The organism is Nonomuraea sp. NPDC050202 (assembly GCF_040656115.1).
In the GTDB taxonomy this organism is placed as follows: Bacteria; Actinomycetota; Actinomycetes; order Streptosporangiales; family Streptosporangiaceae; genus Nonomuraea.
This window is the reverse complement of the sequence record NZ_JBFALF010000005.1, coordinates 395,394-446,670: the sequence shown is the minus strand read 5'-3', so window position 1 is coordinate 446,670 and position 51,277 is coordinate 395,394. Positions and strand designations below refer to the sequence as shown.

49 protein-coding genes (1 of these 49 running past the window's edge) are annotated in these 51,277 nt (G+C 72.3%); 32 read left to right on the top strand and 17 right to left on the bottom strand.

Annotated elements, in window-relative coordinates; genetic code table 11:
• From AB0I79_RS18765 to AB0I79_RS18750, 4 genes are all read right to left on the bottom strand, one after another.
• The coding region (locus AB0I79_RS18765) for a heavy metal translocating P-type ATPase (protein ID WP_357874249.1) at window positions 1-1,994 on the bottom strand (1,994 nt) is incomplete at its 3' end.
• A 21-nt stretch (window positions 1,995-2,015) separates the two neighbouring features.
• Entirely contained in the window at window positions 2,016-2,990 is a 975-nt protein-coding gene (locus AB0I79_RS18760) for a hypothetical protein (RefSeq protein WP_357874246.1), read from the bottom strand.
• Window positions 2,987-3,196 carry a copper ion binding protein gene (locus AB0I79_RS18755; protein WP_357874244.1) on the bottom strand — a complete coding sequence of 70 codons (210 nt, stop codon included), beginning with the start codon at window positions 3,194-3,196 and terminating at the stop codon, window positions 2,987-2,989. Before AB0I79_RS18755 ends, AB0I79_RS18760 begins: the two co-directional genes overlap by 4 nt.
• Window positions 3,197-3,225: 29 nt before the next feature.
• On the bottom strand, window positions 3,226-3,507 hold the full coding sequence (locus AB0I79_RS18750) for a metal-sensitive transcriptional regulator (RefSeq protein WP_357874241.1): 282 nt from the start codon (window positions 3,505-3,507) through the stop codon (window positions 3,226-3,228).
• Between the two features lie 112 nt (window positions 3,508-3,619).
• Here AB0I79_RS18750 and AB0I79_RS18745 point away from each other — a divergent pair, with 112 nt between their 5' ends.
• The 3 genes from AB0I79_RS18745 to AB0I79_RS18735 all read left to right on the top strand — a co-directional run bounded on the left by AB0I79_RS18745 (window position 3,620) and on the right by AB0I79_RS18735 (window position 5,714).
• Window positions 3,620-3,829 carry a hypothetical protein gene (locus tag AB0I79_RS18745; RefSeq protein ID WP_357874239.1) on the top strand — a complete coding sequence of 70 codons (210 nt, stop codon included), beginning with the start codon at window positions 3,620-3,622 and terminating at the stop codon, window positions 3,827-3,829.
• Window positions 3,830-4,046: 217 nt separating this feature from the next.
• Window positions 4,047-4,205, top strand: coding sequence for a hypothetical protein (locus tag AB0I79_RS18740; RefSeq protein ID WP_357874236.1), 159 nt, complete (start codon window positions 4,047-4,049; stop codon window positions 4,203-4,205).
• A gap of 87 nt (window positions 4,206-4,292) precedes the next feature.
• On the top strand, window positions 4,293-5,714 hold the full coding sequence (locus AB0I79_RS18735; protein ID WP_357874234.1) for an MFS transporter: 1,422 nt from the start codon (window positions 4,293-4,295) through the stop codon (window positions 5,712-5,714).
• 388 nt (window positions 5,715-6,102) lie between these two features.
• Here AB0I79_RS18735 and AB0I79_RS18730 read toward each other — a convergent pair whose 3' ends face one another.
• Entirely contained in the window at window positions 6,103-6,456 is a 354-nt protein-coding gene (locus AB0I79_RS18730; RefSeq protein ID WP_357874231.1) for a helix-turn-helix domain-containing protein, read from the bottom strand.
• 392 nt (window positions 6,457-6,848) lie between these two features.
• Window positions 6,849-7,973, bottom strand: coding sequence for a serine hydrolase domain-containing protein (locus tag AB0I79_RS18725; protein WP_357874228.1), 1,125 nt, complete (start codon window positions 7,971-7,973; stop codon window positions 6,849-6,851).
• A 414-nt stretch (window positions 7,974-8,387) separates the two neighbouring features.
• On the opposite strand from AB0I79_RS18725, the gene AB0I79_RS18720 reads away from it, so the two are divergent.
• Window positions 8,388-11,870: a protein kinase gene (locus AB0I79_RS18720; RefSeq protein ID WP_357874225.1), complete on the top strand. Its 3,483-nt coding sequence runs from the start codon at window positions 8,388-8,390 to the stop codon at window positions 11,868-11,870.
• A gap of 42 nt (window positions 11,871-11,912) precedes the next feature.
• Here the strand turns inward: AB0I79_RS18720 and AB0I79_RS18715 are convergent, their stop codons facing one another.
• On the bottom strand, window positions 11,913-12,053 hold the full coding sequence (locus tag AB0I79_RS18715; RefSeq protein ID WP_357874222.1) for a hypothetical protein: 141 nt from the start codon (window positions 12,051-12,053) through the stop codon (window positions 11,913-11,915).
• Window positions 12,026-12,679 carry an AAA family ATPase gene (locus AB0I79_RS18710; protein ID WP_357874220.1) on the bottom strand — a complete coding sequence of 218 codons (654 nt, stop codon included), beginning with the start codon at window positions 12,677-12,679 and terminating at the stop codon, window positions 12,026-12,028. The genes AB0I79_RS18715 and AB0I79_RS18710 overlap by 28 nt, the downstream gene beginning before the upstream one ends.
• A gap of 133 nt (window positions 12,680-12,812) precedes the next feature.
• On the opposite strand from AB0I79_RS18710, the gene AB0I79_RS18705 reads away from it, so the two are divergent.
• On the top strand, window positions 12,813-13,583 hold the full coding sequence (locus AB0I79_RS18705) for an enoyl-CoA hydratase-related protein (RefSeq protein WP_357874217.1): 771 nt from the start codon (window positions 12,813-12,815) through the stop codon (window positions 13,581-13,583).
• A gap of 47 nt (window positions 13,584-13,630) precedes the next feature.
• Here the strand turns inward: AB0I79_RS18705 and AB0I79_RS18700 are convergent, their stop codons facing one another.
• Window positions 13,631-13,780 carry a hypothetical protein gene (locus tag AB0I79_RS18700; protein WP_357874214.1) on the bottom strand — a complete coding sequence of 50 codons (150 nt, stop codon included), beginning with the start codon at window positions 13,778-13,780 and terminating at the stop codon, window positions 13,631-13,633.
• Window positions 13,781-13,995: 215 nt separating this feature from the next.
• Between AB0I79_RS18700 and AB0I79_RS18695 the strand changes: the two genes are divergently transcribed.
• Entirely contained in the window at window positions 13,996-14,814 is an 819-nt protein-coding gene (locus tag AB0I79_RS18695; protein ID WP_357874211.1) for a MerR family transcriptional regulator, read from the top strand.
• Between the two features lie 21 nt (window positions 14,815-14,835).
• Here the strand turns inward: AB0I79_RS18695 and kstD are convergent, their stop codons facing one another.
• Window positions 14,836-16,608: a 3-oxosteroid 1-dehydrogenase gene (gene kstD, locus AB0I79_RS18690; protein WP_357874209.1), complete on the bottom strand. Its 1,773-nt coding sequence runs from the start codon at window positions 16,606-16,608 to the stop codon at window positions 14,836-14,838.
• A 172-nt stretch (window positions 16,609-16,780) separates the two neighbouring features.
• Here kstD and AB0I79_RS18685 point away from each other — a divergent pair, with 172 nt between their 5' ends.
• The 13 genes from AB0I79_RS18685 to AB0I79_RS18625 all read left to right on the top strand — a co-directional run bounded on the left by AB0I79_RS18685 (window position 16,781) and on the right by AB0I79_RS18625 (window position 31,023).
• Window positions 16,781-17,800, top strand: coding sequence for a LacI family DNA-binding transcriptional regulator (locus tag AB0I79_RS18685; RefSeq protein WP_357874205.1), 1,020 nt, complete (start codon window positions 16,781-16,783; stop codon window positions 17,798-17,800).
• Window positions 17,801-17,881: 81 nt separating this feature from the next.
• Entirely contained in the window at window positions 17,882-19,486 is a 1,605-nt protein-coding gene (locus AB0I79_RS18680) for an FAD-dependent oxidoreductase (protein ID WP_357874202.1), read from the top strand.
• Between the two features lie 53 nt (window positions 19,487-19,539).
• Window positions 19,540-20,802, top strand: a complete 1,263-nt coding sequence (locus AB0I79_RS18675) for a sugar ABC transporter substrate-binding protein (RefSeq protein WP_357874199.1) — start codon at window positions 19,540-19,542, stop codon at window positions 20,800-20,802.
• Window position 20,803: 1 nt separating this feature from the next.
• Window positions 20,804-21,745 (top strand): sugar ABC transporter permease, encoded by a 942-nt coding sequence (locus AB0I79_RS18670; RefSeq protein WP_357874196.1) that lies wholly within the window; start codon window positions 20,804-20,806, stop codon window positions 21,743-21,745.
• The gene (locus tag AB0I79_RS18665) at window positions 21,735-22,565 is read left to right on the top strand and encodes a carbohydrate ABC transporter permease (protein ID WP_357874193.1); all 831 of its coding nucleotides are present in this window, start codon (window positions 21,735-21,737) and stop codon (window positions 22,563-22,565) included. Before AB0I79_RS18670 ends, AB0I79_RS18665 begins: the two co-directional genes overlap by 11 nt.
• A gap of 2 nt (window positions 22,566-22,567) precedes the next feature.
• Window positions 22,568-24,421 carry a hypothetical protein gene (locus AB0I79_RS18660; RefSeq protein WP_357874191.1) on the top strand — a complete coding sequence of 618 codons (1,854 nt, stop codon included), beginning with the start codon at window positions 22,568-22,570 and terminating at the stop codon, window positions 24,419-24,421.
• A gap of 130 nt (window positions 24,422-24,551) precedes the next feature.
• Window positions 24,552-25,157, top strand: coding sequence for a response regulator transcription factor (locus tag AB0I79_RS18655; RefSeq protein ID WP_357874188.1), 606 nt, complete (start codon window positions 24,552-24,554; stop codon window positions 25,155-25,157).
• Window positions 25,158-25,393: 236 nt separating this feature from the next.
• Window positions 25,394-26,551: an MFS transporter gene (locus AB0I79_RS18650; protein ID WP_357874186.1), complete on the top strand. Its 1,158-nt coding sequence runs from the start codon at window positions 25,394-25,396 to the stop codon at window positions 26,549-26,551.
• Between the two features lie 41 nt (window positions 26,552-26,592).
• Window positions 26,593-27,534 carry a helix-turn-helix domain-containing protein gene (locus AB0I79_RS18645; protein ID WP_357874183.1) on the top strand — a complete coding sequence of 314 codons (942 nt, stop codon included), beginning with the start codon at window positions 26,593-26,595 and terminating at the stop codon, window positions 27,532-27,534.
• A 47-nt stretch (window positions 27,535-27,581) separates the two neighbouring features.
• Window positions 27,582-28,574 (top strand): hypothetical protein, encoded by a 993-nt coding sequence (locus tag AB0I79_RS18640; protein ID WP_357874180.1) that lies wholly within the window; start codon window positions 27,582-27,584, stop codon window positions 28,572-28,574.
• A 57-nt stretch (window positions 28,575-28,631) separates the two neighbouring features.
• The gene (locus AB0I79_RS18635; RefSeq protein ID WP_357874178.1) at window positions 28,632-29,705 is read left to right on the top strand and encodes a proline-rich domain-containing protein; all 1,074 of its coding nucleotides are present in this window, start codon (window positions 28,632-28,634) and stop codon (window positions 29,703-29,705) included.
• Window positions 29,706-29,742: 37 nt separating this feature from the next.
• The gene (locus AB0I79_RS18630; protein WP_357874175.1) at window positions 29,743-30,399 is read left to right on the top strand and encodes a class I SAM-dependent methyltransferase; all 657 of its coding nucleotides are present in this window, start codon (window positions 29,743-29,745) and stop codon (window positions 30,397-30,399) included.
• A 3-nt stretch (window positions 30,400-30,402) separates the two neighbouring features.
• Window positions 30,403-31,023, top strand: coding sequence for an NUDIX domain-containing protein (locus AB0I79_RS18625; protein WP_357874172.1), 621 nt, complete (start codon window positions 30,403-30,405; stop codon window positions 31,021-31,023).
• A 97-nt stretch (window positions 31,024-31,120) separates the two neighbouring features.
• Here AB0I79_RS18625 and AB0I79_RS18620 read toward each other — a convergent pair whose 3' ends face one another.
• Window positions 31,121-32,149: a saccharopine dehydrogenase NADP-binding domain-containing protein gene (locus tag AB0I79_RS18620; RefSeq protein ID WP_357874170.1), complete on the bottom strand. Its 1,029-nt coding sequence runs from the start codon at window positions 32,147-32,149 to the stop codon at window positions 31,121-31,123.
• Window positions 32,150-32,251: 102 nt separating this feature from the next.
• Here AB0I79_RS18620 and AB0I79_RS18615 point away from each other — a divergent pair, with 102 nt between their 5' ends.
• The gene (locus AB0I79_RS18615; RefSeq protein WP_357874168.1) at window positions 32,252-33,223 is read left to right on the top strand and encodes a helix-turn-helix domain-containing protein; all 972 of its coding nucleotides are present in this window, start codon (window positions 32,252-32,254) and stop codon (window positions 33,221-33,223) included.
• On the opposite strand, the gene AB0I79_RS18610 is transcribed toward AB0I79_RS18615, so the two are convergent.
• Window positions 33,220-34,632, bottom strand: a complete 1,413-nt coding sequence (locus AB0I79_RS18610) for a prolyl oligopeptidase family serine peptidase (RefSeq protein ID WP_357874165.1) — start codon at window positions 34,630-34,632, stop codon at window positions 33,220-33,222. The two genes, AB0I79_RS18615 and AB0I79_RS18610, sit on opposite strands and share 4 nt — an antisense overlap.
• 79 nt (window positions 34,633-34,711) lie before the next feature.
• Between AB0I79_RS18610 and AB0I79_RS18605 the strand changes: the two genes are divergently transcribed.
• Window positions 34,712-35,275 carry a helix-turn-helix domain-containing protein gene (locus tag AB0I79_RS18605; RefSeq protein ID WP_357874162.1) on the top strand — a complete coding sequence of 188 codons (564 nt, stop codon included), beginning with the start codon at window positions 34,712-34,714 and terminating at the stop codon, window positions 35,273-35,275.
• Between the two features lie 33 nt (window positions 35,276-35,308).
• Here the strand turns inward: AB0I79_RS18605 and AB0I79_RS18600 are convergent, their stop codons facing one another.
• Window positions 35,309-36,823: a PQQ-dependent sugar dehydrogenase gene (locus tag AB0I79_RS18600; RefSeq protein WP_357874159.1), complete on the bottom strand. Its 1,515-nt coding sequence runs from the start codon at window positions 36,821-36,823 to the stop codon at window positions 35,309-35,311.
• Window positions 36,824-37,128: 305 nt separating this feature from the next.
• Between AB0I79_RS18600 and AB0I79_RS18595 the strand changes: the two genes are divergently transcribed.
• Complete coding sequence (locus AB0I79_RS18595) at window positions 37,129-37,242, top strand: pentapeptide repeat-containing protein (RefSeq protein WP_357874157.1); 114 nt, start codon at window positions 37,129-37,131, stop codon at window positions 37,240-37,242.
• 526 nt (window positions 37,243-37,768) lie between these two features.
• Window positions 37,769-39,094, top strand: coding sequence for a DUF6351 family protein (locus tag AB0I79_RS18590; protein ID WP_357874154.1), 1,326 nt, complete (start codon window positions 37,769-37,771; stop codon window positions 39,092-39,094).
• A 71-nt stretch (window positions 39,095-39,165) separates the two neighbouring features.
• Here AB0I79_RS18590 and AB0I79_RS18585 read toward each other — a convergent pair whose 3' ends face one another.
• Window positions 39,166-39,711: a YceI family protein gene (locus AB0I79_RS18585; protein ID WP_357874151.1), complete on the bottom strand. Its 546-nt coding sequence runs from the start codon at window positions 39,709-39,711 to the stop codon at window positions 39,166-39,168.
• Between the two features lie 91 nt (window positions 39,712-39,802).
• Here AB0I79_RS18585 and AB0I79_RS18580 point away from each other — a divergent pair, with 91 nt between their 5' ends.
• The 4 genes from AB0I79_RS18580 (at window position 39,803) to AB0I79_RS18565 (ending at window position 42,735) form a co-directional block, all read left to right on the top strand.
• Window positions 39,803-40,267, top strand: a complete 465-nt coding sequence (locus AB0I79_RS18580) for a MarR family transcriptional regulator (protein ID WP_357874148.1) — start codon at window positions 39,803-39,805, stop codon at window positions 40,265-40,267.
• A gap of 115 nt (window positions 40,268-40,382) precedes the next feature.
• Window positions 40,383-40,775, top strand: a complete 393-nt coding sequence (locus tag AB0I79_RS18575; RefSeq protein ID WP_253751191.1) for a GntR family transcriptional regulator — start codon at window positions 40,383-40,385, stop codon at window positions 40,773-40,775.
• A complete protein-coding gene (locus tag AB0I79_RS18570) occupies window positions 40,772-41,665 on the top strand; it encodes an ABC transporter ATP-binding protein (RefSeq protein ID WP_357874145.1) in 894 nt (297 codons plus the stop codon). Before AB0I79_RS18575 ends, AB0I79_RS18570 begins: the two co-directional genes overlap by 4 nt.
• Complete coding sequence (locus AB0I79_RS18565; protein ID WP_357874142.1) at window positions 41,662-42,735, top strand: ABC transporter permease; 1,074 nt, start codon at window positions 41,662-41,664, stop codon at window positions 42,733-42,735. The genes AB0I79_RS18570 and AB0I79_RS18565 overlap by 4 nt, the downstream gene beginning before the upstream one ends.
• A 3-nt stretch (window positions 42,736-42,738) precedes the next feature.
• Here AB0I79_RS18565 and AB0I79_RS18560 read toward each other — a convergent pair whose 3' ends face one another.
• Window positions 42,739-43,707, bottom strand: a complete 969-nt coding sequence (locus AB0I79_RS18560; protein ID WP_357874139.1) for a threo-3-hydroxy-L-aspartate ammonia-lyase — start codon at window positions 43,705-43,707, stop codon at window positions 42,739-42,741.
• A gap of 399 nt (window positions 43,708-44,106) precedes the next feature.
• Between AB0I79_RS18560 and AB0I79_RS18555 the strand changes: the two genes are divergently transcribed.
• A complete protein-coding gene (locus AB0I79_RS18555; protein ID WP_357874136.1) occupies window positions 44,107-45,006 on the top strand; it encodes an alpha/beta hydrolase in 900 nt (299 codons plus the stop codon).
• Between the two features lie 19 nt (window positions 45,007-45,025).
• Window positions 45,026-46,117: a serine hydrolase domain-containing protein gene (locus AB0I79_RS18550; RefSeq protein ID WP_357874134.1), complete on the top strand. Its 1,092-nt coding sequence runs from the start codon at window positions 45,026-45,028 to the stop codon at window positions 46,115-46,117.
• A gap of 28 nt (window positions 46,118-46,145) precedes the next feature.
• On the opposite strand, the gene AB0I79_RS18545 is transcribed toward AB0I79_RS18550, so the two are convergent.
• Window positions 46,146-46,697 (bottom strand): NAD(P)H-dependent oxidoreductase, encoded by a 552-nt coding sequence (locus AB0I79_RS18545; RefSeq protein ID WP_357874131.1) that lies wholly within the window; start codon window positions 46,695-46,697, stop codon window positions 46,146-46,148.
• Window positions 46,698-46,817: 120 nt separating this feature from the next.
• Here AB0I79_RS18545 and AB0I79_RS18540 point away from each other — a divergent pair, with 120 nt between their 5' ends.
• A complete protein-coding gene (locus AB0I79_RS18540) occupies window positions 46,818-47,741 on the top strand; it encodes an AraC family transcriptional regulator (RefSeq protein WP_357874128.1) in 924 nt (307 codons plus the stop codon).
• Here AB0I79_RS18540 and AB0I79_RS18535 read toward each other — a convergent pair.
• Window positions 47,738-48,886: a DUF418 domain-containing protein gene (locus tag AB0I79_RS18535; protein ID WP_357874125.1), complete on the bottom strand. Its 1,149-nt coding sequence runs from the start codon at window positions 48,884-48,886 to the stop codon at window positions 47,738-47,740. The genes AB0I79_RS18540 and AB0I79_RS18535 overlap by 4 nt on opposite strands.
• 558 nt (window positions 48,887-49,444) lie before the next feature.
• On the opposite strand from AB0I79_RS18535, the gene AB0I79_RS18530 reads away from it, so the two are divergent.
• Both AB0I79_RS18530 and otnK read left to right on the top strand, forming a co-directional pair.
• Window positions 49,445-50,137, top strand: a complete 693-nt coding sequence (locus AB0I79_RS18530) for a hypothetical protein (protein ID WP_357874122.1) — start codon at window positions 49,445-49,447, stop codon at window positions 50,135-50,137.
• A 104-nt stretch (window positions 50,138-50,241) separates the two neighbouring features.
• A protein-coding gene (gene otnK, locus AB0I79_RS18525; RefSeq protein ID WP_357874120.1) for a 3-oxo-tetronate kinase crosses the window boundary here: on the top strand, window positions 50,242-51,277 show its 5' portion. 212 nt of this gene lie beyond the right edge of the window; the window shows 1,036 of its 1,248 coding nt (coding positions 1-1,036); the start codon lies at window positions 50,242-50,244; its stop codon lies beyond the right edge, outside the window.

The window sequence follows — 51,277 nt, the reverse complement described above, 5'->3', positions numbered from 1 at the left end:
GAGGCTTCGATGGCGGCGTCGGTGCCGGTGCCCATGGCCAGCCCCAGATCCGCCTGGGCCAGCGCGGCGGCGTCGTTGACGCCGTCGCCCACCATGGCCACCACCTTGCCCTCGGACTGCAGCTTCTTGACCACGTCCACCTTGTCGGCGGGCAGCACCTCGGCGATCACCTCGTCGATGCCTACCTCGGCGGCGACGGTCCTGGCCACGGCCTCGTTGTCGCCGGTCAGCAGCACCGGCGTCAAGCCGAGGGCCCGGAGCTGGGAGATGGCTTCCTTGCTGGTGGGCTTGACCACGTCGGCCACCACCAGGACCGCGCGTGCCCGGCCGTCCCAGCCGACCGCCACCGCGGTGCGACCGGCCGCCTGCTCGGCCCTGAGCTCGCGCTCCAGCTTCTCCGGCAGGTGCTGGGACCACTCCTGCAGCAGCCGGGGGCGGCCGACCAGCACCGCGTGGCCGTCCACGATGCCCTGCACGCCCAGCCCTTCGACGTTGGCGAAGTCCTCGGCCGTCGGAAGGTCGCCGACGCGGGCGGCGGCACCCTTGGCGATGGCCTGGGCGATGGGGTGCTCGGAGGCGTGCTCCAGTGCGCCGGCCAGGCGCAGCACCTCTTCCTCGTTCTCGCCCTCGGCCACGTGGACGGCAGTCAGGGTCATCTTGCCTTCAGTGACGGTGCCGGTCTTGTCCAGCACGACCGTGTCGATCCGGCGGGTGGACTCCAGCACCTCCGGCCCCTTGATCAGGATGCCGAGCTGGGCGCCCCGCCCGGTGCCCACCAGCAACGCGGTCGGCGTGGCCAGCCCCAGCGCGCACGGGCAGGCGATGATCAGCACCGCCACCGCGGCGGTGAACGCCGCCCCCACCCCGTCGCCGGTGCCCAGCCAGAAGCCGAGCGTGCCGAGGGCCAGGGCGATCACGATCGGCACGAAGATGCCGGAGATGCGGTCGGCCAGCCGCTGCACCTGCGCCTTGCCGGTCTGCGCCTCCTCCACCAGCCTGGCCATCTGGGCGAGCTGTGTGTCCGCGCCGACCCGGGTAGCGCGGACGATCAGCCGCCCGCCCGCGTTCACCGTCGCCCCGGTCACCGGATCGCCCGGCCGCACCTCCACCGGCACCGACTCGCCGGTCAGCATCGAGGCGTCCACCGCCGAGGTGCCCTCCTCGATGACCCCGTCTGTGGCGATCTTCTCGCCGGGCCGGACGACGAACCGGTCTCCGGTCTTGAGCTGCTCAACGGGGACGCGGCGGCCGTCCGCGAGTTCCACGTCCTTGGCGCCCAGCTCCATCAGCGCCCGCAGCGCCGCCCCGGCCCGCCGCTTGGAGCGGGCCTCGAAGTAGCGTCCGGCCAGGATGAACGCCGTGACGCCTGCCGCGGCCTCCAGGTAGATGTTGCCCGAGCCGTCGGTGCGCTCGATCGTGAACGCGAACGGGTGCGTCATGCCGGGCGTGCCCGCGCTGCCGAAGAACAGCGCCCACACCGACCAGCCGAGCGCGGCGATGGTGCCAAGCGAGATCAGCGTGTCCATCGTCGCGGCGCCGTGCCGCAGGTTGGTCCAGGCGGCCTTGTGGAACGGCCAGCCCGCGTACGCCACCACCGGCGCGGCCAGCGTCAGCGACAACCACTGCCAGTTCGTGAACTGCAACGGCGGGATCATCGCCATCGCGATCACCGGCACGGCCAGCACCACGGAGGTGATGAGACGGTTGCGCAGCGGCTGGAGCTCGTCCTGCGGCTCCTGCTCGGCCCTCTCGGCTCGGGGCGGGGCGGGCAGGGCCGCGGTGTAGCCGGCCTTCTCCACCTCCGCGATCAGCTGCTCCGGGTCGACGTCTTCGGGGAAGGTGACCTTGGCCTTCTCGGTGGCGTAGTTGACCGTGGCGGTCACGCCGTCCAGCTTGTTCAGCTTGCGCTCGATACGGTTCGCGCACGAGGCGCACGTCATGCCGCCGATCGAGAGTTCGACCGCGTGCTGCCGGTCATCGGTGACCTGGGACATCACCGTTCTCCTTCCTCTCGCTCAGTGGCTGTGGCCGTCGTCGCCGTGCCCGGTCGGCGTCGGCGAGGGTGTCGGCGTCGGGAGCTGCGGTCGCTCGCCCGCGCCGAGGGTGAAGTCGGCGGTACGGACCTCGCCCTCGTGCTGGAAGTCGAGGAACAGCCGGTAGTCGCCGGTGCTGGGCACCTCGGCGTGGAAGACGATCTCGGGACCGGCCTTGGTCCTGCCGTCACCGGGCTCCCCGTCCGGGTGGACGTGCAGGTAGGCCAGGTCCCTGGCGCGCAGGGCCACCAGATGGCCGTAGGCGCCGAGGTAGGGCTGCAGGTCGGTGACCGGCTTGCCGTCCTTGCTCACCTTGAGGGTGAGCTTGCTGGACTGCCCGGGCGTCAGGTCGCCGTCGAGGGTGACCTCGTAGCCGTCGACCTTCACCGTGCGGCTCTCCTCAGGGAGCGCCTCCGGCTGGTAGTCGCCGGCCACGGACAGGTCGGCGCCCAGGGTCAGAGCGCTGCCGCCCGTCGCTGTGAAGTCGGCGAAGGCGCGGTACGGGCCTGCCTTGGGCAGTGTCAGCTTGACCGACCAGACGCCGTCGGGCGCCATCTCCGGGTGCACGTGCTGGAAAGTCTTCAGATCGCGTGAGGCGACGATGAGGTGCAACTTCTTGTCGTGCTCGACCTGGAAGCCGGTGACCGGCCTGCCGTCGGGGCCGGTCACGGTGAAGCGGAAGTCGGCAGGCTCACCGGGCTTGATCGTCGTGGTGAGCGGGTTGAGGGTGTAGCCGTTCTCGGACACCTGGAGCCCCCCGGGGGTATCGTCCTTCACCTGGGCGGTGGCGTGTTCTCCGTGTCCCGCGCTCGCGCTCGCGAGCGGCGCCGTCATGGCGGCATGGTCCTCGGCTGGAGGTGTCCCGACCGGGCCCACCGCCTTGCCCACACCCAAGGCGCCGCCGAAGACGACGGCCAGCCCCAGGACGTACGAGCCGAGCTTCGTCGCGGTGTTCACTGGTTCGCCACTTCGTAACCGGCCTCCTCGACGGCGGCGACGATCTTCGCCGCGTCGACGGGGCCGTCACTGTCCACGGTCAGCAGGCCGGTCGCCAGGTCCACCTCGACGTTGGTGACACCGGCCACCTCGCCGACCTCCTCCTTGACCGAGCTGACGCAGTGACCGCAGGTCATGCCCTTGACGGTGTAGGTGGCGGTGCTCATATCGATCTCTCCTTCAATCCGTGGGTCAGTCAGGAACGAACAAGTCGTGCGATGGCGTCGGAGGCCTCCTTGACCTTGGCCTCCGCCTCCGGCCCGCCCTTCTGCGTGGCCTCGGCGACACAGTGGGCCAGGTGCTCCTCGAGCAGCGACAGGGAGAACGACTTCAGCGCGCTGGTCGCCGCCGACACCTGCGTCAGGATGTCGATGCAGTACTTGTCCTCTTCGACCATCCGCTGCAGGCCGCGGACCTGCCCCTCAACGCGGCGCAGGCGCATCGCATGATCCTGCTTCGTACCGGTGTATCCGGCCATGTCCACCCCTCTCCTAGGTCAACCGCTCGTAACAAACACCATACCCCCCTACGGTATTCCTGGCAACAGACGGCGGCCCATCGGCCGCCCGGTGAGACTTGAGGAGTTCGACATGCCCCACGCGATCCGCAGGCCAGGCGTCCTCGGCGGGACGTCGCCGGCCGTCTTCCTGGCCGCCGTTCACTTCGTCAACGACGCGATAACCGCGATGCTCGGAGCCCTGCTGCCGACCTTGCAGGCCCGTTTCGATCTGGGGCCTGTTCTGCTGGCCCTCATCTCTCCATCGTCTCGGCCTTCGGCGTCGATGCCACCCCGTGGCTGATGGCGCCGGGCATCGCGGTCGCCGCCCTGATGTTCGCCCTGCTGCCCTACCGGGAGTCCCATGGCCGCAGGCCGCCGCGGGCGCTCTTCAGCTACGCCTGCTGCGCGGCCCGTCGGCGGGCCGACGCTCGCGGCCGGCCTGGCGAGCCTGGCCTCCGTCACCTTCACCAGCTCGGTCCCCAGGCGCGCCGGCAAGCGCGGCCGGCATCCTCCTGGGAGTGTCGGCTGCCCTGGCGGGCGCGCTGTACGTCGCCTTGGGCTGGCTCCAGGAACTGGTCGGCGTAGGTGCCGGGATGGCCGTCGGCTTCGGGCTGGCCGGCCCCGCGGCACTGATCGTCCTGGCGGCGCTGCGACGGCACCCGGAAACCGGACGTTGATCCTGCAGGCTTGACAGATACCCCCTACTGGTATTTATTAGCCCTCGCACATACCCCCTAGGGGTACATGAAGACTGGAGAGCACCCATGTCCGCACCATCCCCCCGGCGCTGGACCGCCCTGGCCCTGATCGCCACGGCCCAGTTCATCGTGATCATGGACACGTCGATCATCGGCGTGGCACTGCCCCGCATCCAACAAGACCTCGGCTTCTCCCAGGAAAACCTGTCCTGGGTCTTCAACGCCTACGTCGTCGCCTTCGGCGGCCTCCTCCTGCTGGGCGGCCGCCTGTCCGACCTGCTCGGCGCCCGCCGCCTCTTCAGCGCCGGCTGGCTCATCCTGCTCGCCGGCTCCCTGATGGCCGGCATCGCACCCGAGGTGTGGGTCGAGCTGACCGGCCGCGCCGTCCAAGGCGTCGGCGCCGCGTTGATCGCCCCGTCCGCACTCACCCTGCTGATGATGCTGTTCGGCCACAACCCGAAGGAACTGACCAAAGCCCTGGCCCTGTACGGCGCCGCCGCCCCCGCCGGCGGCACCGCCGGCGTCTTCCTCGGCGGCGTCATCACCGAATACCTCAGCTGGCCCTGGGTCTTCTACATCAACATCCCCATCGCACTCATCGCCCTCGCGGCCACCGGCCCCCTGATGCCCGCCGCCCCCGCAACACGCGGCTCCATCGACGTGCTCGGCACCCTGACCGTCACCCTCGGCCTCGGCGCCGCCGTCTACGCCATCGTCCGCGCACCCGAGACCGGCTGGGGCTCCGCCCAGACCTGGATCACACTCGCCGTCGCCGTACTGCTGCTGGCCGCGTTCGTCACCATCCAGGCCCGCCGCCGCCAGCCGCTGATGCGCCTGTCCATCTTCCGCACCCCGAACCTGGCCGCCGCCAACCTCACCCAACTCCTGCTGGGCGGCGCCTGGATCCCCATGTGGTTCTTCCTCAACCTCTACCTGCAGCAGGTCCTCGGCTACAGCGCCTTCCCCAGCGGCGCCGCCCTGGTCCCGATGACCGTCCTCATCATGATCGGCATGATCGTCCTGGCGCCGCGAGCCATCGGCCGCCTCGGCCCCAAGCCGACCACGGTCACCGGCCTGCTCCTGCTCACCGCCGGGATGGCCTGGCTGTCCCTGATCAGCCCGGACGGCAGCTTCACCACCGACGTCCTGCCCGCCAGCCTGCTCGCCGCCCTCGGCATGTCACTGGCCTTCATCCCCTCCCTCGGCACCGCCATCTCCTCCGCCCGCCCCGAGGAAGGCGGCCTGGCCTCAGGCATCGTCAACACCAGCTACCAGGTCGGCTCCGCGCTCGGCCTGGCCGCGATGACCGCCGTCGCCTCGGCCAACGGCGCCGACCAGCTCGGCGACCTGCCCGCCCTCACCAACGGCTTCTCCGCCGCCTTCATCGGAGCCGCCGCCATCGCCCTCGCCGGCGCCCTGATCGCCGCAGCAACCCTGCGCACCCGCACCGGCGCGCCCACCGACGAGCTCACCGCCTCCCGCGGCTGACACCTCAGAACGCAACGCAGCAGACGAGTCGCTGATCGCTGACACGACTGCCCCTCGGCTCTCCGTAGCGGGACCTGCTGGCGAAGCAGCCAAGACGAAAGCGCCCCCGTGATCACCCACGTGATCACGGGGGCGCAGTCTTGCAAGATCCTCTACGTCACACCGGCGTCACACTGGCACCGCACGAAGAGAAAGTCGTGGACCGACACGAGTTATCACGTTCCGTCACCACCGAAGGCGGGGCCAGCTGCCCTCTCCCTGGCCCTGACGCGATACCCGTCTTGGTCGGGGTTGAGGCCTGGCCCTGGCCGAGATCGCTACGGCCCGGCCGCAACGGGGCACGCGGCGCACAGAACACGGGGACCTTGCCGCGCAGGGCTGCCAGCGGCTAGGCGGGCGCGGTGGGCAGGTGGTCCTCGGCCCACTGGGACAGCTCGTGAAGCGCGGGCATGAGCGCCTTGCCACTCTCGGTCAGCTCGTACGTGACGGTCACCGGCGGCCCTTCGTCCACGGTGCGCGCGATCAGACCCGCCTTGGTCAGCTCCGACAGCCGGTCGGACAGGACCGAGTCGCTGACTCCGTCGATCGCCCGCGACAGCTCGCGGAACCCGGCGGGCCCGGCTCGGAGGCTGCCCAGCACCAGGCCGCTCCAGCGCTTGCCGAGGAGGGTGAAGGCGCGTGTCAGCGCGGCGTCGCCGCGATCGCAGTCGTCCATGGCGTTCCGCGTGTCTGCTCTTGCCATACACCCATACTAGTAGAAGAGTCGTCGCTCTTATTTTACTAGCGCCTACGCACAGGCTAGTCCTGCGTCGATGACGAACAAGGAGAGTGTGCTGGGCCAGAAGGCCGGCGTGCGTCCCAGCGTCGTGGTGCCGGGCGGCGGATATGGCGGTTCCAAGGTGGCCAACGGTCTGATCTCCCTGGAGGTGTACGGCCATCTCGGCACGCGGCCCGGCGACCCCGGCAAGCTCTACCAGGCCGGACTGCTCGGCCCGCTGCAGGTGTGGCTGCGCCGACGGCCAATCCTGGCGCGGGTGACCGGCGCCGACATGTCCAAGGATCGGCCGGCGGCCCGGGCAGCCTTGGATCGGCCGCCCGTGAGCCCGCCGCCGGCGTTCCACCAGCGGATCCCGGTCAGTCCTCGCCCACGACCGTCAGGTCGTCGCCCAGGGCGGCGGCGATCTCCGCGGCCCTGGAGTGATCGTCCAGCCGGCGGGTCAGGTAGGCACAGCCGTGGTGATGCCTGCGCGACCACCAGGCGGCCGAGCCGCCGATGCCGCCCTTGGCGATCTTGCCATGGTCTCGGACGAAGCCCAGCGTCCAGGTGATCCTGGTCCCGAAGACCTCGTCGAACTCCGTGACCTGTGGGGCGAGCAGTTCGGCGTGCAGCTCCGGTCCCAGCAGGGCGCGCACGGGGCCGTCCTCGGCGGTCAGCTCGGAGAAGAACCGGGCCATGGCCGTGGCGGTCGTGTGGAGGTTGACCGCGCCGAAGACCGCCTGCCGCCAGGCTCTGGAGTTCGCCCGCTCGACGTCCAAGGTCCCGTCCGGAATCTGGAGCCACGGCGCGGCGTGCAACCGGCGGGGCCAGCCCGGGTCGGCGTACTCCAGGTCGGCGACCCGCCCCAGCAGGTCGTCCGGCACCCCGAACCACGCGTCCAGCCCCAGCGCGGGCCGTACGACCTCGTTGAACAGCTCCCCCAGCGTGGTGCCGGCACCCGCGCGCAGGATGCCGTCCACCAGGTGCCCGTAGGTCAGCGCGTGCTCCCCGAGCGACGTTCCCGGAACGTACTCCGGCGCCGCCTTCGCCAGGCTCCCGCGCAGCCCGGCGTCGTCCAGCAGATCCAGGCCGGACGCCTCCGCCGGGAACCGTGGCTGTCCTGCCCGGTGCGTGAGGACCTGGCGCAACGTCGTCCGGTCCTTGCCGCCGACCCCGTACTCGGGCCAGTGCCTGGCCACCGGCTCATCGAGTGCCAGTGCGCCATCGCGCACCGCCACCAGGGCGGCGAGCGTCACGAAGGACTTCGACAGCGAGTACGGCTGGACGAGGGTGTCGGCACGCCAGGGGCGGTGCCGCGAGGAGTCGGCCCATCCCCCGCTCAGCCGGACGACCTCTCGCCCATCGCGCCAGACCGACACCCCGGCACCTGTCTCCCGGCCGTCATGAACCAGCTTCTGGAAGACCTCGCGTACCTTGTCGTATCCATCGGCCACGAACCCTTCGACCTGCGCCACACCGGACATCTCGGATGCGTCACTCATACTGCGCGCCTCCCGCACGTCGTCTTCTCCTCTCCGAACATACCCCCGGCCGGTATGAAGGGCCAGCAGGGAGCCGCGACTTCGCAGGGCTCCGCAGCCGGCCGAGGATCACCACCGCCTGACTCACACCGCCGGGAGGCCATGGGGCTGCTTGCGGCGGCTCGCGCGGAGGGCGACCCTCGCCGCTACACCTCCGGCCCCACCGGCTCAAGCCCTGCCGGCAGATCGAACGTGCCGGTGAGCTGGTTCGGGGCGACCAGCCCTGGAAGCTCGGCGATGATCCGGCCACGGTATGGAAGCCGAAGAACATTCCCGCCCGGTCCGGCCATGCCGGCGTGATCCACGGACGCCGAACAAACTCGCTCCCCGTCTCGACTAACGGCATGGGGATCGGAAGAGACGGGGGATCGGGACATGGGTGGTTCGGCCGAACTACTTCCGGGTGATCCGGCGCGCCTGGGCGACTACTTGCTGGCGGGGCGGCTGGGGTCGGGCGGGCAGGGAGTCGTCTACGAGGCGTACGACGATTCCGGGCGGCGGGTCGCCGTCAAGATTCTCTACGGGGTCGAGCTGCGGCACGGGCTCACCCGGGAACTGGCCGCCGCCGAGCGGGTCGCCTCGTTCTGCACTGCCCAGGTGCTCGGCCACGATCTGGGGGCAGCCAGGCCGTACATCGTCAGCGAATACGTCGAGGGCCCGAGCCTGCGCCGGTTCGTCGCGGAACACGGCCCGCTCGGCGGCGCCGACCTTCACCGGCTCGCCGTCGGCGTCGCCACCGCGCTCACCGCGATCCACGAGGCCGAGGTCATCCACCGCGATCTGAAGCCTGACAACGTGCTGCTCGGCCCGGACGGCCCACGGGTGATCGACTTCGGCATCGCCAGGACCGCCGAGATGTCGCTGACCTCCACGGGCGTCGTGGCCGGTACGCCCACGTACATGGCGCCCGAGATCCTCACCGGGCGGCGGGCGGGCACCCCGGCCGACGTGTTCGCCTGGGGAGCGATCGTCCTGTTCGCGGCCACCGGACGCGACCCCTTCCACGCGGAGAACCTGGGCGCGGTGATGTACAGCGTGCTCACGGCCGAACCGGACCTGGGCGACCTCGCCGACCCGCTGCGTTCCCTGGTGGAGGCGGCCCTCGGGAAGGAGCCCGCCGACCGGCCGGCCGCCCGGGAGCTGCTGATGGGGCTGCTGGGGGCCGTGCCCGATCCGCTGGCCGCCGGGGTCGAGAAGGCGTCCGAGGTTCGCGCCGGTTCCGACGATCCCTCGATCGGGGCGCGCGCCGAGGAGGTGTACGCGACCCTGACGCCTGCCGCCCAGGAGCTGGTACCCGAGATCTTCCTGCGCATGGTCGCCGCCGGTCCCGACAGCGAGGACACGGTGCGGCGAGTGGCCCGAGCCGAGCTTCCGGCCGGCGCCGACGACGTGCTGGCGGCGTTCGCGGAGGCCAGTCTGGTGACCTCCGGCGGCGAGTACGTGATGATCTCCCGGCCGGCGCTGCTGCGGGCGTGGCCACGCCTGCGCGACTGGGTGGAAGCCGAGCGTCCCGGCCTGGCCGTCCATCGCGAGATCGCGGTCGCGGCACGGCGCTGGCAGGAGGGGCAGGGCGATCCCTTCCAGGGCAGGACGCTGGAGTCGGCGCTGCGCTGGGCCGCCACGGGCCGCCGGCACCTGACCCTGAACCCCCAGGAACGCTCGTTCCTGGAGGCCGGCACAGCGGTCGCCCGCCGCAGGGGCCGCGTCCGCCGCCTGGTGACGTCCAGTCTGAGCGTCCTGCTCGTGCTGGCCCTCGGCGCCGGGGCGATCGCCGTCCGGCAGAGCCTGGACCTCGCCCAGCAGCGTGACGAGGCCGCCGCCCGGGCCGTCGCCGCCCGCGCCGAGACCCTGCGCGCCGAGGACCCGGTGGTCGCGATGCTGCTGAGCGCCGCCGCCTGGAACATCGCCCCGGCGCCCGAGGCGCGTACGGCCCTGTACGGCTCGCTGGCCCAGCCCGCCCTGGACGTCCACGCGCTCGGGTACGGCCGGTTCGGCTCCGACGGCCGCACCTTCTACACGTGGGACGACCGGCAGGTGGCCGTGTGGGACGTCGCCACCCGCAGCAAGGCCCGCACGGTCGCCGTCACGATGCCCGGCGAGGACGGCGAGATCTCCCTGAGCCGGGACGGCCGGCTGGCGGCGCTCGCCGGCGACGTCGAAGGCGACGGGGTCCGGCTGTGGGACATGACGTCCGGACGGCCTGCCGGCGGCCTCGACACCCGCCTCACGGGCGCCGACTTCGGCGACGGGAACCGGGTCTACGCGGCGACCACCGCGGGCGAGCGTACCCAGCTGTGGCGGGTGGGCGGTCGCGAACCTCTCCTGGAGCGCGGCTCGTTCGAGTCGGTGGCGATCAGCCCGGACGACCGCTTCGTGGCCCTGTTCCACCAGGAGGGACCGGGCGAGATCTGGGACCTGTCCCGCGGCGAGCGGCTTCGCGCACCCACCGCGCGGAAGGGCCAGGACGTCATCGCCGTGCGCTTCTCGCCGGACGGCCGCACCCTGGCGATCGTGCGGCCGACCGAGGTGCTGCTCTGGGATGTGGCGTCAGGCAAGGCCGCCGGCCCGCCGCTGACGAGGCCGGGCGCCCTGTGGCGCAACTCCTATGGGCCCGGCCTGGTGGCGTACAGCCCGGACGGCCGCTGCCTGGCCGTTCTCGATCCGGACGGAATCACGCTGTGGAGGATCGGCGACCAGATCGCCCTGACCACCTTCCCCCTGGGGCGCCAGGACGTGCACACCCTGAGCTTCGACCGGGACGGCCGGACACTGCGCTATCTGCGCACGGACAACCCCATGACGGTCACCTCCCTCGACGTCTCCGCCCACACCCGGCCCCCGTCCCTGGGCGACGCGACCATGCCGGCGCAGACGGCGATCGCGGGGCACGCGCTGAGCCCGGACGGCCGCGTCGCCGCGCTGCTCGACCGCGGCACGGCGGCCGTACAGCTGTGGGACGTGCAGAAACGCCGCCTGCTGGGCCAGCTCGAGGGCTTGGGCGAGCCCGCTGCCGTCACGGGCGCCTGGATGTTGTTCAGCCCGGACGGGCGCACCATCGCGATCACCGTCGGCCCCGAACCCACACGGACGAGCCTGTGGGACGTGGCCTCCCGGCGCCGGCTGCCGGATCTGCACGACCCGAGCCACCTCATCGACCACGTCCAGGCGTTCAGCCCGGACGGCAAGACGCTGGCGATCGCCGTCGGCCAGGACGGCACGGAGCACACAAGAGCATGGGACGTCGCGAAACGGAGCATGACGGAGACCTTCCCGATCGAGGACAGGCGGGTGCTCGCGTTCGTGGCCAACGACCGCGTCCTCACCTCGGGCGCCGAGATCGTCGACCTGACCTCCGGGAAGCGGACGGCCTTAGCCGGGGCCGGCCCGTTCACCGGAAACGTCGTGGCACTCAGCGCCGACCGCCGGCTCGTCGCCGTCGGCGAAGAGGGGCAGGTCGGCATCTGGGACACCGCGACGGGAGGGCGCCGTGCCCTCGTACGTGACGTGCGCGCCGGAGCCCCGGCGAGCATCGCGGGCGGTGACGCTTCCGCGATCGTGTTCTCCCCCGGCGGGGACCTGCTGGCCTCGGCCACGTTCGGCGAGATCCGGTTGTGGGACACCACGACCGGCCAGCAGGTCGGCCCGCCGTTCGCCGGCCCTGCCGGCGCCGGGTCGCTGGCCTTCGACTCCAACGGCACGCTGCACGCGACCAGCGGCGGGCGGGACCTGCTGGACTATCCGACCGACCCCGCACGCGCCGCGGACGCCGTCTGCGCGAGGGCGGGCCGGTCGCTGACCGAGGCCGAATGGCGGCGCTACATCCCGTACGTCCCCTACCGTCGCGGCGTGTGCGACTAGCTCCGACCTGGCTCGTCCCAGCCGCGGGGAAGGGCGCGCCCGTCATCCGGCCAGCTCATCCAGGTCACGCTGACTGCGGAGGGTTTCCGGATGGGTGTGGCCCAGGACGCGGAGTCTGCCGTCCAGTGTCGTCCGCAGTTCGTGCCTGCCGCGTTTCACGTCACCCCGCTGACACAGCAGCATGGCCAGGGTGTGACGGGTCCAGAGGGTGTCGGGGTCGTCGACGCCCAGGCGGAGCTGCTGGGCCTGGAGCACCTGCCGGTACAGGCGCTCGGCCGGGTCGTGGCGCCCAGCCGGTGCAAGACGGTCGCGTGGCTGTGCTGCAGGCCCAGCAGCGCGGGATCGTTGCGCGGCGGGCGTGCCGTCGCCGCCAGGGCTTCTTCGGCGAGCTGGTGCGCGGCGAGGACGCTCAGCTTGAGCATGCGGGTGACTGCCGTGGCCGTCACGGCGAGGTGACGGAGTTGCCTGCGGGCAGGCCTGCCCGCCAGCGTCTCCTTGACCACCCCGTCCGGTACGTCGAGGTCGTCCTGGGCGGCCCGCAACAGCAGGACGGTGAGCTGGGCGTGATCGCTCGCGTCCACCCACCAGACCAGATGCCCGGCATCGGCCAGATCGGCCGCCAGCCGCAACGCGATCGTCGTCTTCCCCGAGCCGCCCAGCCCGGCCAGCACATGAACGTGAGGATCCCGCGTACGCACCGCATCTCGTAGCTCGGCCAGCACTTCCTCCCGGCCGAGCACGCGAATGGGGAGCCTGCCCATCGGAGCCTGCGAGGTCGGGAAGGGCGCGCCCGACTCGTCCCGCTCCACCCTAGGGAAGAAGGGCGCTGCCGGTCCCCCGCCATCGACACCCTGTCGAAGGGCTGCCGCCCCCGAAGGTGGGAACAATGTGCACGTGGCCGATGGCGGTCACGCGGCCTGCGGAATCATCAGGAGCCCGCCCATGAACCTCGATCATGTACTGGTCAACCGCGACGTCGACTTCGTGACGATCACGATGAACCGGCCGCAGCGACGCAACGCCCTGTCGCTGGCACATCTGCGCGATCTGATCAACGCCTTCAGCGCCGCCGGCGACAGCGACGCCTCAGGGATCATCCTGGCCGGGGCAGGTCCCGTCTTCAGCGCCGGTCATGACTTCGCCGACGTCGCCGAAGCCGACGTGGACGGGGTGCGCACCCTCCTGGACACCTGTCTCCGCCTCATGGAGCTGATCGAATCGGTGCCGCAACCGGTCATCGCCCGGGTCCACGGCCTGGCCACCGCGGCAGGCTGCCAGCTGGTCGCCACCTGTGACCTCGCCGTCGCCGCCGACTCCGCCGGCTTCGCCGCGCCGGGAGGCAAGGGTGGCTGGTTCTGCCACACCCCGATGGTGGCCATCGCCCGCAACATCGGCCGCAAGCGCGCTGCCGAGCTGGCCTACACCGGTGACACCATCACCGCCGCGCAAGCGCTCGAATGGGGGCTGGTCAACCGGGTGGTACCCGCCGCGGATCTCGACGCCGCCGTCATCGACCTGCTCGGCCGGGCCACTCGCGGCAGCCGGGCCTCCAAGGCGCTCGGCAAGCGCACCCTCCACCAGCAGCTGTCCTTGCCCGAGGCGGAGGCCTACCAGCTCGCCACCAGGGTCATGGCCGAGTCCTCGCAGTCCGCCGCGGCTCGCGAGGGCATGTCCGCGTTCTTGAGCAAGCGCCAGCCGAAATGGAGCGACTGACGCGTCTCGCGCATGGCTCCGTGATCCCCGCCACGGGGCCCGGGGGATCAGAAGTACCGCGGGGCGGGGTCCGTGGTGGGCCAGGTCGTCACGGTGCCGATCGCCTTGCCGAGGATGGGGTCGATCGCGTCGAAGTCGGGCGTGCCCTTCTCCTCCCTCCGGTTGAAGATCGCGCAGTAGGTGACGCCGTTCTGCACGCGGCCGGGAAGCTGAACGGGCCGGGCGTCGACTGGCCAGGTCGACCGCCGAGGCGACCCAGCCGCCGTTGGCGTCCTGGTCCGGCAGGTTGAAGCCGCCGTACGGGTACGGCACGGTGGCGGCCGTGCCCGCCCGCGCGGGCCGGGCCCCGAGCGCGAGGGCGGGCACGGAGCGCGAAGGCGGGCACCGGTCCGCGCATGTCAGACTCGATGGCGTGACCGACACCGTGATGGACGATGCCGCGGGCGCCAGCGGGCTGACCGTCGGGGCCGCCGCGTCGCACGTGGGAGTCACCGTCCGCACCCTGCATCACTGGGACGCGATCGGGCTCGTCCGCCCGTCCGGGCGCACCTCCGGCGGCTACCGGCTCTACTCGGCGGCCGACGTCGCCCGCATCCACCGGGTGCTCATCTACCGCGAGCTCGGCCTGCCCCTCGACGACATCGGCGAGCTGCTCGACGCTCCGACGGTCGACATGACCGTGCCGCTGAGACAGCAGCGCGCCCAGCTCGTCGAGCGCATCTCCCGGTTGCAGGCGATGGTCGACGCGGTCGACCGCATGATCGATGCCGCGAGCGCCGGCATCCTGCTCTCCCCGGAGGAGCAGGTCGCGATCTTCGGGCAGCGCTGGGAGCCGTCATCGCTCGCGGGCGCACGTGACCGATGGGGCGACACGGCTCAATGGGCGCAGTACGCCGAGCGCGCCGCGGGCATGTCCCCCGAGGACTGGCAGCGGATCGCCGACAACCTCGCCACGCTCGAGAACGACCTGGCGGCAGCCAAGCGCGCCGGCGTCAGTCCAGGCAGCGCCGAGGCCAACGCCCTGGCCGAGCGGCACAGGGCCTCCATCGGCGCGTACTTCGACTGCACCCATGCGATGCAGGTCTGCCTGGGCAGGACGCACGCCGCCGATCCCGGCTTCACGGCCTACTACGACGCGATCGAGCCGGGCCTGACCCTCTGGCTCCGTGACATCATCGACGCCAACGCCCGCGCGCAGGGCGTCGATCCGGATTCGGCGACCTGGACCTGACGCGTCCGGCGATCGGCGGCTTCAGAGGGTGCCGGCGATGTCGTTGGCGGCCACGTAGCCGAAGGTCATGGCGGGGCCGATGGTCGAGCCGGAGCCGGCGTAGCTGTGGCCCATGACGGCCGCGCTGGCGTTGCCGGCGGCGTACAGGCCGGGGATGACCGAGCCGTCGGCGCGCAGCACGCGCGCGCGGGCGTCCGTGCGCATCCCGCCCTTGGTGCCGAGGTCCCCCGGGATGATCTTGAACGCGTAGAAGGGCGGCAGCCACAGCGGGGCCAGGCAGGGGTTCGGCTTGACCAGGGGGTCGGCGTAGTAGCGGTCGTAGGCGCTGTCGCCGCGGTGGAAGTCGAGGTCCTTGCCGGTCGTCGCGAACCCGTTGAACCGGTTGATCGTGCCGCGCAGCGCGGTCTGGGGCACGCCGATCCGCTGGGCCAGTTGCTCGATGGTCCACGCCTTGTACGCGGCCCCGCTGTCGAACCAGGCGCCGGGCAGCGGCAGCAGCGGCGCGACGTCCTTGAACAGGTACTTGTTGCGGTAGTGCTGGTCGACGATCAGCCAGGCGGGGATGTGCGGGGTGGCGGCGCTGTTGCGGTCGTACATGACGTGGACGACGTCGCTGTAGGGGGCGCCCTCGTTGACGAAGCGCACGCCGTGGCCGTTGACCAGGACGCTGCCGGGCAGCGTGCGCTCGGCCAGGCAGAAGTAGGGCTCGTCGGGGAGCGGGATGGCCGGGCCCCACCAGGCGTCGTCCATCAGGTCGAGCGCGGCGCCGGCCCGCTCGCCGGCCTCGATGCCGTCGCCGGTGTTCGCCCTGGCGCCGACGGTCCAGCTCGTGCCGATGGGCTGGCGCTGGAACTCCGCGCGCATGGCCGCGCTGTGCTCGAACCCGCCCGACCCGATGATCACGCCGCGCCGGGCCCTGATCGCGCCGGACGGCGTGATGACGCCCGTGACCCGTCCTGCTTCGCGGCTCAGGTCGAGCAGCGGGGTGTTCAGCAGCACCGGCACGCCGGCGGCGGCCAGCCCGGCCCGCAGCCCGGCGGCCAGCGACTGGCCCATGGTCAGCGGCTTCTCGCCGCGCAGCGCGGCCTCGGTGCCGCGCAGCAGGCACGCGGCGCTCACCTCCAGGCCCTTGGGGTTGACGGCGGCGAGCGTGAGCCACTTGTAGTCGGCGCTGTGGACCACCATGCCGGCGGGGGTGGGGATGTACGGGCCGTTCAGGCGGGCCAGCTCGGCGCCGAGGAGGTTGCCGTCGAGCTGGGCGGGCTCGATGGAGCGTCCGCCGGGCATGCCGCCGGGCAGCTCCGGATAGTAGTCGGAGTAGCCCTCCATGAACCGGAAGCGCAGCGGGCTGTTCCGCATCACGAACGAGATCATGGCCGGCCCCGCGGCCAGGAACGCCTGCTGCCGCTCGATCGGCACGGTGTCGCCGACGACGCGGGCGAGGTAGGCGGCGGCTTTGGCGGGGGTGTCCTGCACCCCGGCGGCGAGGATGACCTCGTTGTTCGGGATCCAGATGCCCGCGCCCGAGCGGGCGGCCGACCCGCCGAACGTCGGCGCCTTCTCGATCACGACGGTGCGCAGCCCGCGCTTGGCCGCCGCCAGTGCCGCGGTCATCCCGGCGGCGCCCGCGCCGACCACCACGACGTCGTACTCGGTCTCGGCGCGGGCGGGCGCGCCGCCCAGCGCGGCGCCCGTCACCAGCGCCCCTCCGGCGACGGCGGCGCCGCGCAGCAGCGTACGGCGGCTGGGGCCTCTGGGGTCGTGACTGCTGGTCGATCTCGCTGATCCGGCCATGCGCCCAAGCATGCGCTTGGTTGTTACGTCTGTCAACGGCGAGATCGCCCGTTTCCCGAGCCGAGACTGCTAATACCTATTACTTCAGCGATTACCCCTTGACGCCCCGCTGTGTCCGGTTCCACAATGACCGAACTAATACGCATTATCAGCGGAACGGGTGATACGTACTGTGGCTCCTTCAGGTCGGCGGCTGACGCAGCAGGACATCGCGCGCATGGCGGGTGTGAGCCAGACGACGGTGTCCCTGGTGCTCAACGGGAGGGCCGAGGGCGAGGTGCGGATCTCGCCCGAGACCCGCGAGCGGGTGCTCCAGGTGATCAGGGAGACCGGCTACGTGGCCGACCCGGCGGCGCGGCGGCTCGTCGAGCGGCGCAACCGCATCTACGGCGTGTTCACCTACGAGGCCGTCTTCCCCGCCGAGAGCGCCGACTTCTACCACCCGTTCCTGGTCGGGATCGAGGAGTGCGCGGAGGAGGCGGGCTGCGACCTGCTGCTGTTCACCAGCGCCAAGGTGGAGCAGGGCGAGCGGCGGCGCATCTTCAGCGCGGAGAGCCGGATCCGGCTGGCGGACGGATGCGTCCTGCTCGGCCGGACGATCCACCGGGACGACCTGTCCAGGCTGCTGTCGGAGGGCATCCCGTTCGTCTCGGTCGGGCGCCGCGACGACGCCGGCGGGCCGGTGCCGTACGTCGGCGCGGACTACCCGCCGGCGGTGCGCGCGCTGGTCCGGCGGGCGGCGGCGCTCGGGCACCGGCGGATGGCCTACGTCGGGTCCGGGCAGGGCGCGGAGTCCTACGCCGACCGGTTGCGCGGCTTCACCGAGGGCGTGGCCGAGGCAGGGGTCGAAGGCGTGCACCTGGCGGGCGCGGACGAGCTGTTCGGCTCCGGCCCCGCGTCCGAGGTCACCGTGGTGTTCGCCGAGGAGCTGGCGGACGGCGCGGCCATCGCCGAGGTCGCCCGCGCCCGCGGCCTGGACGTGCCGCGCGACCTGTCCATCGTCGCGCTGGGCGCGCCCACCAGGCCGGTGTCCACCGACATCGACTTCGCGGGGTTCCGCATCCCCCGGCGGGAGATGGGGCGCAGGGCCGTCGAGCTGCTCACCCAGGTGCTGGAGCACGGCGGCACCCCGCAGGAACTGCTGGCGTGCGAGCTGGTCGAGGGCTCGACGCTGGCACCACCCCGTCCGTAGTCCAGGGCGCCACCTGATCCGTAGTCCAGGGCTCGGCCTTGGCACCCCCCTGACCCGTAGTCGAGGAGAGGCAATCCCCACGTGGTTGAGATATCGGCAGACGCGCTCGTCGTCGGCGGCGGGCTGGGCGGCGTGGCCGCCGCGCTCGCCCTGCTGCGGGCGGGCCGCTCGGTGGTGCTCACCGAGGAGTACGACTGGCTGGGCGGCCAGCTCACCAGCCAGGCGGTGCCGCCGGACGAGCACACCTGGGTGGAGCGGTTCGGCGTCACGGCGAGCTATCGCGCGCTGCGCGACGGCATCCGGCGCTACTACCGCGAGCACTACCCGCTGACCGAGCGGGCGCGGGCGTGGCGCGAGCTCAACCCGGGCGCCGGGCACGTCAGCAAGCTGTGCCACGAGCCCCGGGTCGCCGTCGCGGTCATCGAGGCCATGCTGGCCCCGTACCGGGGGTCGGGGAGGCTGCGCGTGCTGCAGCCGTACCGGCCGGTCGGGGCCGAGGTGGACGGCGACCGCGTCACGGCCGTGCGGCTCGCGCACCGCGACGGGGGCGGGGAGATCACGGCCGTGGCGGCGTACGTGCTGGACGCCACCGAGACCGGCGAGCTGCTGCCCCTGACCGGGACCGAGTACGTGACCGGCTTCGAGTCCCAGGACGAGACCGGCGAGCCGAGCGCCCCCGCGACCGCGCAGCCGATGAACATGCAGGCCGTGTCCGTCTGCTTCGCGATCGACCACGTGGACGGCGACCACACGATCGACAGGCCCGCCTCGTACGACTTCTGGCGCGCCTACCAGCCGCCCTTCTGGGGCGACCGGCTGCTGTCGTGGCGCTGCCCGAGCCCGCGGACGCTGGAGATCGTGGAGCGTTCCTTCACCCCGAACCCGGGCGACGACCCCCGGCTGGTGGAGGCCGACCAGCGGGTCAACCCGGGCGACGGCAACCTGTGGACGTTCCGCAGGATCGCCGCCCGGGACAACTTCCTGCCCGGCGCGTACGGCAGCGACATCACGCTCGTCAACTGGCCGATGATCGACTACCTGGAGGGGCCGGTCATCGACGTGCCGGACGCCGACCGGCACCTCCAGGCGGCCCGCGAGCTGTCCCTGTCGGTGCTGTACTGGCTGCAGACCGAGGCGCCCCGCCACGACGGCGGCACCGGCTACACCGGCCTGCGGCTGCGCGGCGACGTCACGGGCGGCGCCGACGGGCTCGCCCAGGCCCCCTACATCCGCGAGTCCCGGCGCGTCCGGGCCCTGACCACCGTCACCGAGCAGGACCTGTCCGTGGCGGTACGCGGCGACAAGGGCGCCGTCTCCTATCACGACTCCGTGGGCGTGGGCATGTACCGCATCGACCTGCACCCCTCGACCGGCGGCGACAACTACATCGACGTCGCCTGCTCCCCGTTCGAGATCCCTCTCGGGGCGCTGATCCCGCAGCGGACGGCCAATCTGCTGCCCGCCTGCAAGAACATCGGCACCACCCACATCACCAACGGCGCCTACCGCCTGCACCCGGTGGAGTGGAACGTCGGCGAGGCGGCCGGCGCGCTCGCCGCCTTCTGCCTGGACCGCGCGACCACGCCGCACGCCGTGCAGGCGGACGGGCGGTTGCTGGCCGACTACCAGCATCGGCTCGTCCGCGACGGCGTGGAGCTGCGCTGGCCCGACGTCACCGGTTACTGACGCCGTCGTCGACTTGGTGACGCCGTCATCGACGCCAGAAGGAGAAACCCCCCATGAAAGCATCCGGGAAGCTGGCGGCACTCTCGCTGACCGCCCTCCTCGCCGTCACCGCCTGCGGCGGCGGCGACGCCGGGACGGCCGCGCAGGGCCCGCAGCCGTTGCGCATGTCGATCTGGACCTCCAACGAGGCCCACCTGAAGCTGTTCAACGAGATCGCCGCCGAGTACCGCAAGTCCCACCCGCAGGTCGGCGCGATCACCTTCGACCCGATCCCGTTCGAGAACTACACGACCACGCTGACCACGCAGATCGCCGGCGGCAACCCGCCCGACCTGGCGTGGATCATGGAGAACTCCGCGCCCGACTTCGTCGGCTCGGGCGCTCTCGTCCCGCTCAAGAGCAGGATCGAGAACGTCGGCGAGCTGGTCCCGGCCGCCACCCGGCTGTGGGAGCGCGACGGGGAGCTGTACGCCTACCCGTTCTCCACCTCGCCCTTCGGCGTCTTCGTCAACACCGACCTGGTCAAGGCCGCGGGCCAGAAGGCGCCGAGGGACTTGATGAAGGCCGGCCAGTGGGACTGGGAGCACGCCAACGAGATCAACAAGGCCGTCGCGGCGAAGGGGAAGAACGGTCTGACCATCCTCAACTTCGACTACAAGGCCTGGGACAACCTCGCCACCGTCTGGCAGGGCTGGGGCGCCAAGGCGTGGAGCGACGACGGCGGCACCTGCCAGTTCAACGCGCCCGAGATGGTCGAGGCCATGACGTTCATGCACAAGGCGATCTTCACCGACAAGTCGATGCCCGGCCCCGGCACCGCCGTCGACTTCTTCTCCGGGGACACCGCGATGGCCGTGGCCCAGATCTCGCGCGCCGCCATGCTGGAGGACGCGACCTTCAAGTGGGACCTGGTGCCGCTGCCCGCCGGGCCGAAGGGCGAGTACGCGGTCATCGGCCAGGCCGGGATCGGGGTGCTGAAGAAGTCGCCGAGGGCCGAGCAGGCCACCGACTTCCTGGCCTACTTCGCCAACGCCGCCAACTCCGCCAAGCTCGCCGCGTACTTCCCGCCCGCGCGTGGCTCGCTGCTGACCGCCGGCACCATGGCCAAGACCAGCCCCATGCTGAACGGCGACCAGCTCCAGGAGGTCGTGATCGACGGCATCGAGAAGGGCGTGGTCAAGCCCAGCCACACCGGGCAGGCCGAGCTCGCCCAGACCGCCAGGGCCGCCCTCGACCCGCTGTGGAAGCCGGACGCCGACGTCAAGGCGGTGCTGGACGGCGTGTGCGCGAAGATCCAGCCGCTGCTGGGGGGATGACGTGGCGGCGACGAACCTGCGTGACCGGGTGGCGGTGCGCGCCGCCACCCGGCCCCGCCCCTTCTGGACCATCCCCCGCCGCGACGCCCTCGTCGGCTACCTGCTGATCTCGCCGCAGCTCGCGGGCAGCGCGCTGTTCGTCCTGCTACCGCTCGGCCTGGTCGTCTACTACAGCCTCCAGGAGTGGAACGTGCTGGCGGGCACGTTCGACTACGTCGGCGGGGAGAACTACGCCAAGCTGCTCGCCGACCCGAACATGGGGCAGGTGCTGACCAGCACCGCGCTCTTCTCGGCCGGCCTGGTCGTGCTCAACCTCGCCCTCGCGCTCACCCTGGCCGTCCTGCTGAACCAGCGGCTGGGCGGCACCACGTTCTTCCGCACGCTGTTCTTCTCGCCGGTGCTGGTGTCGCTGGTCGCCTGGACGATCGTGTGGCAGTTCCTGCTCCAGCAGGACGGCGGCGTCAACGGGCTGCTCGGCGTGGCGGGCGTGGAAGGGCCCAACTGGCTGCGCGGCGAGGGCACGGCCCTGCTGTCGGTCGTCGTGGTCCAGGTCGTCAAGAACGTCGGGCTCAACATGGTCCTGTTCCTGGCGGCGCTCCAGGGGGTGCCGCGCCAGCTCTACGAGGCCGCGCAGCTCGACGGCGCCGGCGCCCGGACCCGGTTCCTGCGCATCACGGTGCCGCTGATCAGCCCCACCATCCTGCTCACCTCGATCATCACCGTGGTCGGGTCGCTGCAGGTGTTCGCCCAGATCGCCGTGCTCACCCAGGGCGGGCCCGGCATGTCCACCACGGTCCTCGTCTACTACCTGTACCAGCAGGCCTTCCAGTTCCGGCACCTCGGCTACGGCGCCACCCTGTCGGTCCTGCTGTTCCTGATCGTCGCGGCGCTGACGCTGCTGCAGTGGCGGCTGCGCCGGAAGTGGGTCTTCCATGAGTCGTAGGGTCAAGCTCGCGCTGTACGCGCTGCTGTGCGTGCTGTGCGTGCCGTTCGTCTTCCCGACCTGGTGGATGGTCACCTCGTCGGTGAAGCCGATCAGCGACATCTTCGCCTTCCCGCCCGCGCTGCTGCCGTCGAGGTTCGACTTCTCCACCTACGGCCGGGTCTTCGAGCTGCAGCCGTTCGGGCAGCAGTACCTCAACAGCCTCTACATCGCGGCGGTGGTGACCGCCGGCACGATGGCGGTGGCCGCGATGGCCGGCTACGCGTTCGCCCGCATCCGCTTCCCCGGCCAGAACGTGCTCTTCCTGGTCGTGCTCGTCGGCCTGCTCATCCCCAGCGAGGTGACGATCGTCCCGCTGTTCCAGATGTTCCACGCGGCGGGGCTGACCGACACGCACTGGCCGCTGATCCTGGTGCCGATCCTGGGCGCGCCCAGCGTGCTGGCGACGTTCATCATGCGGCAGTTCTTCATCACGCTGCCCGGCGAGCTGGAGGAGGCCGCCAGGGTCGACGGGCTCGGCCGCTTCGGCACCTTCTACCGCGTCGCGCTGCCGCTGGCCAGGCCCGCGCTCGGCGCCGTCGCCATCTTCACGTTCCTGCACTCGTGGAACCTCTACCTGGAACCCATCGTGTTCCTGTCGACCCCGTCGAAGTTCACCCTGCCGCAGGCGCTCACCCAGTTCGTCGACGCCTACGGCTCGCCCCTGTGGAACGTGCAGCTGTCCGCCGCCACGATGACCGCCCTGCCCATCCTGGTCGTCTTCGTGCTGGCCCAGCGGCAGTTCATCGAGGGGCTCGCGCACACCGGTCTGAAAGGCTGACCATGCTCTCTCGCCGCACCCTCCTCCGCGCCGCGGCCCTGCTCCCGGCCGTCCCCGTGCTCGCGCCCGGCACCGCCCACGCCGGCATCCCCTCCTTGCCGCCCGTGGACCGCGGGCTGTTCGCCCCCCACGAGCAGCGCTTCGCGCCGTACCTGGCCACCCTCGCGCCCATGGTCAACGACATGGACGACAGCGGCTTCTTCGCCGGCGGCTGGTGGCGCAACCCGGCGGCGCCGTACAACGCCCGCGTGCAGGAGCACGTCTTCACGCTGGCCTGGTTCCACGCCAACGCCCGCGTGTGGAACCCGTACGCGGGGGACGCGGGGCTGCTGGCCGCGCTCGACGCGGCGCTCGGCCACTACCTGTCGCTGCAGCACGCCGACGGCTCCTTCCCCGAGTACAGCCGGGGCCAGCACGGCCTGGCGCCCACCGGGTTCGGCATCGGCTACCTGGCCAAGACCCTGAGCATCCTGCGCGCGAGCGGGGCGCTGCCCGCACGGCAGGCACAGCTCACCGCCGCGCTGCGGACGGCCATGACGTGGTTCCTCGACGCCGGCAACGCGACCGTCTGGCAGGAGCGCCTCACCTGGTCGAACCAGACCGCCTCGGGCCTGGCCGGGTCCTCGGTCGCGCTCCGGCTCGACCCCGACCCCGCGCTCTCCACCCGCCTGACCGAGGCTTTCGCCAGGATCGCCACGACCGGCCTGAGCTCCGCCGGCTTCTTCCACGAGGAGGGCGGCCACGACATGAACTACAACTTCGAGGTCATGCTCCCCGAGCTGGCCGACGCCTACCACCACAACCCCGACCCGCACCTGGTGGACATGGCCCGCGCGTTCACCGGCTTCCTGTCCTACAACCTGCTGCGCGAGCCGGACGGCGCCGGATACCTGGTCAACGTCGCCCCCTCCACCCGTACCAGCACCCGCTGGTACGACGAGGTCAGGCCCGACCCCGACAGGACCGCGCTCAACTGGACCTTCACCCGCCAGGTGCCGCTGCTGTCGGCGTTCATGACCGCCCGCGAGGACCTGGCCCAGGCCCGCGCCGCCTGGGCCGCGTCCGCCGAGCCTGTGACGCCGCTCGCCAAGCAGGACACCTCCCCGCGCATCCTCACCCACGGCCTGCTCGGCGAGCGCTTCCCCAGCAGGCGGCAGCGGGCCGCCGCCATCGCGGACCTGCCCTACCTGCGCTCGTCCGACTTCGTCGAGCTGCGCAGCGACCGCGGCCAGGACTTCCTGTACGTCCGCAAGCCCGGCCTGTACCTGGGCGGCTACTTCGGCGACCGCGCCTCCCGCGCCCGCACGGGGCTGACCTTCCTGTGGCATCCCGAGGCCGGCACGATCATCTGCGGGCTCAACGACAACAACCACGCCTGCTGGTCCACCGTCTTCCCCGGCCAGGTCCCCGACTCCGGCGGTCCCCTGCCGGCCACCTACTTCCGCGGCGCCCCCGGTGGCGGCGAGTGGACCGGCGGCCCGGCGCCCGCCGCCTTCGGCATCCGGTACGGCAACGCGAACGTCACCACGGACGTGCTGATCACCCGCCGGACGGTCCGGCGCACGGTCACGGCGAACGCCGCCGCCACCGAGCAGATCCCCCTGGTACTGCGGCCCGACGACGTCCTCACCTTCACCGACGGCACGCGTGCCGCGTTCGGCGGCTCGACCACCGCCACCGCCGACGGCTTCGACGTGCGCCGGGGCCGCACCACGATCCGCTTCCGCTGGGGCGCCCCCTCGCAGGCGACCGTCGCGGCCGGCACCGTGCGCTACTTCCGCGACGGCTCCCGCCGCTTCCACGCGCTCCGCATCCCGCACCAGGGCAGGTTCGAGCTCACGGTCATCATGGGGTGACGGGCTCCCGGCCCGCGCGCCACCCTGTCCTCGTGGCTGTCTCCCGCGGAGCTCGGTGGCCGGTGCCGCCCGCCGGTGGGGCGCCGGCGGGCGGCCGATATTTTTCCGGCGGGACGATCGGGGGGACGACGTGATCAGAGTGCTCATCGCGGAGGACATGCACATCCTTCGTGAGGCATTGGTCGAGCTGCTGGCGTTCGAGGACGACATCGAGGTGGTGGCCGGGGTCGCCACCGGGCCGGAGATCGTGCCCGCGGCGCTGGCGCACCGCCCCGACGTGGCCGTCATCGACATCGACCTGCCCGGGCAGGACGGCATCGCGGCGGCGGCCGAGCTGCGCCAGGCGCTGCCCGGGTGCCGGGTCCTGATCCTGACGGCGCTGACCAAGCCGGGCGTGCTGCGCAGGGCCCTGGGCGCGCAGGTCGCCGGGTTCGTGCCGAAGGACATCCGTCCGGCCGAGCTCGCCGCGGCGATCAGGACCGTGGCAGCCGGCGGGCGGGCGGTGGACCCGGCGCTCGCGCTCGTGGCGCTGGAGACGCCGGAGAGCCCGCTCAGCCGGCGCGAGACCGAGGTGCTGCGGCTGTCGGCCACGGGGGCGCAGCCCGCCGAGATCGCCGAGCGGCTGTTCCTGACCTACGGCACCGTGCGCAACTACCTGACCTCAGCCGTGACCAAGCTGGGCGCGCGCAACCGGGTCGACGCCATCCGGATCGCCACCGAGTCCGGCTGGATCTAGGACGGCCACCGCGGACCTGCCGCGCCGGAGTGGACCCGTGCAAAATGCATATCCGGCCGGTTACCCGCGCACTATCCGCCCCTTCCGGCCCCCTGCCACCATCTGGGGGAACCCCAAGATCCCTCGAACGGCCGTCGCCGCGCGCCCGCCACCGTGCCCCTCGTCCAGGCCTCGTGACGATGCCGGCCGTACGCAGAAACGAACCGGAGAGTCTTGACGTGCACCCCTCCCCGACCATGAGCCGCACCCGTGGCAACCTGGCTCTGGTCTCGTTGTTCCTCGCCACGTTCGTCCTGGGCAGCACCGAGCTGGTGATCGTCGGCGTGCTGGACCTCATCGCCGCGGACACCGGCGTGACGGTCGGCACGGCAGGTGTCCTGGTCACCGCCTACGCCCTGGGCCTGTGCCTCGGCGGGCCGCTGCTGACCGCCGTGAGCATCCGCCTGGACCGGCGGACCCTCATGTGGGCCTCCATGCTGGCCTTCCTGCTCGCCACGCTGACCATGGTCACGACGGCCGGGTTCGAGCTGCTGCTCGTGGCCAGGGCGGTGGCCGGGTCGCTGCACGGCGCGTTCGTGGGGGCGGCCTTCGCCGCGGTGGGCTCGATCGTGCCCGCCGAGCGCATGGGGCGGGCCATCGCGGTGGTGCTCGGCGGGATCGCCGTCTCCACCGCCATGGGGGTGCCCATCGGCACGCTGGTGGGCCGGGCGCTCGGCTGGCGCGGATCGTTCGTCGTGATCGTCGCCGTGGGCGTGGTCGTCCTGGCCGGTCTGTTGCTCGCGATGCCCTCCGTCGCCCCGGCCGCCGACGCGCCGGGGCTGCGCGATCAGGCCCGGTCCGCGTTCGCGCCGCGCGTCCTGGCCATGCTCGGGGTCGGGGTGCTGCTGCTGGGTGGGCAGTTCACCGTCTTCACCTACATCACCCCCTTCCTGCTGGAGATGACCGGCATCTCGGACGGCGCCGTGAGCGGGTTCCTGCTCGCGTACGGCGTGGCCACGGCGATCGGCACGTTCGCCGGCGGCTGGGCGGCCGACCGGGACGCCTCCCGCGCCTTGCTGGTGGCCAACGTGGTGCTGGTGCTGTCGCTGGGCCTGCTCCACCTGACCGGGACCATCCCGGCCCTGGCCGCGGTGGCGCTGCTGGCGTGGGGGCTGGTCGGGTTCGGGCTGGTGCCGGCGTTGCAGTACCGGGTGGCGTCGCTGGCCGGCCCGGCGCGCGACCTGGCCGCCAGCCTGCCCGCCTCCGCGGTCAACGCCGGGATCGCGGCGGGGGCGCTGCTCGGCGGCTGGGCCCTGACCGGCGGCGGCCTGCCGGCTGTCATCGTCGTCGGGTTGCTGATGTGCCTGGCGTGCGTGCCGCTGACCTGGCTGACCGGACGGTGGGCCGGCCGCTGACCGCCGGAGAGGGCGGGCGGGCGGCCAGGTAGGTTGCGGCCATGCACACCGTCGCCGTACTGGCGCTCGACCAGGTGATCCCGTTCGACCTGTCCGTCCCGATCGAGGCCTTCACCCGCACGCGGCTGCCCGGCGGGCGTCCCGGCTACCGGACCCGGGTGTGCGGCGAGCGGTCCGAGGTCAGCGCGGGCGCGTTCACGATAGGCGTGCCCTGGGGGCTGGACGAGCTGGAGGGAGCGGACACGATCATCGTGCCGGGCACCTCGGACCCGTTCGCGCCGCTGCCCGGCGCCGTCCGCGACGCCCTGCGCGCGGCGGCCGCGAACGGCGCCCGCATCGCCTCCATCTGCTCGGGCGCCTTCCCGCTGGCCGCCACCGGGCTGCTGGACGGCCAGCGGGTGACCACCCACTGGATCCTGGCCGAGCGGCTGGCCGCCGCCCATCCGCGGCTGGAGGTCGCCCCCGACGTCCTGTACGTGGACAACGGCCAGTTCCTCACCTCGGCCGGCGCCGCCGCCGGGCTCGACCTGTGCCTGCACCTGATCCGCCGCGACTACGGCTCGGCCGTCGCCGCCGACGCCGCCCGCCTGTCCGTCATGCCGCTGGAGCGGGAGGGCGGGCAGGCCCAGTTCATCGTCCACGACCACCCGGCCGTCCCGCGCGGCTCGGAGCTGGAGCCGCTGCTCGCCTGGCTGCAGGACAACCTCGCCGGCAGCCTGACCCTCGACGGCATCGCCGCCCACGCCGGCATGAGCACGCGCACGCTGATCCGCCGCTTCCGCGAGCAGACCGGCACCACCCCGCTGCAGTGGCTGCACCGCGCCCGGATCCGGCAGGCCCAGCATCTCCTCGAGACCACCCGGCACCCAGTCGAGCGCATCGGCGCCCAGGTCGGCTTCGGCTCGCCCACCGCCTTCCGCGACCGCTTCAAGAGGACGACCGGCGTGAGCCCCAACAGCTACCGGCGCGCGTTCGGCTCCTGAGCACTCAGGGAGATGCCCGCCCCGGCCGATCACGATCGACTGTTGTCATGACAGGCAGACTCGTGATGGCAGCGATGCTGGTCGTCGCCGCGTTCGCCGTCGCGCCCCAGGCAGCGGCGGCACGATCGGCGTGCACCTGGCGGATGCAGGCGCTCCAGGCACCCGCCGGCGCGACGCAGCACCAGGTCGACGCCACCGACCACAACGGCGGCTACTCCGGCAGGGCCTACTTCCCCGACACCGGCTGGCGGATCGTCTACTGGAAGGACGGCCGGGTCATCGACTACGGGTCTACCGGCCATGGCACCGACCGGGTCGTGGGCCAGAACAGCAGCGGGACCATCGCGGGAACGTCCGTGACGGGCCTGTGGGGAGCGTCCGCGATCTCCTTCCGTATCCGCGACGGCAGGCGGGAGATCCTGCCCCCGCTGCCCGGCGCGGAGACGAGCAGCAGGGCCATCGGGATCACCGAGAGCGGCGACGTCTACGGCCACGCCACGGTCTGGCAGGGCACGAGCACCGTGGCCGTGGTGGTGCGCTGGCCGCACGACCGGCCCGGCGTCGTCGAGCCGGTGCCGGACATGCCCGCGGGCATGCAGGTGATCGACGTGGACCACGACGGCACCTTGCTGGTGGGGACGGACTCGACCTATCCGTGGCCGCACCTGTGGCGCGACGGCCGGCTCACCCGCCTGCCGGAGGCGCCGGACATGCAGCACGGATACGCCCGGGTCGTCGCCGACGGGCTGGTGGCCGGGTCGCTCCGGCTGGGCTCCGAGCCGAACCGGCCGGCGTACTGGGACCGGAACGGGCAGCCGCACGTGCTGCCCCAGAGCGCGCTGGCGGCGCACATCAACAGGAACGGGCTCATCGTCAGCTCCCTGACGTCCACGCCGTTCCAGGTCTGGCGGTTCGGAACGCTGGTGGGCCAGCTCGGCGACGCCACCTCCGTCACGACGATCGGGGACGACGACACCATCGGCGGTACGACGCGCGGCCAGAACGCCTTGCCGGCCGCGGCCGTCTGGCGGTGTGCATGAGATCGTAATTGTGGGGCGGTTGGGGTATGTGGTGGTGGTGTGTCCCACAATGGGGTGATGGCATACCCTCCGCAGCCCCCTCCCCAAGGGCCCTGGGGGCCTCAGGGGCACCAAGGGTACGGGCCGCCGCCACCAGCCCAGGGTGCCCCCGGCTACGGCCCCCCTCAGGCCCCCGGACAGGGCCGGCCCGGCTACGGGCCACCCCAGGGCCGGCCCGATCACGGGCAGGGCCAGGGCCCGTACGGCAACCAGGCCGGGCCACCCCCTGGCCAGTACGGCAACCAGGCAGGCCCGCCACCCACCCAATACGGCAACCAGGGCGGCCCGCCACCCGGCCAGTACGGCAACCAGGGCGGGCCGCCGCCGCCCTATGGCCCTCCGCCAGGCAACCGCAACAACCCCGTGCTCATCGGCGTGATCGTCGCCCTGTCGGCGCTCCTCCTGCTCGGGGGCGGCGCCTTCGGCGCGTACGCCTACCTCAACTCCTCAGGCGGCCCCGCGGCCACCCCCATCGCCCAGCCGAGCACCCCGCCGGCGTCCGCACCACCCTCGTCCCCCGCACCGTCGTCCCCCGCGCCGTCGTCCCCGGCGCCGTCGCCCACGCCGACCGAGTCCCCCGAGCCGTCCAGCACGCCCAGCGACAACTCGAAGGGACCGCTCGACCACACCGAGTTCGGCAACTGGAACTACTCCTTGAAGGGGGAGAAGTACGCGGCGCGCAAGGTCGGCGGCTGGACGTACGACTCGTGCGACCCGCTGGACGCCGAGGGCGTGATGGCCGACAACAACTGCGAGAGCGCCATCCAGCTCGCCTACACCGCCTACGGCGGGAACCTCAGGGCGGTGCAGATCGTGCTGCAGTTCCCCGGCACCGGCGACGCCAAGAAGACCGCGAACCAGCTCAAGAACAGCGCCGACAGGAAGGTGGCCTGGCGCAGGGGCAGCGCTCACAGCAGGTACGCCTACGGCGCGATCTACTCGGGCGCGTACCTGAACTACGTGGTCGTCACGGTCGTCACCACCAACGAGTCGGCCAAGCCCAAGGCCAGGAAGTTCCACACCGCCATGCAGACGGACCGCGGCGTCTACTTCTTCCTGGGCCGCCAGGACGAACGGGTCGTCACGAGTTAGCCGCGGCTGTCAGTCGACGGGGCTATCGTCCATGGCCGTGACCGAATCTTCCTACCTCCATGAGACCCGGGTGGCCTACGACACCGTCGCCGCCGACTACGCCGAGCTTCTCCGTGACGAGCTGGACACCAAGCCGCTGGACCGCGCCATGCTGGCGGCGTTCGCCGAGCTCGTGCGGGACGCCGGGGAGGTCGCCGATCTCGGCTGCGGTCCCGGCCGCGTCACGGCGCACCTGCGGGCTCTGGGGGTGAACGCCTTCGGCGTCGACCTGTCGCCGGAGATGATCGCCGTCGCCCGCCGGAGCCACCCGGGGCTGCGGTTCGACGTGGGGTCGATGACCGCTCTGGACCTGGCGGACGAGGCCGTCGGCGGCGCGGTGCTGTGGTACTCCACCGTGCACACGCCGCCGGAGCTGCTGCCGACGGTGTTCGCCGAGGCCCATCGGGTGCTGGCTCCGGGTGGTCACCTGCTGATCGCGTTCAAGGTGGGTGACCAGCGTCGTCACCTGAGCAGGGGTTACGGTCACGAGTTGTCGCTCGACGTCTACTGGAATCCTCCCGAGCAGATCGCCGAGCTGCTGGGCAAGGCCGGGCTGGTCGTGGACGCCCGGCTGATCCGCGAGCCCGACGCGAGCGAGCGGCCACGGTCGGGCCCGCAGGGGTTCTTCCTGGCGTACAAGCCCGGCCGGAACTGATCGATGTCACTCGCCGATCAGCCCCGGACGCTGATCCGCGCCCTGGTCGAGGGGGTCTCCCCGCACGACGACCGGGAGGCCGCGGACCGCCGGTGGACGCTGGACTGGGTGGACTCGGGAGCGCCGCTGTTCCGGGTGGCCAAGCCGGCGACGCCGCCGTGGCACCTCGTCGTGTACGCCGCCCTGGTGGACCGGGACCGCGCCTCGATGATGCTCGTCGACCACCGGAAGGCCAGGGCGTGGCTGCCGCCCGGCGGGCACGTCGACCCCGGCGAGGATCCGCGCCGGACGGTGCTGCGTGAGGTGGACGAGGAGCTGGGCATCGCCGGGCGCTTCCACCCGGTGCTCGGCTCCGCTCCGTTCTTCCTCACCGTGACGCGGACGCGCGGGGCGGATCAGCACACCGATGTGACGCTCTGGTTCGTGCTGGAGGGGGATCAGCAGGCGCCGATCACGCCCGACCTCGCCGAGTTCGCCGAGGTGCGCTGGTTCGCCCTGGACGACGGCGCGCGCTGGGCGCCGGATCGGTTCGATCCGGCGATGTCGCGCTTCGTGGCGAAGCTGGCGGCGGGCGCGTTCGTGCCCGGCTCCGGCGGGACGGAAGCAGGCGGGCGGCGCCCCTGAGCGCGGCTGCGGGCGGCAGGCCCCGGCCCTGAACGCCGCGGCAGCTCCGCGGCCCTGAGCGCGGCTGCGGGCGGCGAGTCCGCGCCGCCGAGCGCGGCTACGGGCGCAGGTCCACCGAGAGGTGCGCGGACAGCGCGCGGAGGAAGTCGGGCGCGTCGAAGATCTCACCGGCGGAGGCGACGCCGACCGCCCTGGTCCGCCCCGTGAGGACGCGCTCGACGGCCTCCACCACGAGCGGCGCGGTGATGGCGTAGATGTCCTGCCCCGTGGCCACGGCGCGCCGCTCCTTGCCGCCCGAGCGCACGACCACGTCCACGAGGAACGTCTGCGCCGACCGCCCCGACTCGTCGGCCGGGGCGGGCGCCGGGGCGTCCGGGGCCACCACGTCCTTGGCCGCCTCGACCGTTATGTACGTGCGCACCTCGGGGATGGACAGGTGGCTGGGGACGGTGACGACGTCCGCCATCGTGAACTCCCCGATGACGGCGCGGGGCCCGACCGGCTCGGGGAAGGGCCACTCCAGCGTCGGTGCCTGGTCGTCGCGGTACTCCAGCCGGCCGTTCGCGTACCGGACGCGCCGGCCGTCCCGCCGCTCCCGCGAGATCACGCCCGAGGCCCGCGTCCCGGCGGTGGGGTGCCAGTTGCTCAGCGCGTACGCGATGTGCGCCTCGTCGGCCGACGTCCAGTCGCCCATCGCGGCGGTGGCCAGCAGGTCGCCGAGGCCGCCGTAGAAGGCCATCGCGGGCACGATCACCGCTCCCGCGGCGCGGGCGCGCTCGCCGAAGTGCGCGAACGTGTCGGCGTTGGCCTCGATCTCGGCCGCCACGTCCAGGTAGGGGATCCCGGCGCGCAGCGCCGCCTCGATCACGGGGCCGCCGGTCGTGGCGAAGGGCCCGGCGCAGTTGATCACGGCCGCCGCTCCGGCCAGCGCGCGGTCGAGCGAGGCCGGGTCGTCGACCGACGCCGGCCGGGCCTCCAGCCCGGTCTCGTACGCCAGCGCCTTGAGCTTGTCGGCGTCCCTGCCGGACAGGACCGGGACGAACCCGCGCTCGCGCAGCTCCGCCACCACGAAACGCCCGGTGTGCCCGTACGCGCCGAACACCGCAACCGTCTGCCCTGATCCCATGGGTTCTCCCCCGTTCTCGGATGATCCTGTTGCGAACATCCTGGCAAGGGTCACCGTCCCCGCACGAGTGTCCGGAACGCCATTAGCCATACAATTCCGGACATGCACACAGTCGCGCTGGCCGTCACCGACGGCATGCTGCACTTCGAGCTGTCCCTGGCGTACGAGGTCTTCGGGGCCGACCTGACCCACCTGGCCGATCCCTGGTACGACTTCGTGGTCTGCGGGCCGGGCGCCGTGCGGGCCGGCCGGTTCCAGCTGGAGCCCGACCACGGCCTCGACCATCTCGCGCGGGCCGGCACGGTGATCGTCCCGGGCTGGGCCGACGTGGACGTGGACCCGCCCGCCGACCTGGTCGACGCGGTGCGCGCGGCCCACGAGGCGGGCGCGCGCGTGGCCTCCCTGTGCACGGGCGCGTTCGTGCTGGCCGCGGCCGGCCTGCTGGACGGCAGGCGCGCGACCACGCACTGGGCGCACACCCGGGAGCTGGCCGCCCGCCATCCCCTGGTGGAGGTGGACCCGGACGTCCTGTACGTGGACAACGGCAGCGTGCTCACCTCCGCGGGCAAGGCCGCCGCCATGGACCTGTGCCTGCACCTGGTCCGCCTCGACCACGGCTCCTCGGTCACCAACGCGGTCGCCCGCCGCCTCGTCGTGCCGCCGCACCGGGACGGCGGCCAGTCCCAGTTCGTCACCACCCCGGTGCCCGCCCCTGGCAACCATCCGCTGGCCGAGCTGTTCCCCTGGGTGATGGAGCGGCTGGACCATCCGCTGACCGTGGACGACCTGGCCCGCCAGGCGCGGATGAGCTCGCGCAACCTGGGCCGCCACTTCAGGTCGGTGACCGGCACCACCCCGCTGCAGTGGCTGCTGATTCAGCGGATCCGCCACGCCCAGGAGCTGCTGGAGACCACCGACGACAGCGTCGACAGCATCGCCACGGCCACGGGCATGGGCACCGCCACGACCCTGCGCCGGCACTTCAACCGCACGGTCGGCGTGCCTCCGGACGCCTACCGCCGCACCTTCCGCTCGCGCGCCCGAACCGGAATCCTCGCAGGTCAGAGCGCTTAGGGCAGCAGCAGGCCCCAGTACAGGGCCCAGGGCAGGAACACCACGCCGCCCGCGATCAGCAGTCCCAGCCGCACCCGCTCGCCTCGCGAGGCCGCTCGCCGCCACCGCGCCGCCGTGACCGCGGTGGCGGCGACGGTCACGACCGCGACCGCCTGGAGCGCGAGCCAGAGGATCGGCCTGTCGCCCGCCATGGGCCCGGGCGCGGCCAGCTTCCCGCCCGTCATGACCACGTAGAACAGGTACGCGAACCCGCCCAGCGGCGCCACCAGCCCGCCCGCGCTCGCCAGCCGTGCCGCCCTGACCGGCGTGCCGGCCCCGCGCCGCCTGATCCGCCGGACCAGCGCCACCACGGGATACCCGCCGAACGCCACCAGGAGCAGCACCAGCGCCGCGAGCTGCACGGCGGCCGACTCCCACCAGGCGGTGGGCGGCACCCCGAAGCTGTCGCTCGCCTGCACGGGGGCCGGCCCCGACACCTGGGCCACGGGTGCGCGCCCTGAGGTCGCCTCGCGCACCCACGTCCCGACCAGCTCGGCGTAGCCGGGGGCCAGCTCGGGCAGCCGGGTGACCCCGCCGTCGGGCGTCAGGTGGGCGGCGTGGTCGGCCCCGGCGAAGAACCGGAACGCGTAGCGGCGGTTGCCGCCCTCCTCCAGGGCCCCGGCGAGGATCGGCGGCGTCTCCCTGGGAGGTGTGAGCAGGTCGTGCACGCCCCAGATGCCGAGCACGGGCTGCCGCACCTTCGCCAGGACGGGCTCCGGGTCGTGGTACGGCTCCGGGAACAGCCCGCCGTCCGCGATCACCCGGTACAGGTTGGGCTCGGCCCGGTCCACCAGCGATCCGCCCACGCCCGCCTTGCGCAGCCCGGCCGCCACCGCCCAGGCCTGCTGCCGGAGCGGTTGGAGCGCGTTGGCGCCGACGAGGATGACGAAGGCGATGCCGGAGGAGCGGGTGGCGGCGATCGGCGCCACCCACCCGCCCTCGCTGAGCCCCCAGATGCCGACCTTCGCCGGATCGACGCCGGGCTGCCGCCGCAGCGTCTCGACGGCGCCCAGGGCGTCCTCGGCGAGCTGCGCGTACGACCGCTCGAACAGCGAGTACCCAACCGAGCGCTTGTCGTGGACGAGCACGGACATGCCCTGCCGGGCGAAGGCCACGGCCTCGGCCAGCAGCTTCTCCCGGGGTGTGCCGGTGCCCGCGCCGTGCACCAGCACGACCCCCGGCCGCCCGTCCGGGGCGCCGGCCGGGCTGATCACGCTGCCGCGCAGCTCCAGGTCCCCCTCGCCGCGGAAACTCACCTCGGTGGACGTCAGGTCGCCCGGCAGCCCCGGCGGCGCCGGGCGCGCGGTGGCGTAGGCCGGCACGGCGAGCGCGACTAACAGGGCGACGATCGCCGCGAAGATCTTCCTCATACTGCCGACACTAGTCTGCAGAGAGTTCTCGGCAAAGGGATGTCTGCAGATATCGTTCTGGAGGACTAGCCTGCTCCTCATGAAGGATGACGAGCCGCACCTGCTCGATGACCCCGACCGGCTCAAGGCGCTGGCGCACCCGATGCGCCGCCGCATGCTGACCCACCTGAACGTGCACGGCCCCGCCACCTCCACCACCCTCGGCGAGCTGCTCGGCGCCAAGACCGGCACGACCAGCTACCACCTGCGCCAGCTCGAGAAGTACGGCTTCATCGAGGAGATCCCCGAGCGCTCGACGGGCCGTGAGCGCTGGTGGCGCCGCGCGCGGATCCCGAGGGACCTGCGCCTGCCCACCCCCGACCAGGTCGCTCCCGAGGACCGGGCGGTGCTGGAGGAGTTCCACCGGATCGGCTACGAGGAGGACCGCGCCCTGTTCGAGCGCTTCCCCGCCGCCTACCGGGCCGACCCCGGCTGGGCCAAGGGCTCGCGCGGGCTGGCCCGCATGACCCGGCAGGACCTGGACGCGTTCTACGAGGAGTACATCGCCCTGCTGCTGCGCTACAGCCGCCCGGCCGACGAGGCCCCGCCGGACGCCCGCCCGGTGTACGTCCGCCTCTTCACCCTCCCCGCGGACGAGGGCTGACGCCAGGCGGCGCCCCGTCGTCAGAACCGCCGCTCAGCGGGTGACGGCGCAGGTGTCCCTGTTGAGCGTGAAACGGCTCGGCAGGGACGCGTCGCCCGTGTGGCTGACGAGATAGCCCATCGTGACGCTCTGGCCGGGGGCGACGGAGCCGTTGTGGGTGGCGTTGACGGCGTTGACCATGTCACCGCTCTGGGTGAGGTCGGTGTTCCAGTCCGAGACGACGCTCTGCCCCCTGGCGAGCGGGAAGCGCAGCGTCCAGCCGCTGATCGGGGCCGTGCCGGTGTTGGTGATCGTGAGGTCGACGGTCATGCCGGTGCCCCAGGCCCGCGTGGAGTAGGCGATCCGGCAGGTCGGCGCGGCGCGTTCGAAGGAGACGCGGTGGAGGCCTCCCGGCAGGTCGTTGACGACGTAGAGCTCGCCGTCCGGCGTGGCGCCGAACGCGGTGACCTGCGTCGGCATCTGGCCGAGCTCGGCCGCGGTGTAGCCGCCGGCGCCGTTCTCGCGCAGTGCCCACACGGTCATGTAGCAGTAGTCGGCGGCGATGTAGGTGCCGCCGACCAGGTCGGCGAACTGCTTGCCGCGGTAGACCTGCCCGCCGATGACCGCGCAGCCGCCGGTGTGCGGGGAGTAGGTGAAGACGGGCTTGGTGTACGTGGCGCCGGAGCTGCACTGCGTCTCGTCGAACACCTCCAGCCCCTCGTAGCAGGACCAGCCCAGGTTCGCGCCGGCCTGCCGCCCGGCCTTGACGTGGTTGATCTCCTCCCACCGGCCCTGGCCGACGTCGCCGATCCACATGGAGCCGTCCGCGCGGTCGACGGAGAAGCGCCAGGGGTTGCGGCCGCCGTACATCCAGATCTCGGCCCGCGCCCCCGCGACCCCGGCGAACGGGTTGCCGGCCGGGATGCAGTAGGCCAGCTCGCCGCAGCTCCTGCGCACGTCGACGCGCAGGATCTTGCCCAGCAGGGTGTCCAGGCGCTGCCCGCTGTCGAAGGGGTCGCCCGCGGCGCCGCCGTCGCCGATGCTCATGTAGAGGTTGCCGTCGGTGCCGAAGGTGATCTGGCCGCCGTTGTGGTTGCTGTACTCGGCGTGCTCCTGGGAGAGCAGGGGCTCCAGGCGCGCCTCGTCCAGCCGGTACCGGGCCAGGGTGACGGCGCCGTCCGGCAGCGCGGTGTAGGCCAGGTACACGTCCTGGCTCTGGGCGAAGTCGGGGGCGAGGGCGATGCCGAGCAGTCCCCGCTCGTTGCCGGACTCGTCCACGGACGCGGTGACGTCGATGATCGGCGACTGTTCGAGGCCGGTGTCCGGGTGGTAGACGCGCACGGTGCCGCGCTTCTCGGTGATGAACAGCCGGTCCGTCCCGTCGTCGGGGGCGGCGATGGCGGTGGGGCGGCGTAAGCCGAAGGCGACCTGGGTGGTGGTGGCGTTGATCTCTTCCAGCGGCGGCACGGCGGCGGACGCCGCGGCGGCGGCCGGTGGGGCGCTCAGGGGGGCTAGCAGTGGCAGGGACAAGGCGAGCAGCACGGGGACTGCCCAGCGTTTTCCTGGCATTCACGGCTCCAGCGGCGAGGCTTCGTCGAGATCGGACGCTATCCGCTAGGTCGCGATCACCGGAACCACGCCGCCGTCCCGAGCAGCGTCACCGGGCCGTTTCCGCCCACTGACCTGGAAGGTTGCGGCAGCGGCCCGGCGGGGCCGATGAAACGTACATCGTCGCGCGTGCGTCGGACGACCCGCCATGCTGAGGGGCCGCCTCCTCCTTCCCCGACAGGAAGCGGCCCCAAGGTCACCACACCAGCGACGGGCGCACGAGCCTGGACCGGGATCAGTCCAGGTTCGGCCACCACCACTGGTCGTTGTCGTCCTTGACCGGCTCTTCCTTGACCGGCTCTTCCTTGACCGGCTCCTCCTTGACCGGCTCTTGCTTCACCGGCGGGCGCTTGACCGGCTCGTGCCTGCCGTGCTCGTGACGCCGCTCGTTACGCGAGTAGTTGTCGTTGTCGACGATGACGTCGATCCGCGGCATGTGGTAGCGCGGGTTGTGCAGGATGGGCTTCTCCCTGGGCACGTACCTCGTCTTGGTGACGTGCCGTACCGGCTCGGAGGGCGGGCCTCCGGCCTCGACGGCGGGGGAGCCGGCGCTCGCGCTGGCCACCCCCATGCCCAGAGGAAGGAACATGACACCGGCGACCGCGCCGGTCAGAACGAGTGCCGCGAGGCGCCCCTGGCGCGGGGCCCGCGATTGCCGAATTGAAGTGTTCACGTGCTCGTTTCCGTTCCTGGATAGATCGGCCAGAATCCGGCGTCCCCCGGCTGGGCGAGCGCCTAGACGGAAGCAGACGTACCCATGCAGATACTCTCAGTTACCTCCTTAAACCCAAACAACCCGTCAAAGCCCATAGATCTCAGCAATAACCCGGCTCCCATCGCTGGAGCGGGACCGGCAACTGGTGTCTCATGGGATGGAGTCCCCCATTCCGGAAAAGGTGACGGCCGATGCGCACCCTCCTCCCGGTCGTTCTCGCCGCCGTGCTGTGCGCGTTATCGGCCACGCCCGCCGCGGGAACGACCCCCGACGTCCCCGACGACCAGCCCCTGCCGGGCTACACCATCGACAACCCGCCCCTGCCCCCGGCCACCGTGCACGGCAAGCCCAGCCGGGTCCTGCAAGGGGTGCACGAGCACGCGGCCTTCGGCATCGAGGTGCCGCCGCGCTGGAACGGCGAGCTGGTGATGTGGGCTCACGGCTACCGCGGCGACACGACGGTCCTCACCGTGGAGCCGCCCGCCTACGGCCTGCGGCAGCGGCTGCTGGAGCAGGGGTACGCCTGGGCCGCCTCCTCCTACTACGCCAACGGCTACGACGTGCGGGCGGGCGTGCTCAGCACCCGCGCCCTCGTCACGCGCTTCACCCGGGAGGTGGGGCGGCCGCACCGGACGTTCCTCGCCGGCGTGTCCATGGGCGGTCACGTCACCGTCCGCTCCATCGAGCAGTACCCCGGCGTGTACGACGCCGCGCTGCCCATGTGCGGGGTGCTCGGCGACCACGAGCTGTTCGACTTCTTCCTCGACTTCCAGCTCGTCGCGCAGGACCTGGCCGACCTGCCCGCGTACCCGATCCCGGCGGACTACGCGACCTCGGTCGTGCCGAGGATCAAGGAACGGCTCGGCCTGACGGGCGCGGCCGAGCCCGGCAACGAGCTGGGCAGGCAGTTCCGCTCCATCGTGGTGAACCTCGGCGGCGGGCAGCGGCCGGGGGCGTCGGCGGCGTTCGCGTACTGGCAGGACTTCCTGTTCGGGCTGGCGGGGCCGGACGAGGGCGGCACGCTCGCGCAGGAGCCGGGCAGGGTGGCGACCAACCGCGGCACCGCCTACCGCCCGGCGGCGCCGGTGAACGTCAACGCGAGCGTGCAGCGGGTCGATCCCGCCGATCCGGTGGCGCGCCGTACGGAGCGGCTGACGGAGGTGCCCGGCGTGTCCGGCCGGATCGGCGTGCCCGTGTTGTCGCTGCACAACCTGGGCGACAACTTCGTGCCGTTCTCGATGGAGCAGCACTACCGCGCCGACGTGGCCCGGCACGGCCGGTCCGCGCTGCTGGTGCAGCGCGCGATCCGCGCGGCGGGGCACTGCGAGTTCAGCGCCGCCGAGGCGGGCACGGCCTGGGACGACCTCGTACGCTGGGAGCGCACCGGCAAGCGGCCCCAGGGCGACGACGTGAGCCGCCCCGCCACCGTGGCCGATCCCGCCTACGGCTGCCGCTTCACCGACCCGTCGGCCTACCCGACCGGCACGCGGCCGCTGTACTCACCCTGCCCCGCGTGAGCCGTCGCCGGACGGCCGCCCGCTGATCCGCGGTGGCCGGCTGCGACCCGTGGCCGGCCACGCGCGTCTCATCAGCCGGCCTTGACGGCGGACAGGTCGAACTCGAGCGTGATCTTCTCCGACACCATCACCCCGCCGGTCTCCAGGACGGCGTTGAAGCTGACCCCGAAGTCCTTGCGGTTGATCACGGTGCCGCCCTCGAAGCCGACCCGCTTGAACCCCATGACGTCGGTGGCGGATCCGGTGTACTCGAGCGGAATGGTGATCTCCCGGGTGACGCCGCGGATGGTCAGGTCGCCGGTCACCTCGAAGCCGTCACCTCCCACGTGCTTGATCCCGGTGCTGGTGAACGTGATGTGCGGGTGCGTGGCGACGTCGAGGAAGTCACCCGTGCGCAGGTGCTCGTCACGCTGGCCGTTGCCGGTGTCGACCCCGGCCGCGTCCAGGACCACACGGACGCTGGACGCGGCCGGGTCCGCGGCATCCAGCGTGGCGGTGGCCTCCACGACGGGAAAGCTGCCACGGACCTTGGTCACCATGGCGTGGCGGGCGACGAAACCGAAGCGGCTGTGCGCGGGGTCGATGGTGTAGGCGCCACCGAGCTCACTGGGGTACATGTCTGCTCCTTCAAGGACAAATTTAGTTCAGTACTGGAAGATTCAGCACGACAGTACATAGATTTATTTCAGCGCGCAACAGTTGAGTAGGATGCTGGGCGTGACGAGGTGGCTGAACGACGACGAACAGCGCAGCTGGCGGGCATTCGCGCAGGCCAGCCGCCTGCTGATCGACCGGCTCGACCGCGATCTGCAGAGCGAGGCCGGCATGCCGCCGACCTACTACGAGCTGCTGGTCCTGCTCTCCGAGGCGCCCCAGCGCACCCTGCGCATGAGCGAGCTGGCACGCTGGACCCGCTCCAAGCCCAGCCGCATCTCCCACGCGGTCAACAAGCTCGAACAGAGCGGCTGGGTGCGCAGGGAGCACTACGAGGGAGACCGGCGCGGCTGGCTCGCCGTGCTCACGGACGAGGGCCTGGCCGCGCTACGGGTGGCGGCCCCGCGCCACGTCGAGAGCGTACGGGCGCACCTGATCGACGCGCTCACCCCCGAGCAGTTCCGGCAGCTCGGCGAGATCAGCCAGGCGCTCCTCGACCACCTGACCAAGGCGGAGTGAGCGGCTGACGCGCCGCGAACACCACCGTTCCCGGCTTCTCCGGAGCGGTTCTTTACCCGCACCGTATGGTGACATGCCTAGAAAGACCTAGGACACTAGCTCAATGGAGAAACCGGTGATCGAGTTCCATCTGGACAGCGGGTCGGGTGTCTCGCCGTACCAGCAGCTCGTCCGGCAGGTACGGCACGCGCTGCGGCTGGGCCTGCTGCGCGAGGGCGACCGGTTGCCCACGGTCAAGGAGGTGGTGGCCCAGCTCGCGATCAACCCCAACACCGTGCTGAAGGCGTACCGGGAGCTCGAACACGAGAAGCTCGTCGCCGCCCGGCCCGGTGTCGGGACGTTCGTCACGGCGACGCTGACCGACGCCACGCTCGCCGCGCACGGCCCGCTGCGGCAGGAGCTGCGGCGCTGGCTGGCCAAGGCCCGCGGCGCCGGGCTCGACGACGAGAGCATCGAGGCCCTGTTCATGACCACCTTCCGGAACACGGCGCAGGAGGACATCGCGTGACCGCTGTCCTGCAGGCCCAGGACCTGGGCAAGAAGTACGGCCGCCGCTGGGCGTTACGAGACTGCACGATCGAACTGCCCGCCGGGCACGTCGTCGGCCTGGTCGGGCCCAACGGGGCCGGGAAGACCACGCTGCTGAAGCTCGCCTGCGGCCAGCTCGCCCCGACGTCGGGCCGGATCACCGTGCTCGGCGGACCGCCCGGCGGCCAGGCGCAACTGACCAGGGTCGGCTTCGTCGCCCAGGACACCCCCACCTACACCGGCCTGACCGTGGCCGAGCACCTGCGGCTGGGCGCCCGGCTCAACCCCGGCTGGGACGCCGCGCTGGCGCGCGAGCGGATCGAGCGAATCGGCCTCGACCCCGGCCGCCGCGCGGGCCGGCTGTCGGGCGGCGAGCGCGCCCAGCTCGCCCTCACCGTGGGCCTGGCCAAGCGGCCCGAGCTGCTGGTCCTGGACGAGCCGGTGGCCGCGCTCGACCCGCTGGCCCGCCGCGAGTTCCTGCGGGGCCTGATGGAGGCCACCGCCGAGCACGAGCTGAGCGTGCTGCTCTCCTCGCACCTGGTCTCCGACCTCGAACGCACCTGTGACTACCTGATCGTGCTCGTCGACTCGCAGGTCCGCCTGGCGGGAGAGGTGGACGAGTTGCTGGCCACCCACCACCGGCTCACCGGCCCGCGCCGCGACCCCGACCGCCTCCCCGCGGACCAGCACGTCGTCTCCGCCCGGCACACCGACCGGCAGAGCACGTTCATCGTCCGCGCCGGCGGGCCGATCCTCGACCCGGCCTGGACGGTCGGCCGGCTCACCATGGAAGACCTCGTCCTCGCGTACATGGAGCAGGCCGCCCCCGCCGCCCGCCGCAGCCGCCCCGCGCTGGCGGTGGTGCGGTGATCTGGCTGGCCTGGCGGCAGTTCCGCGCCACCGCCGCGCTGACGGCCGCCGCGCTCGGCGTGCTCGCCGCGGTCCTGGCCGTGTCCCGCACGGCGCTGGTCGAGCAGTACGCGCAGGGCATCGCCGCGTGCGCGCAGGGCGGGGACTGCGAGCGTTTCCTCGACCGGTTCTTCGACGAGCACCAGACCCCGTTCCTCGGCGTCACCGCCGCCGCCCTGGTCCTGCCCGCCCTCATCGGGCTCTTCTGGGGGGCGCCGCTGATCACGCGCGAGCTGGAGGCGGGCACGCACCTGCTGGTGTGGAGCCAGAGCATCACCCGTACGCGCTGGCTGGCCGTCAAGCTCGCGCTCCTCGGCGGGGCCGCCGCGATGGCCGGCGGGCTGGGCAGCCTCGCGGTGAGCTGGTGGGCCGCCTCGCTCGACCGGGCCGCCGTGGACTTCCCGCTGATGGGGCCGCTGGTGTTCGGCGGGCGCGGGGTCGCCCCCATCGGGTACGCGGCCTTCGCGTTCGCCCTCGGGGTGACCGCGGGGATGCTCGTGCGCCGTCCCCAGCCCGCGATGGCCGTCACCCTGGTGCTGTTCACCTCCGTCCAGATCGCCATGCCGCTCCTGGTCAGGCCCCACCTGCTGCCTCCGTCCCGCGCCACCTTCGAGCTCTCCCCGGGGAACGTGGACCAGCTGCTCAGAGGCCATGACGGCGCGCTGGCCGTGGCCGTGGACACGCGGGTGCCCGGCGACCCCGGCGCCTGGACCCTGTCCAGCCGGATCACCGGCCCGCCGGGCGCCGGCGTCCTTGGCGTCCCCGGCCTGGCGCCGGAGGACGGCACCCACGTCCCCGTGGCCGCGGCCTCGGGCCCCTGCAGCCTCCAGGCCCAGCCGGACGGGCCTCCGGAGCGGAGCAGGGACACCTGCCTCGACGAGCTCAACCGGCTGGGTTACCGGCAGGACGTCACCTACCACCCCTCCAGCCGGTTCTGGCCGCTGCAGTGGTACGAGACCGGCATCTACACCGCTCTGGCCCTGGGGCTCATGGGGCTGTGCCTGTGGCTGGTCCGCCGGCGGCAGTTCTGAGGCTCACGGGCCGCACAGCTCGGCGAAGCGGCGGGCGTCGATGTTCCCGCCCGAGACGATCACGCCGACCCTGCGCGGCAGGCCGGTGACCCGTCCGGACAGCAGCGCCGCCAGCGGGGTGGCGCCGCTGGGCTCGACGACGATCTTCATGCGTTCGAAGGCGAAGCGCATGGCCGCGCGGATGTCGTCCTCGCCCACCAGGGCGATGTCGTCCACCAGGTGCCGGTTGATGGAGAACGTCAGCTCGCCCGGGATCTCGGCGGCCTGCCCGTCGGCGATCGTGCGCGGGACAGGGATCGACACCCGCTCCCCCGCCTCCAGCGACCGCTTGGTGTCGTCGCCCGCCTCCGGCTCCACGCCGATCATCCGGATCCGCGGCAGCAGGCCCTTGGCGGCCGTGGCGCAGCCGGCGATGAGGCCGCCGCCGCCGACCGGGACGAGCAGCGCGTCGAGGTCCTCGACGTCCTCGACGAGCTCCAGCGCGGCGGTGCCCTGGCCGGCGATGACGTGCGGGTGCTCGTACGGGGGGATCAGCGTCAGGCCGCGCTCGGCCGCCAGCGCCTCCCCGATGGCCACCCGGTCGCCGGTGTAACGGTCGTAGGTGACGACCTCGGCGCCGTACCCGGCGGTGGCCTCCAGCTTGGAGCGCGGGGTGTCCTCGGGCATGACGATCACCGCGGTGCCGCCCAGCTCGCGCGCGGCCAGGGCGGCCGCCTGGGCGTGGTTGCCGGAGGAGTACGCGGCGATGCCCCTGGCCAGCTGGTCCGGGGTGAGCCGGGAGACGGCGTTGTAGGCCCCGCGGAACTTGAACGCCCCGATGCGCTGGAAGTTCTCGCACTTGACGAAGACCTCGGCGCCCACCAGGGAGTCGAGGGTGCGCGAGCGCAGGACGGGCGTGCGGTGGGCGACGCCCTTGATGCGCGCGGCGGCGTCGTGGACGTCGTCCAGGGTGACCGGCAGTGCGTGGGTCATGCTTGCTGCTCCTCCTCGTCGGCTGGACATGATCGTCTCAGGAAGGCGGCCAGGCGCGCGGCGGCGGCGTCGGGGCGGGCGGCGGGCAGCTTCCCCGCGCGCCACGGCCGTAGCCACTCGGCCGAGAAGCGGACCTGGGAGAGGCGCTCGCGGTAGCCGACTGTTTCGGCACCCGCAGAATGCGGGTTACGCGTCGCACTCCGGCGCCCTGGAGCTCATCGAGCCGGGGCTGGTGCCGCTGGCCGCGTGGTGCAGCGAGCCCGGCGGCCTCATCCGCCAGGGCTTGGGCCGCCCGCGAGCTCTGAACCATCGTCCCCGCATTTTCGTTTGTGGCGGAATCCATGATGCCCGCACGGCCGCCCCCGCGAAATACGATGATCGGGACGAGGAGGTGGCGCCATGATGAGCGAGGAAAAGGCGCTCGACGTCGGCCCTGCCAAGATCGAGGTGGCGTACGAGCGGCTCGGCGACCCGCAGGCGCCGCCCGTGCTGCTGGTGATGGGCGCCGGCGGGCAGCTCATCCACTGGCCCGAGGGGTTCTGCGCCGAGCTGGTCGCCCGCGGCTGCCAGGTGATCAGGTTCGACAACCGTGACACCGGCCTGTCGACCCACTTCCACGACGCGCCGGAGCCCGACCTGCAGGCCGCGCTGGCCGGTGACGCGTCCTCGGCCTCCTACACCCTGTCCGACCTGGCGGCCGACACCGTCGGGCTGCTCGACGCGCTCGGGCTGGACAGCGCGCACCTCGTCGGCGCCTCGATGGGCGGGATGATCGCCCAGCAGGTCGCGATCGAGCATCCCGCCCGGGTCCGGTCCCTGACGTCGATGATGAGCACGACGGGAGCGCCGGGCGTCGGCGGGCCCGACCTCGAGGCGCTGTCCCGGATGACGGGGCCGCCGCCGGCCGCGCGGGAGGACGTGATCGAGCACTGGGTCAGAGCGTTCCTGCTCGTCGGGTCGCCCGGCTACCCGTCCGGCGAGGCCGAGCTGCGCGAGCGTGCCGCGCTCGCCTACGACCGGGCCTACGACCCGGCGGGGGTGACGCGGCAGAGCGTCGCGGTCCTCGCCTCGGGGGACCGGACGGCGCGGCTGCGTTCCGTACGCGTGCCGACGCTCGTGATCCACGGCGCCGCCGACCTGATGTGCGACGTCAGCGGGGGCAGGGCCACGGCGGAGGCGATCCCGGGCGCCGAGCTGGTCGTCATCGACGGCATGGGGCACCACCTGCCCAGGGCGTTGTGGCCGCAGCTTGCCGCCCGCATCGCCGACCTCGTCCACCGCACCGAGGCCGGCGCCTGACGCTGCCCAGGAGGCCCTCGTGAACGCCTTGCAACGACGGCTCCAGGACACGGCCGACGAGCTCGTCCGCTCCGGGGCCGAGCGCGGGCTGCAGATCGCCGTCTACCGGCACGGCGAGCAGGTCGCCGACGTCGTCGCCGGGCAGGCCGACCCGCGCACCGGGCGGCCGGTGACCCCCGACACCCCGTTCCACGTCTTCTCGGCGGGCAAGGGCATGACGGCCGCCCTCGTGCACGTGCTCGCCGAACGCGGCGCGCTCGGCTACGACACGCCGATCGCCGAGATCTGGCCGGAGTTCGCCGCCCACGGCAAGGGCGCGGCCACGGTGCGGGACGCGCTGACGCACGCGACGGGCGTGCCGGGGCTGCCGGCCGACGTCACCCCGGAGGACCTGTGCGACTGGAGCCGGATGTGCGCGCTGGTCGCCGGCGCCCGGCCGTGGTGGGAGCCGGGCACCGGGACCGGCTATCACTCCTACACCTTCGGCTACGTCGTGGGCGAGGTCGTGCGGCGGGTCACCGGCGTGCCCGTCCCCAGGGCGTTCGCGGAGGAGGTGGCGGCGCCGCTGAAGGTGGCGGGTGAGCTGTTCCTCGGCGTGCCGCGGGCCCAGCTGGGCCGGCTCGCCCGGCTCGAGGACGTTCCCGGCTACGCCGAGGCGCCCGACGGCTCGCCCGCCCTCGCGGTGGCGCCGCGCGGGGTGCGGCCGACGGCCGCGTTCGGGAACCGGGCGGACGTGCTGTCCGCGGCGATCCCGGCGGCGGGCCAGTTCACCGCCCGGGCCGCGGCCCGCATGTACGCCGCCCTGCTCGGCCCGGTGGACGGTGTCCGGCTGGTCTCCGCGCAGCGGCTGCGCGAGCTGAGCACCCCGGTCGTGGACGACGTGGACCGGGTGTTCGGCAACCGCGCGGTGCTGTCGAACGGGTACGCCGTCGGCCGCCTGGGCACCGATCCCGGCGACACGCCGACCGTGTTCGGCTGGGCGGGCAGCGGCGGCAGCTACGCCTGCGCCGACACCGCCACCGGCGTGGCGTTCGCGGTCACCAAGAACCGGCTCTCCCCCGACTTCGCCACCGCCCGGACGATCGGCGCCATCGTCGCGCAGACCGCGTGAGCAGGAGGCGTGAGCCCTCGTATGCGGCTCACGCCCGCAGCGGGCGCAGGGCCGAGCCCCAGGCGTTGAGCTGGTCGAGGACGGCGTTGAGCCGGTCCTCGTGGTGGCCTGCGGGGTTGAAGCCGTCGGTGAAGTCGGTGTGGATCGACAGGCCGACCTGGTTCGAGACGGTGGCCACGCTGAGCAGGCCGAGGACGTCCCGCAGGTGCGAGATCGCCCGGGGCGCGCCGTCCACGCCGTAGCCGACGAACCCGGCCGCCTTGTTCTTCCATTCCACGTGGAGGAAGTCGAGGGCGTTCTTGAGCGCGCCAGGATAGGAGTTGTTGTACTCGGGGGTCACGATCACGAACGCGTCCAGGGGCCCGATCCTGGCCGACCAGCGCCTGGTGTGCTCGTGCTGGTAGATGCCCGTGGCGGGGTGCTGGGGCTCGTCCAGGTTGCCCAGGTCGTAGTCCTTCAGATCGACGATCTCGTACTCGGCGTCGCCCCGCTTGACCGCCAGATCGCGGACCCAGTTCGCCACCACTTCGCCGACGCGCCCAGGACGGGTGCTGCCCAGGATGATGCCTACCTTCAGCATGTCAGTGCTCCCTCTCGGGGTTCGGTTACTCGAAACACCGTAGGAGGAGATGCTGAGATACTGAATGCGCTGCTGTCCCAGATTTATACGTCATCGTCTCAGGCGTTAGACTCATCGCTCATGGATGTGCTGAGCGACGTGGTCGCGTTCATGCGGACGGGCCGTCCGGCCTCCACCCGCGTCTCCTGGCGCGCCCCGTGGGGGCAGTCGTTCCCCGCGCTGCCCGGGTCCGCGGGTTTCCACGTGGTGCTGCGCGGGTCCTGCTGGCTCATCCCGGCGGGCGGCGAGCCCGTCGGGCTCAGCGTGGGCGACGTGGTGTTCCTGCCGCACGGCGACGCTTTCGGGCTGGCCGACGATCCCGCGCGGCCGCTGACCGAGTCGGACTGCGCGCTGCACTCCGAGCTGTTCGCCTCGGCCGGCTTCGACGGCACCGGGGCCGAGACGGTCATCCTGTCCTGCGGTTACCGTACCGACCCCGACCGCGTCCACCCCATCCTGGGCTCGCTGCCCGCCGTGATCCACCTGCCCGCGACGCTCGGCTGCAACCCGGAGCTGAGGGCCGCCGTCGAGCTGCTGGCCGGCGAGATCGACAACCCGCGTCTCGGCGCGCACACCGTCGTGTCGTCCCTGCTCGACGCGTTGCAGCTGTACATCCTGCGGGCCTGGTTCGACAACGCCGACGAGCCGTGCACGCTGTCCGGGTGGGCGGGCGCGCTGGCCGACCCGGCCATCGGCCGCGCGCTCAACGCCATCCACAGCGAGCCCGGCCGCCGCTGGACGGTCGAGTCGCTGGGCGCGCACGCGGGCCTGTCGCGGGCCGGCTTCGCGCGCCGCTTCACGGCGCTGGTCGGGCAGTCGCCGCTGGCGTACCTGACCTGGTGGCGGCTGGCGAGCGCGGCCCGCATGCTGCGCGAGTCCGACGCTCCGGTGTCGGAGGTGGCCGAGCGGGTGGGGTACACGTCGGAGTTCGCCTTCGGCAACGCCTTCAAGCGGGAGTACGGCGTGGCGCCCGGCCGGTACCGCCGCTGCGCCACCGCCGCCTAGCCGCCGTTGGTGACGCGGCGCAGCACGTACTCGACGGGACCGTACCGGTGCGTGCGCAGCCACCAGGCGCTCAACCCCAGCAGGACCGTGTAGATCACCAGGGCCACGCCCATCACGGCGAGCGGCGACAGCCTGCCCGCCAGTGCCAGGCCGTACCCGGTGAAGACCAGGCAGCAGAGCACCGACTGCCCGAGGTAGTTGGAGGCCGCCACCCGCCCCGCGGGGGCCAGCGCGCGCCCGGTGGCGGGGAAGCGGCGGGTCACGCGCAGCAGGGTCACCACGTACGCGGCGGCCAGCAGCACCGAGGTGACCGTGCTCGTCGCCAGGCCGGCCAGCTCCCACGCGCCGGGACGGCCGGCCGTCACCGCGAGCAGGACCCCGCCCGGCAGGCCGAGGCCGAACCCGATCCACTGGATCCGCGGCGCCAGGTGCCACCACCGCCCGGTCTCCTCCAGCAGCCTGGTCTTGCCCGCCGCCAGCCCGAACAGGAACATGGCCAGCGCCATCGGCCCCTGGAAGGCCCAGATCATCGCGGCGAGCGGCGGGTAGAGCTCCAGTTGCAGGGTGAGCACGTCGAGCGGGCTGCCCGTGGCCAGGGCGATCGTGCGGGCCGCCGCCGCCGTGTCGACCGGCGGGGTCTGCCCGGCCGCCGGGTCGAGGGTGGACAGCGCCGCGAGGCCCGCCCACAGCAGGGTCAGGACGCCCACGATGACGGAACCGGTCACCACGGCGGTCCTCGGCCGCATGCCGCGCATCGCGAGCAGGAGCAGGCCGAGCACGGCGTACAGGGTGAGGATGTCCCCGATCCACAGCAGGATGCCGTGCGCCACGCCGATCACGAACAGCCCCAGGCACCGGCGCAGCGTCCTGGCCCGCACGCTCGCGCCGGCCCGCTCCGCCGAGCGCATCTGGAGCGTGAAGGAGTAGCCGAACAGGAACGAGAAGATGATGTAGAACTTGGTCAGCACGAGGGCGGTGATGACCGAGGCCACCGGGCCGTCGGGGATGGGCATGGTGCCGTTGACGGCGTGGCCGGGGTCGGCGAAGTAGCCGATGTTGGCCACCAGGATGCCCGCGAGGGCGAACCCGCGCACCACGTCGACCTCGTGGACCCGGCCGGCGGGCGGCGTGCGCACTTCTGTCATGAGGCCGAAGCTACGGACGGCGGGCCTGGGCGGGCATCCGACCTTGGTCTGGCTGTGAGCGACCAAAGGATCGCGGGCTGCGACGCGTCCGATGCGGCGATTGGTGGGGTAATTGGGGCAGAAGGTAAGGGGCTGCACCACAATGGGGGCATGGCATACCCTCCGCAGCCGCCTCCGCAACCGCAGCCCCACCAGCCTGGACCGTGGGGCGGCGGACAGGGCCCGGGGGCGCCGCAAGGAGGCTACGGCCCTCCCCAGGCCCACGGCCCTGCCCAGAGTCCCGGTCCCGCCCAGGGTTACGGTCCTGCCCAGGGTCACGGCCCTGCTGCCCAGGGTTACGGGCCGCAGCATCCGCGCCAAGCCCCGCAGCAGCCAGGCCCCGGCCGGCCGCCGCATGGCCAGGGGCCCGGCCCTGCACCGCACGGCAACCAGCCGCCACATGGAAACCAACCGCCTTACGGGAACCAGCCCCCGTACGGTAACCAACCGCCTTACGGCGCGCCCGGTCACGCCCCCCGACCCCCGGCCAAGAGCAACAACGCGCTCATCATCGGCCTGGTGACCGGCCTGGCCGTGCTGCTCCTGGGCGGCGGCGGCTGGGCCGCGTACGCGTACCTGAGCTCCCCCGGCCCGGCTCCCAAGATCGCCATGCCCAGCAGCGCCCCGACCACCTCCGCGCCCGCACCGTCGGCCACCCCGGACACGTCGGACGAACCCGCGCCCGACCCCTCTGCCACCCCCGACGACACCCCGGCGACCTCCAAGCAGGCCCAGCCCGGCTCGCCGATCACCCACCAGGAGTTCGACGACTGGAACTTCGCCCTGGGCGGCATCAAGTTCAAGGCCGACAAGGTCGGCGGCTGGACCTACAGCTCGTGCACCCCGGTGGACGGCCAGGGCGTGCTGGTCAAGAACAAGTGCCAGCGGGCCGTGCAGCTCGCCTACTCCGCCTACAGCGGCCACCTCAAGGCCGTCCAGATCCTGATGTCCTTCCCCAGCGACCGGGCCGCCAAGACCACGGCCGACCGGCTGGCGAAGCTGACGTCGGACGCCGTCAAGTGGCGCCAGGACAAGGCGCTCACCCGCTACACCTACGGCAAGATCCTCTCGGGGGCGTCCAAGAACTACGTGGTCGTCACCATCGTCACCGCCGACAAGTCCGCCGGCGCCAAGGCCCCGAACTTCCACGCCTACCTGCAGACCGACCACACCAGCTACTTCGAGCTGCGCGACCAGACCATCACGAGCTGAACCGTCACAGGGGGCGCGAAACGCCTGTGACCTGACGCCGATAACGTCGGCATCATGTTCGACTCGCACCACGACAGCATCGAGACCAGCTCAGCGGGGCACCAATGATCGGCGCCATCGCGGACGACTTCACCGGCGCGACCGACGTGGCCGTGGCGCTGCGCCGCCGGGGCATCCGCACCCTGCTGTACTTCGGGCTCCCGCGCCAGGGCGCCGAGGCCCCCGAGCACGACGCCGTCGTGATCGCGCTCAAGACCCGCACGGTCCACAAGGCGGACGCGGTGGCCCGTTCCCTGCGGGCGCTGCGCTGGCTGCGCGCGCACGGCGCCGCCGAGCAGGTCTACTTCAAGTACTGCTCCACCTTCGACTCCACCCCCGACGGCAACATCGGCCCGGTGCTGGACGCGCTGGCCGACGCCATGGAGGCGCCCATCGTCCCCATGACGCCGAGCTCGCCCGAGCACGGCCGCACCCAGTACAACGGCTACCTCTTCGTCGGGGACGTGCTGCTCGGCGAGTCCCACATGCGTCACCATCCGCTCACCCCGATGACCGACTCCTACCTGCCGCGCCTGCTGGAGGCCCAGAGCGCGTACCGGTCGGGGGTCGTGACGCTGCCTCACGTACGCGGGCAGGGGATCGAGCGGCGGCTGGCCGAGCTGCGCGAGCAGGGGGTGCGGTACGCGTTCGTGGACGCGCTGGAGGACGACGACCTGATGACGGCCGGTCGCGCGCTGGCCGGCGCGCCGCTGGTGGCGGGGGCGGCGGGGCTCGCGGGCGGGCTGGCCGCGGCCCGTGCGGGGGCCGGGCACGGCCAGGCGCCTGCGCCCGAGCCTTCCGGGCCGGCCGCCGTGCTGGCGGGCAGTTGCTCGGCCCGTACGCTCCAGCAGGTCCACGCCATGATCGAGGCGGGCAGGCCGGCCTACCGGCTGGACGCGCTGGCCGACCAGGACGCCGACTCGCTCGCCAGAGGCGCTCTGGCCTGGTACGACTCGCTGCGCCAGGACACCGGCGCTCCCTTGATCTACTCGTCGCTGGAGCCGGCGAAGCTGCGCCGCGTCCAGGAGGCCCTGGGGGTCGAGCGGTCGGCCGCGATCCTGGAGACGGCCATCGGCCGCATCGCCCGGGGGCTGGTGGAGC

What these genes read in the sequence shown, in the direction of transcription:
- AB0I79_RS18755 (WP_357874244.1), bottom strand. Translation starts at nt 3,196, where the DNA reads ATGAGCACCGCCACCTACACCGTCAAGGGCATGACCTGCGGTCACTGC.
- AB0I79_RS18750 (WP_357874241.1), bottom strand. Translation starts at nt 3,507, where the DNA reads ATGGCCGGATACACCGGTACGAAGCAGGATCATGCGATGCGCCTGCGC.
- AB0I79_RS18745 (WP_357874239.1), top strand. Translation starts at nt 3,620, where the DNA reads ATGCCCCACGCGATCCGCAGGCCAGGCGTCCTCGGCGGGACGTCGCCG.
- AB0I79_RS18735 (WP_357874234.1), top strand. Translation starts at nt 4,293, where the DNA reads ATGTCCGCACCATCCCCCCGGCGCTGGACCGCCCTGGCCCTGATCGCC.
- AB0I79_RS18730 (WP_357874231.1), bottom strand. Translation starts at nt 6,456, where the DNA reads ATGGCAAGAGCAGACACGCGGAACGCCATGGACGACTGCGATCGCGGC.
- AB0I79_RS18725 (WP_357874228.1), bottom strand. Translation starts at nt 7,973, where the DNA reads ATGAGTGACGCATCCGAGATGTCCGGTGTGGCGCAGGTCGAAGGGTTC.
- AB0I79_RS18720 (WP_357874225.1), top strand. Translation starts at nt 8,388, where the DNA reads ATGGGTGGTTCGGCCGAACTACTTCCGGGTGATCCGGCGCGCCTGGGC.
- AB0I79_RS18715 (WP_357874222.1), bottom strand. Translation starts at nt 12,053, where the DNA reads ATGCTGCTGTGTCAGCGGGGTGACGTGAAACGCGGCAGGCACGAACTG.
- AB0I79_RS18705 (WP_357874217.1), top strand. Translation starts at nt 12,813, where the DNA reads ATGAACCTCGATCATGTACTGGTCAACCGCGACGTCGACTTCGTGACG.
- kstD (WP_357874209.1), bottom strand. Translation starts at nt 16,608, where the DNA reads ATGGCCGGATCAGCGAGATCGACCAGCAGTCACGACCCCAGAGGCCCC.
- AB0I79_RS18675 (WP_357874199.1), top strand. Translation starts at nt 19,540, where the DNA reads ATGAAAGCATCCGGGAAGCTGGCGGCACTCTCGCTGACCGCCCTCCTC.
- AB0I79_RS18665 (WP_357874193.1), top strand. Translation starts at nt 21,735, where the DNA reads ATGAGTCGTAGGGTCAAGCTCGCGCTGTACGCGCTGCTGTGCGTGCTG.
- AB0I79_RS18660 (WP_357874191.1), top strand. Translation starts at nt 22,568, where the DNA reads ATGCTCTCTCGCCGCACCCTCCTCCGCGCCGCGGCCCTGCTCCCGGCC.
- AB0I79_RS18650 (WP_357874186.1), top strand. Translation starts at nt 25,394, where the DNA reads ATGAGCCGCACCCGTGGCAACCTGGCTCTGGTCTCGTTGTTCCTCGCC.
- AB0I79_RS18645 (WP_357874183.1), top strand. Translation starts at nt 26,593, where the DNA reads ATGCACACCGTCGCCGTACTGGCGCTCGACCAGGTGATCCCGTTCGAC.
- AB0I79_RS18640 (WP_357874180.1), top strand. Translation starts at nt 27,582, where the DNA reads ATGACAGGCAGACTCGTGATGGCAGCGATGCTGGTCGTCGCCGCGTTC.
- AB0I79_RS18635 (WP_357874178.1), top strand. Translation starts at nt 28,632, where the DNA reads ATGGCATACCCTCCGCAGCCCCCTCCCCAAGGGCCCTGGGGGCCTCAG.
- AB0I79_RS18625 (WP_357874172.1), top strand. Translation starts at nt 30,403, where the DNA reads ATGTCACTCGCCGATCAGCCCCGGACGCTGATCCGCGCCCTGGTCGAG.
- AB0I79_RS18620 (WP_357874170.1), bottom strand. Translation starts at nt 32,149, where the DNA reads ATGGGATCAGGGCAGACGGTTGCGGTGTTCGGCGCGTACGGGCACACC.
- AB0I79_RS18615 (WP_357874168.1), top strand. Translation starts at nt 32,252, where the DNA reads ATGCACACAGTCGCGCTGGCCGTCACCGACGGCATGCTGCACTTCGAG.
- AB0I79_RS18610 (WP_357874165.1), bottom strand. Translation starts at nt 34,632, where the DNA reads ATGAGGAAGATCTTCGCGGCGATCGTCGCCCTGTTAGTCGCGCTCGCC.
- AB0I79_RS18605 (WP_357874162.1), top strand. Translation starts at nt 34,712, where the DNA reads ATGAAGGATGACGAGCCGCACCTGCTCGATGACCCCGACCGGCTCAAG.
- AB0I79_RS18600 (WP_357874159.1), bottom strand. Translation starts at nt 36,823, where the DNA reads ATGCCAGGAAAACGCTGGGCAGTCCCCGTGCTGCTCGCCTTGTCCCTG.
- AB0I79_RS18590 (WP_357874154.1), top strand. Translation starts at nt 37,769, where the DNA reads ATGCGCACCCTCCTCCCGGTCGTTCTCGCCGCCGTGCTGTGCGCGTTA.
- AB0I79_RS18585 (WP_357874151.1), bottom strand. Translation starts at nt 39,711, where the DNA reads ATGTACCCCAGTGAGCTCGGTGGCGCCTACACCATCGACCCCGCGCAC.
- AB0I79_RS18580 (WP_357874148.1), top strand. Translation starts at nt 39,803, where the DNA reads ATGCTGGGCGTGACGAGGTGGCTGAACGACGACGAACAGCGCAGCTGG.
- AB0I79_RS18560 (WP_357874139.1), bottom strand. Translation starts at nt 43,707, where the DNA reads ATGACCCACGCACTGCCGGTCACCCTGGACGACGTCCACGACGCCGCC.
- AB0I79_RS18555 (WP_357874136.1), top strand. Translation starts at nt 44,107, where the DNA reads ATGATGAGCGAGGAAAAGGCGCTCGACGTCGGCCCTGCCAAGATCGAG.
- AB0I79_RS18545 (WP_357874131.1), bottom strand. Translation starts at nt 46,697, where the DNA reads ATGCTGAAGGTAGGCATCATCCTGGGCAGCACCCGTCCTGGGCGCGTC.
- AB0I79_RS18540 (WP_357874128.1), top strand. Translation starts at nt 46,818, where the DNA reads ATGGATGTGCTGAGCGACGTGGTCGCGTTCATGCGGACGGGCCGTCCG.
- AB0I79_RS18535 (WP_357874125.1), bottom strand. Translation starts at nt 48,886, where the DNA reads ATGACAGAAGTGCGCACGCCGCCCGCCGGCCGGGTCCACGAGGTCGAC.